Origin of the sequence: Actinomycetospora chlora (genome assembly GCF_039542135.1) — a bacterium.
Taxonomy (GTDB): Bacteria; Actinomycetota; Actinomycetes; order Mycobacteriales; family Pseudonocardiaceae; genus Actinomycetospora; species Actinomycetospora chlora.
The window spans coordinates 1-56,328 of record NZ_BAABHO010000026.1 but is presented as its reverse complement, the minus strand read 5'-3'; the positions used below and the strand labels follow the sequence as shown (position 1 = coordinate 56,328).

Annotated in this window: 55 protein-coding genes, 1 pseudogene and 1 riboswitch (1 of these 57 only partly in view); of the genes and pseudogenes, 37 read left to right on the top strand and 19 right to left on the bottom strand. The window is 76.1% G+C overall.

Annotated elements, in window-relative coordinates; genetic code table 11:
• On the bottom strand, positions 1–859 hold the 5' portion of the coding sequence (locus ABD994_RS17015; RefSeq protein WP_345417281.1) for an acyl-CoA carboxylase subunit beta. The gene continues 785 nt to the left of window position 1, outside the view; 859 of the gene's 1,644 nt are visible here — the first part of the coding sequence; its start codon is at positions 857–859; its stop codon lies beyond the left edge, outside the window.
• Between the two features lie 83 nt (positions 860–942).
• Between ABD994_RS17015 and ABD994_RS17010 the strand changes: the two genes are divergently transcribed.
• Positions 943–1,785 (top strand): biotin--[acetyl-CoA-carboxylase] ligase, encoded by an 843-nt coding sequence (locus ABD994_RS17010; protein WP_345417278.1) that lies wholly within the window; start codon positions 943–945, stop codon positions 1,783–1,785.
• Positions 1,786–1,814: 29 nt separating this feature from the next.
• The gene (locus ABD994_RS17005; protein ID WP_345417275.1) at positions 1,815–2,507 is read left to right on the top strand and encodes a PH domain-containing protein; all 693 of its coding nucleotides are present in this window, start codon (positions 1,815–1,817) and stop codon (positions 2,505–2,507) included.
• Here ABD994_RS17005 and ABD994_RS17000 read toward each other — a convergent pair.
• Entirely contained in the window at positions 2,443–2,928 is a 486-nt protein-coding gene (locus ABD994_RS17000; protein WP_345417272.1) for a MaoC family dehydratase, read from the bottom strand. The genes ABD994_RS17005 and ABD994_RS17000 overlap by 65 nt on opposite strands.
• A gap of 54 nt (positions 2,929–2,982) precedes the next feature.
• Between ABD994_RS17000 and ABD994_RS16995 the strand changes: the two genes are divergently transcribed.
• Positions 2,983–3,249, top strand: coding sequence for a hypothetical protein (locus tag ABD994_RS16995; protein WP_345417269.1), 267 nt, complete (start codon positions 2,983–2,985; stop codon positions 3,247–3,249).
• On the opposite strand, the gene hisN is transcribed toward ABD994_RS16995, so the two are convergent.
• Positions 3,246–4,031: a histidinol-phosphatase gene (gene hisN / locus ABD994_RS16990; protein WP_345417266.1), complete on the bottom strand. Its 786-nt coding sequence runs from the start codon at positions 4,029–4,031 to the stop codon at positions 3,246–3,248. The two genes, ABD994_RS16995 and hisN, sit on opposite strands and share 4 nt — an antisense overlap.
• An 85-nt stretch (positions 4,032–4,116) precedes the next feature.
• On the opposite strand from hisN, the gene ABD994_RS16985 reads away from it, so the two are divergent.
• On the top strand, positions 4,117–4,794 hold the full coding sequence (locus tag ABD994_RS16985; RefSeq protein ID WP_345417263.1) for a response regulator transcription factor: 678 nt from the start codon (positions 4,117–4,119) through the stop codon (positions 4,792–4,794).
• A 9-nt stretch (positions 4,795–4,803) separates the two neighbouring features.
• Positions 4,804–6,084, top strand: coding sequence for an ATP-binding protein (locus ABD994_RS16980; RefSeq protein WP_345417260.1), 1,281 nt, complete (start codon positions 4,804–4,806; stop codon positions 6,082–6,084).
• A gap of 14 nt (positions 6,085–6,098) precedes the next feature.
• Here the strand turns inward: ABD994_RS16980 and ABD994_RS16975 are convergent, their stop codons facing one another.
• The gene (locus ABD994_RS16975) at positions 6,099–6,986 is read right to left on the bottom strand and encodes a LysR family transcriptional regulator (protein WP_345417257.1); all 888 of its coding nucleotides are present in this window, start codon (positions 6,984–6,986) and stop codon (positions 6,099–6,101) included.
• Between the two features lie 60 nt (positions 6,987–7,046).
• Here ABD994_RS16975 and ABD994_RS16970 point away from each other — a divergent pair, with 60 nt between their 5' ends.
• Positions 7,047–7,892, top strand: coding sequence for an SDR family NAD(P)-dependent oxidoreductase (locus tag ABD994_RS16970; RefSeq protein WP_345417254.1), 846 nt, complete (start codon positions 7,047–7,049; stop codon positions 7,890–7,892).
• A gap of 1 nt (position 7,893) precedes the next feature.
• Here the strand turns inward: ABD994_RS16970 and ABD994_RS16965 are convergent, their stop codons facing one another.
• From ABD994_RS16965 to ABD994_RS16955, 3 genes are all read right to left on the bottom strand, one after another.
• Positions 7,894–8,154, bottom strand: coding sequence for a hypothetical protein (locus tag ABD994_RS16965; RefSeq protein WP_345417251.1), 261 nt, complete (start codon positions 8,152–8,154; stop codon positions 7,894–7,896).
• 232 nt (positions 8,155–8,386) lie between these two features.
• Positions 8,387–8,884, bottom strand: coding sequence for a GtrA family protein (locus ABD994_RS16960; protein ID WP_345417248.1), 498 nt, complete (start codon positions 8,882–8,884; stop codon positions 8,387–8,389).
• Positions 8,881–10,389 carry a sigma-70 family RNA polymerase sigma factor gene (locus tag ABD994_RS16955; protein ID WP_345417245.1) on the bottom strand — a complete coding sequence of 503 codons (1,509 nt, stop codon included), beginning with the start codon at positions 10,387–10,389 and terminating at the stop codon, positions 8,881–8,883. The genes ABD994_RS16960 and ABD994_RS16955 overlap by 4 nt, the downstream gene beginning before the upstream one ends.
• Positions 10,390–10,528: 139 nt before the next feature.
• Between ABD994_RS16955 and ABD994_RS16950 the strand changes: the two genes are divergently transcribed.
• From ABD994_RS16950 to purE, 3 genes are read left to right on the top strand one after another with little or no spacing between them, the layout of a single operon-like run.
• Complete coding sequence (locus tag ABD994_RS16950) at positions 10,529–11,485, top strand: GGDEF domain-containing protein (protein WP_345417242.1); 957 nt, start codon at positions 10,529–10,531, stop codon at positions 11,483–11,485.
• Between the two features lie 12 nt (positions 11,486–11,497).
• Positions 11,498–12,697 (top strand): 5-(carboxyamino)imidazole ribonucleotide synthase, encoded by a 1,200-nt coding sequence (locus ABD994_RS16945; protein WP_345417240.1) that lies wholly within the window; start codon positions 11,498–11,500, stop codon positions 12,695–12,697.
• Positions 12,679–13,233, top strand: a complete 555-nt coding sequence (purE, locus tag ABD994_RS16940; RefSeq protein ID WP_345417237.1) for a 5-(carboxyamino)imidazole ribonucleotide mutase — start codon at positions 12,679–12,681, stop codon at positions 13,231–13,233. The genes ABD994_RS16945 and purE overlap by 19 nt, the downstream gene beginning before the upstream one ends.
• Here purE and ABD994_RS16935 read toward each other — a convergent pair.
• On the bottom strand, positions 13,203–13,811 hold the full coding sequence (locus tag ABD994_RS16935) for a TetR/AcrR family transcriptional regulator (RefSeq protein ID WP_345417234.1): 609 nt from the start codon (positions 13,809–13,811) through the stop codon (positions 13,203–13,205). The genes purE and ABD994_RS16935 overlap by 31 nt on opposite strands.
• Before the next feature lie 99 nt (positions 13,812–13,910).
• Between ABD994_RS16935 and ABD994_RS16930 the strand changes: the two genes are divergently transcribed.
• The 3 genes from ABD994_RS16930 to ABD994_RS16920 all read left to right on the top strand — a co-directional run bounded on the left by ABD994_RS16930 (position 13,911) and on the right by ABD994_RS16920 (position 17,145).
• A complete protein-coding gene (locus tag ABD994_RS16930) occupies positions 13,911–15,173 on the top strand; it encodes an FAD-dependent oxidoreductase (RefSeq protein WP_345417231.1) in 1,263 nt (420 codons plus the stop codon).
• A gap of 95 nt (positions 15,174–15,268) precedes the next feature.
• Complete coding sequence (locus ABD994_RS16925; protein WP_345417228.1) at positions 15,269–16,423, top strand: acyl-CoA dehydrogenase; 1,155 nt, start codon at positions 15,269–15,271, stop codon at positions 16,421–16,423.
• 125 nt (positions 16,424–16,548) lie between these two features.
• Positions 16,549–17,145 carry a DUF805 domain-containing protein gene (locus tag ABD994_RS16920; protein WP_345417225.1) on the top strand — a complete coding sequence of 199 codons (597 nt, stop codon included), beginning with the start codon at positions 16,549–16,551 and terminating at the stop codon, positions 17,143–17,145.
• A 63-nt stretch (positions 17,146–17,208) separates the two neighbouring features.
• Here ABD994_RS16920 and ABD994_RS16915 read toward each other — a convergent pair whose 3' ends face one another.
• The 3 genes from ABD994_RS16915 to ABD994_RS16905 are packed head-to-tail and all read right to left on the bottom strand — an operon-like array spanning position 17,209 to position 21,047.
• Positions 17,209–18,375 (bottom strand): GDSL-type esterase/lipase family protein, encoded by a 1,167-nt coding sequence (locus tag ABD994_RS16915; RefSeq protein ID WP_345417223.1) that lies wholly within the window; start codon positions 18,373–18,375, stop codon positions 17,209–17,211.
• Positions 18,372–19,085 (bottom strand): TIGR03089 family protein, encoded by a 714-nt coding sequence (locus tag ABD994_RS16910; protein WP_345417220.1) that lies wholly within the window; start codon positions 19,083–19,085, stop codon positions 18,372–18,374. Before ABD994_RS16910 ends, ABD994_RS16915 begins: the two co-directional genes overlap by 4 nt.
• Before the next feature lie 12 nt (positions 19,086–19,097).
• Positions 19,098–21,047 (bottom strand): LCP family protein, encoded by a 1,950-nt coding sequence (locus ABD994_RS16905; protein ID WP_345417216.1) that lies wholly within the window; start codon positions 21,045–21,047, stop codon positions 19,098–19,100.
• A gap of 367 nt (positions 21,048–21,414) precedes the next feature.
• Between ABD994_RS16905 and rfbD the strand changes: the two genes are divergently transcribed.
• The 4 genes from rfbD to ABD994_RS16885 all read left to right on the top strand — a co-directional run bounded on the left by rfbD (position 21,415) and on the right by ABD994_RS16885 (position 24,576).
• Positions 21,415–22,317, top strand: a complete 903-nt coding sequence (rfbD, locus tag ABD994_RS16900; protein WP_345417354.1) for a dTDP-4-dehydrorhamnose reductase — start codon at positions 21,415–21,417, stop codon at positions 22,315–22,317.
• Between the two features lie 69 nt (positions 22,318–22,386).
• Complete coding sequence (locus tag ABD994_RS16895) at positions 22,387–22,644, top strand: hypothetical protein (protein WP_345417213.1); 258 nt, start codon at positions 22,387–22,389, stop codon at positions 22,642–22,644.
• A 67-nt stretch (positions 22,645–22,711) separates the two neighbouring features.
• Positions 22,712–23,656, top strand: a complete 945-nt coding sequence (locus ABD994_RS16890) for a tetratricopeptide repeat protein (protein WP_345417210.1) — start codon at positions 22,712–22,714, stop codon at positions 23,654–23,656.
• Between the two features lie 17 nt (positions 23,657–23,673).
• Positions 23,674–24,576, top strand: coding sequence for a glycosyltransferase family 2 protein (locus ABD994_RS16885; protein WP_345417207.1), 903 nt, complete (start codon positions 23,674–23,676; stop codon positions 24,574–24,576).
• Here the strand turns inward: ABD994_RS16885 and ABD994_RS16880 are convergent.
• Entirely contained in the window at positions 24,543–25,166 is a 624-nt protein-coding gene (locus ABD994_RS16880) for a TetR/AcrR family transcriptional regulator (protein ID WP_345417203.1), read from the bottom strand. The two genes, ABD994_RS16885 and ABD994_RS16880, sit on opposite strands and share 34 nt — an antisense overlap.
• A 57-nt stretch (positions 25,167–25,223) precedes the next feature.
• Here ABD994_RS16880 and ABD994_RS16875 point away from each other — a divergent pair, with 57 nt between their 5' ends.
• From ABD994_RS16875 to ABD994_RS16865, 3 genes are all read left to right on the top strand, one after another.
• Positions 25,224–26,411, top strand: a complete 1,188-nt coding sequence (locus ABD994_RS16875) for an oxygenase MpaB family protein (protein WP_345417200.1) — start codon at positions 25,224–25,226, stop codon at positions 26,409–26,411.
• Between the two features lie 180 nt (positions 26,412–26,591).
• Positions 26,592–27,350 (top strand): DUF899 family protein, encoded by a 759-nt coding sequence (locus ABD994_RS16870; protein ID WP_345417197.1) that lies wholly within the window; start codon positions 26,592–26,594, stop codon positions 27,348–27,350.
• Positions 27,347–27,820, top strand: coding sequence for a hypothetical protein (locus ABD994_RS16865; RefSeq protein ID WP_345417194.1), 474 nt, complete (start codon positions 27,347–27,349; stop codon positions 27,818–27,820). Before ABD994_RS16870 ends, ABD994_RS16865 begins: the two co-directional genes overlap by 4 nt.
• 7 nt (positions 27,821–27,827) lie before the next feature.
• Here the strand turns inward: ABD994_RS16865 and ABD994_RS16860 are convergent, their stop codons facing one another.
• Entirely contained in the window at positions 27,828–28,286 is a 459-nt protein-coding gene (locus ABD994_RS16860) for a hypothetical protein (RefSeq protein WP_345417191.1), read from the bottom strand.
• A 158-nt stretch (positions 28,287–28,444) separates the two neighbouring features.
• Here ABD994_RS16860 and manB point away from each other — a divergent pair, with 158 nt between their 5' ends.
• The gene (gene manB / locus ABD994_RS16855; protein WP_425550076.1) at positions 28,445–29,539 is read left to right on the top strand and encodes a mannose-1-phosphate guanylyltransferase; all 1,095 of its coding nucleotides are present in this window, start codon (positions 28,445–28,447) and stop codon (positions 29,537–29,539) included.
• 40 nt (positions 29,540–29,579) lie between these two features.
• A complete protein-coding gene (locus ABD994_RS16850) occupies positions 29,580–30,506 on the top strand; it encodes a DNA-3-methyladenine glycosylase family protein (RefSeq protein ID WP_345417351.1) in 927 nt (308 codons plus the stop codon).
• Here ABD994_RS16850 and ABD994_RS16845 read toward each other — a convergent pair.
• Genes ABD994_RS16845 through ABD994_RS16830 form a run of 4 tightly spaced genes read right to left on the bottom strand, consistent with a single transcriptional unit; the run spans position 30,500 to position 34,142 of the window.
• Positions 30,500–31,063, bottom strand: a complete 564-nt coding sequence (locus ABD994_RS16845; protein WP_345417185.1) for an NUDIX hydrolase — start codon at positions 31,061–31,063, stop codon at positions 30,500–30,502. The two genes, ABD994_RS16850 and ABD994_RS16845, sit on opposite strands and share 7 nt — an antisense overlap.
• On the bottom strand, positions 31,063–32,409 hold the full coding sequence (locus tag ABD994_RS16840) for a coenzyme F420-0:L-glutamate ligase (protein ID WP_345417182.1): 1,347 nt from the start codon (positions 32,407–32,409) through the stop codon (positions 31,063–31,065). Before ABD994_RS16840 ends, ABD994_RS16845 begins: the two co-directional genes overlap by 1 nt.
• On the bottom strand, positions 32,402–33,355 hold the full coding sequence (gene cofD, locus ABD994_RS16835; protein WP_345417179.1) for a 2-phospho-L-lactate transferase: 954 nt from the start codon (positions 33,353–33,355) through the stop codon (positions 32,402–32,404). Before cofD ends, ABD994_RS16840 begins: the two co-directional genes overlap by 8 nt.
• 25 nt (positions 33,356–33,380) lie before the next feature.
• Positions 33,381–34,142: a site-2 protease family protein gene (locus ABD994_RS16830; protein ID WP_345417176.1), complete on the bottom strand. Its 762-nt coding sequence runs from the start codon at positions 34,140–34,142 to the stop codon at positions 33,381–33,383.
• A 305-nt stretch (positions 34,143–34,447) separates the two neighbouring features.
• Here ABD994_RS16830 and ABD994_RS16825 point away from each other — a divergent pair, with 305 nt between their 5' ends.
• The 3 genes from ABD994_RS16825 to ABD994_RS16815 all read left to right on the top strand — a co-directional run bounded on the left by ABD994_RS16825 (position 34,448) and on the right by ABD994_RS16815 (position 38,819).
• Positions 34,448–34,717, top strand: a complete 270-nt coding sequence (locus ABD994_RS16825) for a WhiB family transcriptional regulator (protein WP_345417173.1) — start codon at positions 34,448–34,450, stop codon at positions 34,715–34,717.
• A gap of 99 nt (positions 34,718–34,816) precedes the next feature.
• Entirely contained in the window at positions 34,817–38,380 is a 3,564-nt protein-coding gene (locus ABD994_RS16820) for a glycosyltransferase family 2 protein (protein WP_345417170.1), read from the top strand.
• 52 nt (positions 38,381–38,432) lie between these two features.
• Entirely contained in the window at positions 38,433–38,819 is a 387-nt protein-coding gene (locus ABD994_RS16815) for a VOC family protein (RefSeq protein ID WP_345417167.1), read from the top strand.
• A gap of 9 nt (positions 38,820–38,828) precedes the next feature.
• Here the strand turns inward: ABD994_RS16815 and ABD994_RS16810 are convergent, their stop codons facing one another.
• The gene (locus ABD994_RS16810; protein WP_345417348.1) at positions 38,829–39,236 is read right to left on the bottom strand and encodes a metallopeptidase family protein; all 408 of its coding nucleotides are present in this window, start codon (positions 39,234–39,236) and stop codon (positions 38,829–38,831) included.
• A gap of 181 nt (positions 39,237–39,417) precedes the next feature.
• On the opposite strand from ABD994_RS16810, the gene ABD994_RS16805 reads away from it, so the two are divergent.
• The 7 genes from ABD994_RS16805 (at position 39,418) to ABD994_RS16775 (ending at position 46,765) form a co-directional block, all read left to right on the top strand.
• A complete protein-coding gene (locus ABD994_RS16805; protein WP_345417164.1) occupies positions 39,418–39,855 on the top strand; it encodes a DUF3499 domain-containing protein in 438 nt (145 codons plus the stop codon).
• Positions 39,856–39,961: 106 nt separating this feature from the next.
• The gene (locus tag ABD994_RS16800) at positions 39,962–41,407 is read left to right on the top strand and encodes a phosphomannomutase/phosphoglucomutase (RefSeq protein WP_345417162.1); all 1,446 of its coding nucleotides are present in this window, start codon (positions 39,962–39,964) and stop codon (positions 41,405–41,407) included.
• Positions 41,408–41,432: 25 nt separating this feature from the next.
• Positions 41,433–41,651 carry a Trm112 family protein gene (locus tag ABD994_RS16795; RefSeq protein ID WP_345417161.1) on the top strand — a complete coding sequence of 73 codons (219 nt, stop codon included), beginning with the start codon at positions 41,433–41,435 and terminating at the stop codon, positions 41,649–41,651.
• A gap of 5 nt (positions 41,652–41,656) precedes the next feature.
• On the top strand, positions 41,657–42,793 hold the full coding sequence (locus tag ABD994_RS16790) for a phosphoheptose isomerase family protein (RefSeq protein WP_345417158.1): 1,137 nt from the start codon (positions 41,657–41,659) through the stop codon (positions 42,791–42,793).
• Between the two features lie 36 nt (positions 42,794–42,829).
• Positions 42,830–44,044 (top strand): mannose-6-phosphate isomerase, class I, encoded by a 1,215-nt coding sequence (manA, locus tag ABD994_RS16785; RefSeq protein ID WP_345417155.1) that lies wholly within the window; start codon positions 42,830–42,832, stop codon positions 44,042–44,044.
• Positions 44,045–44,103: 59 nt separating this feature from the next.
• Positions 44,104–45,060, top strand: coding sequence for a cation diffusion facilitator family transporter (locus ABD994_RS16780; RefSeq protein WP_345417153.1), 957 nt, complete (start codon positions 44,104–44,106; stop codon positions 45,058–45,060).
• Positions 45,061–45,226: 166 nt separating this feature from the next.
• Positions 45,227–46,765 carry an amino acid permease gene (locus tag ABD994_RS16775; protein WP_345417150.1) on the top strand — a complete coding sequence of 513 codons (1,539 nt, stop codon included), beginning with the start codon at positions 45,227–45,229 and terminating at the stop codon, positions 46,763–46,765.
• Positions 46,766–46,830: 65 nt separating this feature from the next.
• On the opposite strand, the gene ABD994_RS16770 is transcribed toward ABD994_RS16775, so the two are convergent.
• Positions 46,831–48,465 carry a long-chain fatty acid--CoA ligase gene (locus ABD994_RS16770; protein WP_345417148.1) on the bottom strand — a complete coding sequence of 545 codons (1,635 nt, stop codon included), beginning with the start codon at positions 48,463–48,465 and terminating at the stop codon, positions 46,831–46,833.
• A 271-nt stretch (positions 48,466–48,736) separates the two neighbouring features.
• A riboswitch (S-adenosyl-L-homocysteine riboswitch) is annotated at positions 48,737–48,819 on the top strand.
• A 120-nt stretch (positions 48,820–48,939) separates the two neighbouring features.
• Here ABD994_RS16770 and ahcY point away from each other — a divergent pair.
• The 6 genes and pseudogenes from ahcY to ABD994_RS16740 all read left to right on the top strand — a co-directional run.
• Positions 48,940–50,424: an adenosylhomocysteinase gene (gene ahcY, locus ABD994_RS16765; RefSeq protein ID WP_345417145.1), complete on the top strand. Its 1,485-nt coding sequence runs from the start codon at positions 48,940–48,942 to the stop codon at positions 50,422–50,424.
• 430 nt (positions 50,425–50,854) lie between these two features.
• Positions 50,855–51,571: a dTMP kinase gene (locus ABD994_RS16760; protein ID WP_345417141.1), complete on the top strand. Its 717-nt coding sequence runs from the start codon at positions 50,855–50,857 to the stop codon at positions 51,569–51,571.
• Positions 51,568–52,245 carry an MtrAB system response regulator MtrA gene (gene mtrA, locus ABD994_RS16755; RefSeq protein ID WP_345417138.1) on the top strand — a complete coding sequence of 226 codons (678 nt, stop codon included), beginning with the start codon at positions 51,568–51,570 and terminating at the stop codon, positions 52,243–52,245. The genes ABD994_RS16760 and mtrA overlap by 4 nt, the downstream gene beginning before the upstream one ends.
• Before the next feature lie 94 nt (positions 52,246–52,339).
• Entirely contained in the window at positions 52,340–54,112 is a 1,773-nt protein-coding gene (gene mtrB / locus ABD994_RS16750) for an MtrAB system histidine kinase MtrB (RefSeq protein WP_425550075.1), read from the top strand.
• Positions 54,109–55,920, top strand: a complete 1,812-nt coding sequence (locus tag ABD994_RS16745) for an LpqB family beta-propeller domain-containing protein (RefSeq protein WP_345417132.1) — start codon at positions 54,109–54,111, stop codon at positions 55,918–55,920. Before mtrB ends, ABD994_RS16745 begins: the two co-directional genes overlap by 4 nt.
• A gap of 93 nt (positions 55,921–56,013) precedes the next feature.
• A pseudogene (locus ABD994_RS16740) lies at positions 56,014–56,328 on the top strand (ComF family protein); the annotation flags it as partial.

The window sequence follows — 56,328 nt, the reverse complement described above, 5'->3', positions numbered from 1 at the left end:
CCGAGCCGGTCTCCTCCTCGCCCGGGATGCGCGGCGGGTCGGTGAGGTTGTTCGACGGCAGGTAGCCCAGCAGCTCCTGGACGAACGAGATCGCGTCCTCCTCGTCGGAGGCCAGGTAGTGGGCGTTGCCGGAGGTCGCGTTGTGGGTGCGGGCGCCGCCCAGCTCCTCGAACCCGACGTCCTCGCCCGTCACGGTCTTGATCACGTCCGGACCCGTGATGAACATGAACGACGTCTCGTCGACCATCACCGTGAAGTCGGTGAGCGCGGGGGAGTACACCGCGCCGCCGGCCGCGGGGCCCATCACCAGCGAGATCTGCGGGACGACGCCGGAGGCGTGCACGTTGCGCTTGAAGATCTCGCCGTAGAGCCCGAGGGCGACCACGCCCTCCTGGATGCGGGCGCCGCCGCCGTCGTTGATGCCGACGACCGGGCAGCCGATCTTCATGGCCACGTCCATGACCTTGACGATCTTCTCGCCGTAGACCTCGCCCAGCGCCCCGCCGAAGACCGTCGCGTCCTGCGAGAACACGCAGACCGGGCGCCCGTCGACGGTGCCCTGCCCGGTGACGACGCCGTCGCCGTAGGGACGGTTGGCCTCGAGGCCGAAGTTCGTCGACCGGTGGCGCGCCATCGCGTCGAACTCGAGGAAGCTGCCCTCGTCGAGCAGCAGGTCGATCCGCTCGCGGGCCGTCTTGCGGCCCTTCGCGTGCTGGCGCTCGACCGCGCGCTCGCTGCCGGCGTGCACGACGTCGTCCTGGCGGCGGTACCAGTCGGCCAGCTTGCCGGCCGAGGTGTGGACGTCCGGCTCCTCCGAGGCGTCCCCGGGCTCCGGCAACGGCTCCGTCGCGGCGGTCATGGAGGCGCACTGTAGCGACCAGGTCCGAGACCGCCCGGGTTCACGGCGGGGAGGTGATCAGGGGCACTACTACGGTGCGCGGCGTGCCTCCCCCCGATGCCCCCCTGGACGCCGGCGCCCTGCGCCGCACCCTCGGCCCCCCGGCCGGACCGTGGGCGTCGGTGACCGTCGTCGAGCGCACCGGCTCGACCAACGCCGACCTGCTCGCCCGCACCGGGGGCGCCGACCCCGCCCCCGACCGCAGCGTGCTCGTCGCCGAGCACCAGGACGCGGGGCGCGGCCGCCGCGACCGGACGTGGGACGACCGCGCCGGCGAGGGCCTGACGTTCTCGGTGCTGCTGCGCCCCCGCGAGGTGGCCGTCGAGCGCTGGGGGTGGGCGCCGCTGCTGGCCGGGCTCGCGCTGGTCGAGGCGGTCGGGGAGGTCACCGGCCGGTCGGTGCCCGCGGCGCTGAAGTGGCCCAACGACCTGCTGCTCGGCGCCGACCCCGCGGCCAAGGGCGCCGGCGTGCTCGCCGAGGTCGGGGCGGGCCAGGGGCCCGAGCGCGCCCTCGTCGTCGGGATCGGGCTCAACGTCGCGACGCCGGCCGCCGACCTGCCCACCGGGGGGACGTCCCTGGCCGAGCAGGGCGCCGACGTCGGCCGGGAGGCCGTCCTCGTCGCCGTCCTGCGCGCCCTGGCCGACCTCGACGCCCGCTGGCGGGCCGCGTTCGGCGACGTCGTCGCGGCCGGCCTCGTCGACGACTACCGCGCGCACTGCGCGACCCTCGGCCGCGAGGTGCGGGTGCTCCTGCCGGGCGACCGCCTGCTCGAGGGCCGGGCGGTGGACGTCGACCGCGACGGGCGCCTGGCCGTGCGTGCCCCGGACGGGGACACCACCGTCGTGTCGGCCGGCGACGTCGTCCACGTGCGGCCCGCGGCTCGCTAGCCTCGGGGTCGACCCGGGAGGGGGTGGGCGTGGCGTACCCCGACGGCGTGCTGCGTCGTGGCGAGCACGTGCTCGCCCACCGCCGCCCGCACTGGCGCATGCTCGTCGTCCCGGCGCTCGTGCCGCCCGCGGCGGTCTTCGTCGCGGCCCTGCTCGCCGGGCTGGCCGACGCGGTGCCCAGCGCCACCACCCGCACCGCGGTGCGCCTCGCGCTCGTGCTGCTCGCCGTGGTGGCGGTCGTGTGGCTCGCCGTCCTGCCGCTGGTGCGCTGGCGCTTCACCCACCTCGTCGTCACCGACCGGCGGGTGCTGGTGCGCGAGGGCGTCCTGACCCGGGAGAGCGTCGACGTCGCCGGCGCGACCATCACCGGGGTCCGCACGCGCTCGAGCGGGCTCGAGCGCCTGCTCGGCGCGGGCACGCTCGTCGTGGCCACGGCGGGCACCGAGGAGCCGTGGGAGTTCGCCGGCCTCGGCGACGTGGAGGCGCTCGCGTCGCTGGTGGAGGGCGTCGCCGACGAGCGCGGGGGGCTGGACCGGGCGGCGGTGGCACCGGCGGTCGCGGAGGACCCCGACGACCCCGAGGACGCCGAGGAGGACGCCCGGGACGACTGGGGGTCGTGGGACGACGACCCCGACGAGGAGCCCGAGTCGGGGCCCGTCAGGCGGGGTCGCTGGCGGCGACGCCGGGACCGTCGGGCCGGCGCCGCCCGAACATCCCGGTGAAGCGGGCCCGGAACACCGCGGTGTCCTCCCGGGTCAACGTGCCGGTGAGCGTGATGAGCCCGACCTCCGGGCGGCTGCGCGAGGTCCGGGCGGCGACGATCTCCATCGCCGCGTCGAGGCGGTCGCCGGGGTAGACCGGGGCCGGCCAGGCGATCTCGTCGCCGCCCGGTGAGCCCAGCGACGCCGCGCGGGAGAGCACCCCGTCGACGTAGCAGCGCATCCACAGCGACGCGGTGAACCATCCCGACGCGCACAGCCCGCCGAGCATCGAGGCGCGGCCGGCCTCCTCGTCGAGGTGGAACGGCTGCGGGTCGAAGCGGCGGTTGAAGGCGAGCATCTCGTCGCGGTCGACCACCGCCGTGCCGAGCTCGATGGTCCGTCCGGCCGGCAGGTCCTCGAAGTAGATCTCGGGCGCGCTCACGGCCGGATCGTGCCAGCACGGAACCGTCCGCGCCCCGGCTGCGTCGAACCCCGTGTGCGAGCCGAGGAGCTGGGCCGCTGGCTGTCGGCCGCCGGGGTGGTCACGGCGGCGGTCAGCGTGGGCGCGGAGGCCGACCGGGCGTGGTGCGTGCGCGCGACGCCCGGCACGGACGACGGGGCGGACGAGGGGACCTGGGAGGTTTTCTGGTGCGAGGGTGGTGGCCGGTTCGAGTGGACGCGGTTCGACGACGAGTCGGCCGCCTGCTTCTCGCTGTTCGGGCGGCTCGTGTGGGCGCGGCTCGCCGCGTCGGGGGCGTCCTAGCGGCGCACCAGCGCGAGGGCGGCGTCGTGCAGCAGGCCGTTGGTGGTCAGCGAGTCGCCCCCGTCGGGCCGGGTGCCGCCCGCGAGGTCGGTCAGCCGGCCGCCGGCCTCCTCGACGAGGACCTGCGCGGCGGCCAGGTCCCAGGTGTTGGCCTCGGGCTCCACCGCGGCGTCGAGCACGCCCTCGGCGACGAGGCAGTGGTGCCAGAAGTCGCCGAACGCCCGGCTCTCCCAGCACGCGCGGGTGAGCGCGAGCCACTGGTCCTGGCGGCCCAGCGTGCGCCAGTGGTCGAGGTCGGTGGTGGAGACGTAGGCGTCGGCCAGGTCCCCGACGCCCGACACGGCCAGCCGGCCCTCCTCGACGCCGCGGGCGGGGTCGCGGGTGAAGGCGCCCTGCCCGGCGGCCGCCCACCAGCGCCGGCCCAGGGCGGGGGCGCTGACCACGCCCACCGTGGGCCGCCCGCCCTCGACGAGGGCGACGAGGCTCGCCCACACCGGCACGCCGCGGGAGAAGTTCTTGGTGCCGTCGATCGGGTCGATCACCCACACCCGCCCGGCGCCGAGGTCCCCGCCCCGCTCCTCGCCGAGCACGGCGTCGTCGGGGCGCTCGGTGGCGAGCAGCGCGCGCAGCCGGTCCTCGCAGGCGGTGTCGGCGTCGGTGACGGGGGTCCGGTCGGGCTTGCGCTCGACGCGCAGGTCCGCGGCGCGGAAGCGGGGCAGGGTCACCGCGTCGGCGGCGTCGGCCAGGGCGAGGGCGAGCGCGAGGTCACCGGTGGTCGTCACGGCGGGCGATCGTGCCAGGGCCGCGGACCGGGAGGCGCAGCGCAGCGGAGCCCGACCCGTGTCGCCGCAGGTCTACTGTGGCGGTGTGACCATGGTGCTGCTCGTCGAGGACGACGCGGCGATCGCCGGACCGCTCTCGCGCGCACTGCAGCGGGAGGGGTACGAGGTCGACGTCGTCGGCGACGGCCAGGCCGCGCTCCACCAGGCGGGCGTGTCCGGGCCGGACCTCATGGTGCTCGACCTCGGGCTGCCGGGGATGGACGGGCTGGAGGTGTGCCGCCGGGTCCGGGTCGACCAGCCCGACCTGCCGGTGCTGATGCTCACCGCCCGCACGGACGAGGTCGACTTCGTGGTCGGGCTCGACGCCGGCGCGGACGACTACGTGGGCAAACCCTTCCGCCTCGCCGAGCTCCTGGCCCGGGTGCGGGCCCTCCTGCGCCGCCGTGCGCCCGAGGTGCTGGAGGCCGGCGGCGTGCGCCTGGAGCCGTCGGCCCGGCGCGTCACGGTCGACGGCGCCGAGGTCGGGCTGGCCAACAAGGAGTTCGAGCTCCTGCGGGTGCTCATGGCCCACGCCGGGCAGGTGGTCTCCCGCGAGGAGATCCTGCGCGAGGTGTGGAACGACCCGGAGATGAAGACCTCGAAGACGCTCGACATGCACATGTCGTGGTTGCGCCGCAAGCTCGCCGACGACGGTGGCAACGGCGGCAGCGTGGGCCGGCGCATCAGCACGGTGCGCGGGGTCGGGTTCCGCTTCAACACCTAGGCCGAGCCCGTGCGGCGCCGAATCCTCGTCTCCACGCTCATCGTCGTCACGATCACCGTGGCGGTGCTGGGCGGCCCGCTGGCGCTCACGACGTGGCGGCTGGTCGAGGACTTCACGCGCGCGGACATCAACTCCCGGCTGCGCCAGGTGGTCGCGACGCTGGACGACCAGGTGTCGGTCGACCGGCCGGTCGACCTGAGCGCGGTGGGGATCGCGGTGCCGCCCGGCGGCTCGCTGGTGGTGCAGACGCCGCGCGGGGTGAGCACGCTCGGGGTGCCCGCGCCGGGAGGGACGATCAGCGAGACGCTGCCGTTCGGGCTCTCGGGGTCCGCGGTGCTCTCCGAGCCGGTCGCCGAGATGCGGGCGCGGCAGCTGCAGGCCGTGGCGCTGGTGGTCGCGGCGGTGGTGCTGTCGGTCGCGGTGGGCGCGGTGGTGGCGACGCTGACCGCGCGGCGGCTCGCCGACCCGCTCCAGCAGGTCGCCGGCCGCGCCGCCCGTCTGGGCGCGGGCGACTTCCGTCCCGCGCCGCACCGCCACGGCATCCCCGAGCTGGACCGGGTGTCCGACGTCCTCGACTCCTCGGCCACCGCGCTCGCCGAGCTCCTCCAGCGCGAGCGCGACCTCGTGGGCGACGTGTCCCACCAGCTGCGCAGCCGCCTCACCGCGCTGCAGCTGCGCCTCGACGAGCTCTCGTCCCACCCCGACGAGTACGTGGCCGCCGAGGGGGCGGCCGCCCTCGAGCAGGCCGAGCGGCTCAACGAGGTCCTCGACGAGCTGCTCGCCTCGGCCCGCGAGGCCCGGGCCGCCGGCGCCGCGCCCATCGAGGTCGCGGGCGAGCTGGAGGCGGTCGCCGAGGAGTGGCGCGACCCGCTGCGGGCCGAGAACCGCGCGGTCCGGGTGCGGGCGCCCGAGGGGCTCGTCGCCCGCGCGACCTCGGGCCGGTTCCGCGAGGCGCTCGGCGTGCTCGTCGACAACGCGACCCGCCACGGCCGGGGCACGGTCACGCTCACCGCGCGCCTGTCGGACAACGACACGATCGTCGTCGAGGTCGGCGACCACGGCGACGGCGTGCCGCCCGAGCTCGCCCCGCACGTGTTCGACCGCGGGGTGTCCGGCGCGGCGTCCACCGGCGTCGGGCTCGCGCTGGCCCGGGCACTGGTCGAGGCCGACGGCGGGCGCCTTGAGCTGGCCCGCACCCGCCCGGCCACGTTCGCCGTGTTCCTGCCCGTGCCGCGCACCGACCGCACGGTCGCCGCGCCCCGGCCGCTGCCCTCGACCGGGCCCCGCTGAGGTCGCGGCCGCTCTCACGCCCGCGCGCCGACCACCGCCCGGCACGCCTCGACGTAGGCCCGCACCGCGGGCCGGCGGTCGTCGGCCCGCCACGCGAGCACGAGGGCGCACGGTGGCAGGTCGGTCACGGTGGCGACCGTGACGCCGTCCCGGAGCAGGGCGCCGGCGTTCCCCGCGGCCAGCAGCACGACGCCGCGGCCGTCGATCAGCGCCTCGTGGGTCTCCTCCACCGTGCGGACCTCGGCGCCGACGCGGGCCGGGCGACCGTCGCGGTGCTCGTCCGCGAGCCAGCGCGCCCGCAGCGGTCCCGCTCCGGGCGGCAGCGCCAGGAACGCCTCGTCCCGGACGTCGGCGAAGGCGACCGACGCGCGGCCGGCGAGCCGGTGGCCCGGCGGGAGGGCCACCACCACCGGCTCGCGGGCGAGCTCGACCGTCCGCACCCGCCCGGGCACCGGTGCCCAGACGACGGCCACGTCGCTCGTGCCGTCGGCGAGGCCGGCGGTGGGGTCGTCCCACGCGACCGTGCGCACCCGCGGGTCGACGCCGGGCACGGCGGCCGAGGGGTCGGTGAGCCGTGAGCGCACCGCGGGCAGCAGGCCGCGCCCGACGCCGGTGCTGACGCCGACCACGAGGCGCCGGTCCGCGGCCGCGACGTCGCGCGCGGCGCGGTCGCTGCGCTCCAGCACGGCCTGCGCGTGCGGCAGCAGCGCCTCGCCGGCCGGCGTCAGCTCCACCCCGTGCGGCAGGCGCCGCAGCAGGACCGCCCCCACCTGGCGCTCGAGGACGCGCAGCTGCTTGCTCAGCGCGGGCTGGGACACGTGCAGCGCCGCGGCCGCGCGGGTGACGTGGCGCTCCCGCGCGACGGCGACGAAGTAGCGCAGGTCGCGGAGGTGCACGTCCATAGCCGATGGTGATCGCAGCTGGTCTTGGACGTCCAGCCCGCCCCGGCGCAGGGTCGGGGCATGACCTCTTTCCCGTCGCGCGTCTGGCTCGTCACCGGTGCCTCGAGCGGGTTCGGCCGCGCGATCACCGAGGCGGCCGTGGCCGCCGGCGACACGGTCGTCGCCGCGGCCCGGCGCACCGGCGCGCTCGCCGCCCTCGCCGACGCCCGCCCCGGCCGGGTCGAGCCGCTCGCGCTCGACGTCACCGCTCCCGCCGCCGACCTCACCGCCGCCGTCGACGACGTCGTGGCCCGCCACGGACGCCTCGACGTCCTGGCCAACGTGGCCGGACGGACGCAGGTCGGCGCGCTGGAGGAGACCACCGAGGACGAGCTGCGCGCGCTGTTCGACCTGCACGTCACGGGACCCGCGCTGCTCACCCGGGCGGCGCTCCCGCACTTCCGCCGGCAGGGCTCGGGGGCGGTGGTGCAGATGTCGTCGGTCGGCGGCCAGGTGTGCGTGCCCGGCTTCGGCGTCTACTGCGCGACGAAGGCCGCGCTGGAGGCGCTCACCGAGACGGCCGCCCTCGAGTGCCCCCACGTGCGGTTCCTCGTCGTCGAGCCGGGGGCGTTCCGCACCGAGCTGTTCCGTCCGGGCGCGGCCGTGCTCTCGGCCCCGATGCCCGAGTACGAGGCCACCGTCGGCCCGACCCGGGCGTTCGTCACCGGCGGGGACGGCACCCAGCCCGGCGACCCGGACAAGGCGGCGGCCGCGATCCTGCGGGTGCTCGCCGCCGACGACGCGCCGCTGCGGCTGCCGCTGGGCGCCGACGCCGTCACGGGCATCCGTGCGCGGCTGGGGACGATCGCCGCCGACCTCGACCGCTGGGAGGAGGTGTCGACGTCGACGGACCGCGACGAGGGGTGAGCTACCGCGGGCGGTGGTGGCGCACCAGCGCCACGGTGACCTCAGTGAGGTCCTCGGCGTCGAGCTCCTGACGCCGACCGTGGGCCTCGGCCCGCGCGCGGCCGGCCGGATAGGGTCCGTAGGTGTCGGCGGCGCCGGTGACCGGGTCGAGGACCAGCACCATCAGCCCGTCACACTGGTCGAGGTCGTCGGGTTCCAGCAGCGGACCGACGGGGACGCTCCGGCCGGCGGCAGGGCGGCGCGGGCACGGCATCTTGGGCACAGCGATCCTCCTCCGCGTCCTGAGGCCCGACCCCAACCGAACCCCCGGTCGGGCGGTACCGACGGTATCAAGAACCTTGGAACTCCCCGCGCGTTCGGGCGACGACCGGACCGTCACCGGAGACCGACGGTCGTGGCGCGCGCCACCGGGGGGACACGCGTGACGTCCGTCGGGGGAGGGTCGTACCCCCGAACGGCTCCCCAGCGTGGTCGCCGGGTCACGGTCGGGCACCTCAGCGCAGGGGCCCGACCTCGTCCGGGAACACCCACCGGCGGAACGCCCACCACCGGAACACCATCGCCAGCAGCGTGCCGACGACCTGGGCGCTGACGAGATCGGCGACGTGCTCGGTCAGCGTCGACACCTGGGGCGTCGCGAGGTCCAGGACGTAGCGGGAGACGCCGAGGGGAGCGGCGTTGAGGCCGAGCGCGACGCCCGACACGGCGAAGTACAGCAGCGCCTCGTGGGGGCGTCCGCGCCCCCCGCGCAGCCGGAAGGACCACTCCCGGTTGAGGACGTAGCCGACGATCGTCGCGACGAGGACGGCGACGACCTTGGCGGTCACCGGCTTCGGCTCCAGCACCGTCGACTTCGCCGTGACGAACACGGCCGTGTCGACCACGAAGGTGATCGCGCCGACCGTCGCGAACTTGACCAGCTCGCCGTGCCGCTCGGCCAGCCGGGAGACCACGCCCCGCACGCCGGGCGCCGTGGCGCGGTCGTCGGTCACCGCCCGGAGTCTAGGGACGCCTCCCGCGCCGTGGGGTCGGTCGGGCACCCCAGCGCGGCCGGGCCGATCACCGGCAGGCGCGTGGTGACGAAACAGCCGCCGGCCCCGCCGGGCGCCGTCGGGGGTGCTGACGTGCGCGTCACGGTCCGCGGCGAGGGGGCCGGCCGGTGGTGCCGGGCGGGCTCGGTCGCGCGGCTCGTCGTCGGCGCGCGGCTCGCCACCGGCGTGTCGTGCGATCGAGCCGGTGGCCCTATCGGCGTGCTCCCCTCGATCTGACGCTGTGAACGCCAGCCTGGACGCCACGCTGGCCCACCCCGTGCGCCGTCCGGGGGAGCGGGGGCGAGGCCCGGGAGGGCCAGGGCCGCGTCGGGGCCCGGGACGGGGAGCGCCGGGACGGGCACGGGCGGCACGGGCGGCACGAGCGGTGCGACCGGCGCGGCGATCGCCGGCGGGACCACCGCCGGCTCGGTGACGTCGCCGACCACGAACGCCGCGACGCCCACCACGCCGGCCAGGCCCAGGACGCCCGCGGTGCGCCGGTGCACGGCGGCGGCGGGCAGGGCGTCGAGCACCCCGAGCGCGCCGCCCCCGGCCACGGCCAGCTCGGCGGCGCTCGCGTCGAGGGCGAGCGGGCCCGTCGAGCCCCGCGACGCCAGGTAGCCCATGAGGCCCGCGCCGAGCACGATCGGCGCCACGACGGCGCGCAGCATCCCGGAGTTGACGTCGCGCAGCTCGTCGGCCAGGGCGCGGCACTCGGCGCACTCGGCGAGGTGCTCCTCGACGCGGCGGGCCTCGCGCGCCGCGAGCCCGCCGCGCGTGTAGGCGCCGAGCCGCTCGCCGGTCTCGCGGTGCCGGCGGTCCCAGCGCCCGGACGACGACGCGAGGTGCTCCTGCAGGTAGGCCTGGCGCAGGCCCTCCCGCGCGCGGTAGCCCAGCGCCGAGACGGCGTTGGGGGACAGCCCGAACAGGGGCGCGATGTCGGCCGGGGTGTCGCCCTCGACCTCGAGGTGCCAGAGCACGGCCTGCCAGCGCTCGGGGAGGGTCGCGAACGCCCGCGCGGCAAGCGTGCGCTCCAGGCCGGCGAGCGCCGGGTCGGTGAACGGGACGACGGTGCCGTCTGGGTCGACGCCGTGGACGTCGGTGAGGTCGTCGGTGAGGTCGAGACGACGCTCGGCGCGGGTGCGGTCGTAGGCGAGGTGCCGCACCGAGGTGAGCAGGTACGCCCGGAACGCCTCGGTGGGTCCGCGGCCGGCGCGCAGCACCTCGAGCATGCGCGTGAAGGCGCCCGCGACGAGGTCGTCGGCGTCGGCGGGGGAGCGCGCGAGCTGGCGGGCCAGGGCCTTCGCCGAGTGCTCGTGGCGGGCGTAGAGCGTCGCGAACGCGGCGGTCGAGTCCTGGTCCGCGCCCCGGCCGCGCAGCCGGGCGATGAGGTCGGCGTCGCTGCGCGGGTCCTCGCCGGGTCCGTCCGCGGGCTCCCCGGGACGCGCGCCGTCGTCGACCGACACGCCACCACCCCCTCACCCGACCGGCCGAGTGTCGCTGCCCCCGTACGGCCGAAACGGTGACCGTCACCGTCATGGGCGACGTCCCCGCGCGTCTCCGGGGGAGAGTCAGCGAGCCGCGAGCAGGGGAGTGCGCCGGGGGATGGACGTCAGCAGGGACGGGTCGAGCGCCGGACCCGCCGCACCGATCGACGCCGAGCGCGCCGTCCCGCGCGGTGCGACGGCCCGGCCCGCCCGCGCGCAGGCGCTGCGCGAGCGGTGGTTCGCCTGCAGTCGCGCGCTGGGCTGGGCGGCCGCCGCGGAGTGGCCCGACCCGGCGGTGGACGCGGTGTGCGCGGTCGCACCGCCGCGGCACCCCGCGGGGCCGTCGCGGGACCGGGCCGTCGAGGGCGCGCTCGGCCGGTGGGCCGGCGCGCGGGCCGGGGCGGGGGTCGGGCTGGCCGAGACGCTCACCGACCTGGCCGCGCTCAGCACCGCGGTCTCGGGCTCCGGGGGCGCCGACGGCCCGGCCGTCGTCGACTCCCCGCGCGGACCGGCAGCGGCCACCCGGTCCGCCGCCGGCCGGCACCCGCAGGGCCCCGACGGCGTCCGGCTGCTGCGCGCCGTGTCCCTGGCCTGGACCGACGTGGCCTGCGGCGACCTCGCCGAGACGGCCGCGGTCGACCCGCTCTCGGGCCTGGCGAGCGTGCGCTACCTGCGCACCCGCCTCGCCGAGGTCTACCGCGCCGCCCGCGCCCACGGCCGCGCGGTGGGCGACGGCCACGCGCTCGTCGTCCTCGCCCTCGACGTCGCCGACTGGCGCCGCGTGGCCCCGCTGTCCATCGCCGGCGAGGCCGCGGGCGTCGTCTTCGACGCGGGCGAGTCGATCGCGGTCGTCGGGCGCGGGACGGTCGTCGTCCTGGCGCCGCGCGAGGGCCTCGCCGAGCGTGCGGCCGTACTGCGCCGCCTGCTGACCCGCCGGCTGGCCGCCGTCGAGGGCGTGCGGGGGGCGCCGTCGGTGCGGATCGCCCGGCTGCCCGCCACCCACGACGGGGCCTGCGCGCTGCTCGAGCGGCTGCGCGGGGAGGCGCCGTCGGCGGACCCGCCGGACCCCGCGTAACCTGCTCCGACCGTGGACGAGCGCACCGGTCTGCCCGTGGTGACGATGATCGGCGGCGGGCAGCTGGCGCGGATGACCCACCAGGCCGCCGTGGCGCTGGGACAGTCCCTCCGCGTGCTCGCGACGGGCCCCGGCGAGCCGGCCGCGCTGGTCGCCCCGGACGTCGTGCTCGGCGACCACCGCGACCTCGACGCCCTGCGCCGCGCCGCCGCCGGCGCCGAGGCCGTCACGTTCGACCACGAGCACGTGCCCGGCGAGCACCTGCGCGCGCTGGTCGCCGACGGCCACACCGTCCACCCCGGCCCGGACGCCCTGCTCCACGCGCAGGACAAGCTCGTCATGCGCCGCCGGCTCGCCGAGCTCGGCGAGCCGGTGCCCCCGTTCGCGGCGGTGGCGGGCGTCGACGACGTCACGGGGTTCGCCGCCGAGCACGGCTGGCCGGTGGTGCTCAAGGCCGTCCGCGGCGGCTACGACGGCCGCGGGGTCTGGGTGCTCGACGACGCCGGGCAGGCAGCCGCCACCGTCGACGAGCTGCTCGCCGCGGGGACTCCGCTGATGGTCGAGCAGCGGGTGCCGCTGCGCCGAGAGCTCGCGGCCGTGCTGGCCCGCTCGCCGTTCGGGCAGGCGGCGGTGTGGCCGGTGGTCGAGACCGTGCAGGAGCAGGGGATCTGCACCGAGGTCCTCGCCCCCGCCCCGGGCCTGGACCCCGAGCGCGCCGAGGCGGCCGAGGAGCTCGCGCTGCGCATCGCGGACGCGCTCGGCGTGGTCGGGCTGCTGGCGGTGGAGCTCTTCGAGACCGACGGTGTCGACGGGGGCGGGCTGGTGGTCAACGAGCTCGCCATGCGCCCCCACAACTCGGCGCACTGGACGATCGAGGGCTCGACGACCTCGCAGTTCGAGCAGCACCTGCGCGCGGTGCTCGACTACCCCCTCGGCGCCACCGCGACGACCGCCCCGGTGACGGTCATGGCCAACGTCCTCGGCGGCGACCCGGTGCCGTCGATGCGCCTCGACGAGCGCCTGCACCACACCTACGCGCGCTTCCCCGACGCCCGCGTGCACCTCTACGGCAAGGGCGAGCGCCCCGGCCGCAAGATCGGGCACGTCACCGTGCGCGGGGACGACCTCGACGCCGTGCGCACCCGCGCCCGGCTCGCCGCCGACCACCTCTCCACCGGCGTGTGGAGCGACGGATGGGACCCGCACGCATGACGAGTACTGCGCCCCCCGTCGGCATCGTCATGGGCAGCGACTCCGACTGGCCGACGATGCGGGCCGCGGCCGTCGCCCTCGACGAGTTCGGTGTGGCCTGGGAGGCGCGGGTGCTCTCGGCGCACCGCACCCCGCGCGTCATGCTCGACTGGGCCGCCGCGGCGGCCGGGCGCGGGGTGCGGGTGGTGATCGCCGGCGCGGGCGGCGCGGCGCACCTGCCCGGCATGGTCGCGTCGGCCACCGTCCTGCCGGTGATCGGCGTGCCGGTGCCGCTCGCGCACCTCGACGGCATGGACTCGCTGCTCTCGATCGTGCAGATGCCGGCCGGGGTGCCGGTGGCGACGGTGTCGATCGGCGGGGCGCGCAACGCCGGCCTGCTCGCGGTGCGGATCCTCGGCGCGTCCGACCCGGAGCTGGCGCGGGCGATGGAGCGGTTCCAGGCCGGGCTCGCCGAGAGCGTCGCCGCGAAGGACACCGCGCTGGCCGCCCGGGCACGCGAGGAGGCTCAGGAGGGCCCGAGCGGCGCGGTCAGGTAGCGCTGGATCGTCGCGCCGTAGACCCCGATCAGCAGCTCGCGGTCGGCGGCGGCGAGCTCGGGCAGCGCGAGGATCTGGCGCGCCACGAGGATCCCGACGATCTGGGAGGCGCACAGGTCGGCGCGCAGCCGCGGGCGGTCGGCCTCGATGGCCGCGGCGACGCGGTCGAGGATCGCCTCGCCGAGGAACTCGCGCATCATCCGGGCCGCGTCGGGATGGCTCACGGCCGAGCGCACCAGCCCGAGCATCGGGTTGGCCTCGCCCAGCTCGTCGATGACACCGATCAGGAAGCGGACCAGCCGCTCGCCCAGCCCGTCGATCCCCGGCCCGACGAGGTGGGGGACGACCTGCGCGGGGTCGAGGGGGAACTCCATCGCCGCCACGAACAGCGCCTGCTTCGTGCCGAAGTAGTGCATGACCAGCGCGGGGTCGACGCCCGCGTCGCCGGCGATGGCGCGCACCGTCGCCCCCCGGAAACCCTCGCCGGCGAAGCGCGCCCGCGCGGCGTCGAGGATCGCGGCCCGCGTCCCGGAGTCACCGGGGCGCCGCCCGCGACGTCCCGCTCCCGTCGGCTCCACGGCGGCGATCCTACCCACTTCTCAACACTCGTTGATTTCTGGCGCCGACGGGTCCACACTCGTTTTCAACAGACGTTGAGATCAGTGGAGGTGGGGACGATGGAGCGCACGACCTGCTGTGTGGTCGGGGGCGGCCCGGCCGGGATGGTGCTGGGGCTGCTGCTCGCGCGGGCCGGGGTCGAGGTGACGGTGCTCGAGAAGCACGCGGACTTCCTGCGCGACTTCCGCGGCGACACGGTGCACCCCACGACGCAGGACCTGCTCGCCGAGCTGGGCCTGGGCGAGCGGTTCGCCGCGCTGCCGCAGAGTCGGCTCGACCGCGTCGGCTTCCCGGTGGACGACTCGGGGGAGCTGCTCGTCGTCGGCGACCTGCGCCGGCTCGCGGGGCGCACCGAGCACCCCTGGATCGCGATGGTCCCGCAGTGGGACCTGCTCGACCTGCTCGCCGACGCCGCCGCGCAGGAGCCGACGTTCACGCTGCGGATGAGCACCGAGGTCACGGCGCTGTGCCGCGACCCCGACGGCACCGTCACCGGCGTCGAGTACCGCACCGCCGACGGCGCCACGGGCACGCTGGCCGCCGACCTCACGGTCGCGTGCGACGGGCGCGGGTCGACCGCCCGCGCCGATGCCGGGCTCGAGGTCATCGACTTCCCCGTCCCGATGGACACCTGGTGGTTCCGGCTGCCGCGCCGCGCGGACGAGGAGATGGCGGCGCTCACCCCGCGGATGGGTCCCGGGCGCTTCGCCGTGGTGATCCCGCGCGAGGGGTACCTGCAGATCGCCTACATGATCCCGAAGGGGCAGGACGCCGCGCTGCGGGCGCGGGGCATCGACGCGTTCCGGGCCGAGATCGCGCAGGTCGCGCCGGACCTCGCCGACCGCGTCGACGCGCTGGAGAGCATGGACGACGTCCAGCACCTCGACGTGCGGCTCGACCGGCTGCGCCGCTGGCACGTCGACGGCCTGCTCTGCCTCGGCGACGCCGCGCACGCGATGTCGCCGATCGGCGGCGTCGGGATCAACCTGGCCGTGCAGGACGCCGTCGCCGCGGCGACGCTGCTGGCGGAGCCGCTGCGGGACGGGCACGTGACGGGGGACGACCTCGACCGCGTCCGGCGCCGCCGGCTGCTGCCCACCGTCGCCGTGCAGACGCTCCAGCGGCTCATGCACCGGGGGATCATGGAGCCGGTGATGGCGGGCCGGGCGGGCGGTCCGCCGCGGCTCATCCGCCGCCTGGCCGCCCGGTTCCCCGTGGTGACGACCGTCCCGGCCTACCTCATCGGCATCGGGCTCCGCCCGGAGCACGCCCCGTCCTTCGCCCGGCGGGCGCCGGCGCCCACTCCCGCGCACCAGGGGTAGCCGGAACCACACCGGTCGGGTGGTCGCGGACCCCCACAACGGTAGGACGTCCGAGTATCCTCGCCACGGAACGCCGCCGTGAGTGGAGGAACGCCGTGGACCCGGACTTCGACCTGTACAGCCTCGGCGAGGAGCGCGACGCGCTGCGCGAGTCGGTCCGTGCGCTCGCCGAGAAGGAGATCGCGCCGCACGCCGCCGAGGTCGACCAGCAGGCGCGCTTCCCGGAGGAGGCGCGCACGGCCCTCACCCAGGCCGGCTTCCACGCGATCCACATCCCCGAGGAGTACGGCGGCGAGGGCGCGGACTCCGTGGTGGCCTGCATGGTCATCGAGGAGGTCGCCCGGGTCGACGCGTCGGCGTCGCTCATCCCGGCGGTGAACAAGCTCGGGTCGACGCCGATCATCCTGTCGGGCTCCGAGGAGCTGAAGCGGCAGGTCCTGCCGACGATCGCGTCGGGCGAGTCGATGATCAGCTACGCGCTCTCGGAGCGGGAGGCGGGCTCGGACACCGTCTCGATGCGGACCCGCGCGCAGCGCGACGGCGACGACTGGGTGCTCAACGGCACCAAGTGCTGGATCACCAACGGCGGCGTCTCCGACTGGTACACGGTCATGGCGAAGACCGACCCGGACAAGGGCGCCAACGGCATCTCGGCGTTCGTGGTGCACCGCGACGACCCGGGCTTCTCGGTGGGGCCGAAGGAGCACAAGCTCGGCATCAAGGGCTCGCCGACCACCGAGATCTACTTCGAGAACTGCCGCGTCCCCGGCGACCGGATCATCGGCGAGCCCGGCACGGGCCTCAAGACGGCGTTCGCCACGCTCGACCACACCCGTCCCACCATCGGCGCGCAGGCCGTCGGCATCGCCCAGGGCGCGCTCGACGCCGCGGTCGAGTACGCCCGCGACCGCCACCAGTTCGGCCACGCGATCGCCGACTTCCAGGGCCTGCAGTTCATGCTCGCCGACATGGCGATGCACACCGAGGCCGCCCGCCACCTCGTCTACGCGGCCGCCGCCCGCGCCGAGCGCGGGGACAAGATGGGCCTGATCGCCTCGGCGTCCAAGTGCTTCGCCTCCGACACCGCGATGTCGGTGACCACCGACGCCGTCCAGGTCTTCGGCGGGGCCGGCTACACCGTCGACTTCCCGGTCGAGCGGATGATGCGCGACGCCAAGATCACGCAGATCTACGAGGGCACCAACCAGATCCAGCGCATGGTCATGGCGCGGGCGCTCCTCAAGAAGTAACGACTCCGACAAGAAGTAACCCGTTCGGAGTACTGCTCACGGAGCGTGCGCAGCGCTAGCCTTCTCGGGCGAAACAGTCCGCGGGCGAGCGCGGTCTGCCATGACGTTGCGTGAGAGGTCTCCCCATGCAGTGGTACCTGAAGGTGCTCAAGCAGTACGCCGACTTCAGCGGGCGTGCGCGGCGCACCGAGTTCTGGATGTTCGTGCTGTTCAACGTCCTGATCTCGATCGTCCTGGCGCTGATCGACAGCCTCCTCGGGTTCGGGAGCTTCTCCGGCAGCGGCAGCAGCGTCGCGTTCAGCAGCGGCCCGCTCGGCGCGATCTACTCCCTCGCGGTGCTCGTCCCGTCCCTGGCCGTCGGTGCCCGGCGGCTGCACGACATCGACCGCACCGGCTGGTGGCAGCTCATCGCGCTGATCCCGCTGATCGGGGCGATCGTCCTCATCGTCTTCTGGGCGAGCGAGGGCAACCGCGGCCCGAACCAGTACGGCATGGACCCGAAGCAGGACGCGGCCGGCGGCTACCCGCAGGGCGGCTACCCGCAGGGCGGTGAGCCGCAGCAGGGCTACCCGCAGCAGGGTGGCTACCAGCAGGGTGGCTACCAGCAGGGTGGCTACCCGCAGCAGGGTGGCTACCCGCAGCAGGGCGGTTACCAGCAGGGCGGCTACCCCCAGCAGGGCGGCTACCAGCAGCAGCAGTACCCGCAGCAGCCGCAGGCCTGACGCTCCACGACACGAACGGCGCCCTCGCTGCTACGGAAGCAGCGAGGGCGCCGTTCGTTCGTCTCAGGGCGCGGTGAAGGGGCCGTCGGCGGCGAAGGCATACTCGGCGAACCGTTCGCCCACCAGGCGGTGGGTGGCCGCGTCGGGGTGCAGGCGGTCGGGCAGCGGGAGCGTCGCCGCGTCGGCCTCGCCGTAGAGCTCCCGGCCGTCGAGGTGGTGGAGGTTCGGGTCGCCGGGCGCGCGCTGGGCGACGACGCGGGCGAGCTCCTCGCGCACCACCCGCAGCGTCAGCCGGCCCGCGGGCACGTCGGCGGGGTCCCCGGTGGCGCGGAAGACCATCGTGCCGTCCTCGGTGAGGTCGACGGCGCCGGGTCCCGGGGTGTCCTCGTGGATCGGGCAGAGGATCGGGGAGACGAGCACCAGCGGCGTCGTGGGACGTGCCTCCCGGATCGTGTCGAGGAAGCCGTGCACCGCGGGCCCCAGCGCGCGCCGGCGCATGAGGTCGGCGTTCACGAGGTTGATGCCCATCTTGATGCTGATGACGTCGGCCGGGGCGTCGCGGATCGCGCGGGCCGTGAACGGGTCGAGCAGCGCGCTGCCCCCGAACCCGAGGTTCACGAGGTCGACGCCGCCGGCCGCCGCGGCCAGCGCGGGCCACGTCGTCGACGGGCTCGCGGCGTTCGACCCGTGGCTGATCGAGCTGCCGTGGTGCACCCACACCCGGCGATCGGCGGGCGCGGCCGCCACCGGCACGTCGGTGCGCAGCGCGACGAGCTCGGTGACCTCGGTGTGCGGCAGCCACACCTCGACGCGCTCGCCCGCGGGGACGTCGTCGAAGCGCACCGTGCCGACCGGGCCCGGCTCGGTCTCGGTCTCCCCGGTGGTGGGGTCGAGGCGCAGCACCTTGCCGCCCGTGGTCCCGGCCTGAGCGACCAGCCGGCCGTCGACGCGCAGGTCGTAGACGCCGTCGGGGCGCAGCGGCAGGCCGCGGTAGCCGACGCGGGTGCGCACGGTGTCCAGCTCCAGCGCGCGGACCGGGCCGCGCAGCACCAGCCGCACCCCGGACGGCTGGGCCTCGGCCATCGCGATCTGCCCCCTATCGGCGTGCTGCATCGAATTCACCTGCGCGCGGGCCCGCGCGGGCAGGCGGTGGGGGAGCAGGCCGTCCGGGGTGCGCTCCAGCTCCAACGCGCCGCGCAGGAGCTCCGGGGTGATCTCGGTGGTGATCACAGCTCTCGCGTGACCTTCTCCGTGCCGGCGCGGCGCGCCTGGTCGCCGGCGGGGTGGCGCACCTGCACCAGGGAGGCGCCCGCCGCCAGCACCGCGAGGAAGCCGTCGACGAGGCCGCCGGCGGTCGCGACGGGCCACTCGGCGGTCGAGAGCACGCGGTCGTCCGGGCCGAGGCCCAGCTCGGCCGCGCGGGACCGGGCGGTGGCGACGACGGTCGCGACGTCCGCGCCCGCGAGCGCCGGGCCGTCGTCGGGCACGGGCGCCAGCGGGTCGAAGTGGTCGCCGTGCACGCGCACCTCGGTCGCGTAGTCGACGGCGCCCGCGGGCAGGCGCTCGCCCAGCCCCTGGCCGAAAGCGTCGAGCGAGAAGCCGACGACGACACCGGCGCCAGCCGCGGCGTCGAGGTGCTCGGCGTCGGCCAGCGCCACCTCCGCGCCGGCGGCGTCGGCGACGACCTCGGCCCCGCACGCCCAGACCGCGCAGAGCGCCGCCGCGGTCTGCCAGTGCGCCGGCAGCAGCACGGCCACCGGGGCGCCGGGCTCGACGTCGCACTCGTCGCGCAGGAGGTTGGCGGTCTTAGCGACCCAGTTGCCGAACGTGGCGCCGGAGAGCTCGATGCGCTCGCCGGTCGCGTCGTCGTAGAAGGTGATCAGCGGCCGGGCCGGGTCGCCGGCCAGGAGCGGGGAGAGCAGCGCGTCGGTGACGGTCATCGCCCGGTCACGCTAGTCGACGCAGGGGACGCCCTCGGCGGTGATCGCGGGCGGGGGCGGCGGCACCGGCGAGCTCGTGCCGTCGGTGCCCTCGGCGCCGTCGGTGCTGTTCGCGGCCAGCGGCGAGGGCGTCGGTGCCGCACCCGGGCCGCGGTAGTCGGCGGCGAGCACGACGCGCACGCTGTTCGGCGCCACCGACGGGTCGAAGCGGGTCGGCAGGTCGCCCAGGCTGTGCGCGACCCGCGCGCCCGCGGCGTCGCCCGCCGGGCCGAAGAGCACCTCCGAGCGCGCGGCCGGGGTCAGGGCGTTGTCGGCGGTGGTGCGGGCGTAGCCCTGGGCCGAGAGCACCGCGACGACGCGGGCCGCGGCGCCCCCGGTGCCCGAGGCGTTGAGCACATCGACCGGGATCGTGGCGGGCGCCGGGCCGTCGTCGCGCGCCTGCTCCTCCTCCGGGCCGATGGCGTCGCTGACGAAGCGCTGCACGGCCCGCGGGTCGACGTCGAGCACCTCGCCGCGGCCGTCGACGTTGCGGGTGCCGTTGGTGGGGATCGTCAGGAACGCGACCGCGCCCGCGCTGACGTCCTGCATCTGCTGGCCGAAGCGCAGCAGGTCCCAGTTGCCGTCGAGCACCACGGACTGGCGCACGGCGTCGAGCAGGCGGGTCAGCGTCAGCGGGTCGGCGAGCGTCCCCGACGAGAGCACCTTGTGCGACATCGACGCGAGGAACGCCTGCTGGCGGCGGATGCGGTCGAGATCGCCGTTGGGGAGGCCGTGGCGCTGGCGGACGAACGCGAGCGCGTCGTGACCGGCGACCGTGCGGGGCCCGGCGGGGAAGTGGGCGCCGGAGAGGTCGTCGTCCACCGGGTTCTTCAGGCACACGTCGACGCCGCCGATGGCGTTGGTGAGCGTGTAGAAGCCCATGAGGTTGACCTCGGCGTAGTGGTCGACGGTCAGCCCGGTGAGCTCGGCGACGGCGCGCACGAGCTCCTGGCGCCCGGCCTCGGAGGAGCGGACGTCGACGTCGCGCGGGTCGGTGTCGCCGGCCTGGACCAGGCGGTTGGCCTCGTCGGCCTTCGCGCCCGGGTACGCCGAGTTGATCTTGTCGCGGCGGAAGGCGCCGGGGATCGAGACGTAGCTGTCGCGGGGGATCGAGAACGCCACCGCGCGGCTGCCGTCGTTGGGCACCCGGACGAGGATCATCGTGTCGGTGTTGACGACGCCGTCGGCGGCGCCGGCGCCGATCGCGGCCAGCGCGTCGGGCGGCAGGGGGCGGCCCTGCGCGTCGGTGCGGCTGTCGACGCCGACGAGCAGGATGTCGGTGGCGCCGTCGGCGGCGTCGCCGACCGCGGAGTCGCCCAGCGCGCTCGAGGTCGTGCCGAGGGTGCCCGACAGCGCTGCCCACGCGGTGCCCGAGAGCGCGAAGACGAGCACCGACGCCACCACGAGGGCCGTGCGCAGCGTCCGGCGGCCCGTACGGCGCCCGCCGGGCTCGTCGGGCACCTCCCGCACCGGGCGCGGGCGGCCGGGCGGCCGCGGCGGCGGGGGGCCCGGACGGCCCCGGTCACGGTCCCGGTCGCGCTGGGGCCGGCGCTCGGGCCGGGGCTCGCGCACGGTCCGGTCGTCGCGGCGGTCCCGGGGGTCGCGCTCCCGGGGATCCCGGGGCTCGCGGGGCGGTGGCCGGCGGAGGCGGCCGGGCCGGTCGGTGCGTTCGGTCCGCTCGTCGCCCCGGGCGCCGGCGGACACGGTCGACACCTCGGCGAGGTCGCGGCGGCGCAGCCGCGTCGCGCCCTCCGCCGGACGGCGCGGGCGGCGGTCGGGCTCGGTGACGTGGTCGTCGGGCAGGGGCGCCCCGGCGTCGTCCACCGGTGGGCCGCCCGCGCGCCCGGGGCTGCGCCGCGCGGCGGACGGGCCGTACCGCCGGGCGGGGTCACGGCCGGGTCGACCGGGGTCGTCACGGTCCACGGCCCCGCCTCCCTCCGCCGCTCGGGCCCGTCCGGGCACTGCTCGGTGTTGCAGTGTCCCGCGGCCCGGTGTCCGCCGGGGCGTGCACCGTCGACTCCGACCCCGAGGGGCGCCGGCTGGTGCCGCCGGACCGTGGTTGATCGCAGGTTAGACGCCCCCGGGGCGCCGGGGGGCTTCTCACCCGTCCGACGGCCCGTCGGCGCGTCGCGGCCACTCGCGGTGATCGGCTCCCCTCCCGAGCAGGGCATCTCCTCCCGCCGGGGACCGCGGCCGGTGACCGGACGCGTCCGGTGCGGTGCGTGCCGGCCCGGTCGCGGTGCGAGACTGCGCCGGCGTCGTCGACGGGGGGAGGGGTCCGGTGCGGTGGATGGTGACCGGCGCGGGGGGCGCGCTCGGCTCGGACCTGGTCGCCCTGCTCACCGCCCCCGGGGCTCCGCCGACCGACTCCGTGGTCGCCCTGGCCCGCGCCGACCTCGACGTCACCGACGACGGGGCGGTGCGCGGTGCGGTGCGTGCGTGGGCCGGAGCGGGCGAGGGCCCGGCCGTCCTGGTCAACGCCGCGGCGTACACGGCGGTCGACCGCGCCGAGACCGACCCCGACGCCGCCGCGGCGGCGTGGGCCGCCAACGCGGACGCCCCCGGGCTGCTGGCGCGGGCCTGCGCGGAGGTCGGCGCGGCGATGGTGCACGTCTCCACCGACTACGTGCTGGGCCCGCTGCCCGACGGGGTGCGTCGCCCGCTCGAGCCGGGCGACCCGCTCGGGCCGCAGGGCGTGTACGCCCGCAGCAAGCTCGCCGGGGAGGAGCGCGTCCGGGCGGCGCTGCCCGACGCCCACCACGTCGTGCGCACCGCCTGGGTCTACGGCGCGACGGGCGCCAACTTCGTGCGCACCATGGCCCGCCTCGCCCGCGAGCGCGACACCCTCGACGTCGTCGACGACCAGCACGGGTCCCCGACGTGGTCGGCCGACCTGGCGGCGGGCCTCGTCGCGCTGGCCCGCTCGCCGGCCCCGGCCGGGACGCGCCACGCCGCCGGGGGCGGGGCGACGACGTGGTGCGGGCTCGCGCGCGCGGTGTTCGCCGAGCTCGGTGCCGACCCGGAGCGGGTGCGTCCCTGCGACACCGCGGCCTTCCCCCGCCCGGCGCCGCGGCCGGCGTGGTCGGTGCTCGGCGACGCGTCCTGGCGGGCCGCCGGGCTCGCCCCGCTACCACCGTGGCGGGACGCGCTGCACGCGGCCGTCACCCGCCATCCGGACTTGCTGCTGGGCTGAACGGCCCAACCGAGAATCTCATCCGTGTGATTCCCGTGTCCTAGGGACACCCTCGTGCGTTGAGCGGTCATGGCTGTGGAGACGGTGCTCCTCGCGCTGCTCGGGCTGGTCGCCGTGTGGTTGCTGATCGACGCCGGGCGGGAACGCCACCGGCTGCGCGCCCGGGTGGCCCGTGACGAGCGGTTCCAGCTCGAGCACTGCCGCGCCGCGCGGCGCGAGGCCCGGGTGGCCCGGACGGTGTCCCCGGCGGCCTCGCCGGACGCGTGGCGCTACTGGCCGCTGACCCTGCCGTCGGTCGACGACGGGTCCAGCGGACCCCGCCTCTAGCCGTTCCGCGCCCCCCGGCGTCCGCGCGGCGGTGTCCCGCGGTGGCCGGGCGGCGCACACTGCCCCGATGACGGAGCAGGCCGCGGCCGGGCCGACCGAGGCGACCGAGGCGACCGGGTCCTCCGCCGGGACCCACGCCGAGCGGGGCACCGAGCCGGACGTCGGCACGCCGGTCCCGGAGCCGCTCTGCGACCAGGCCCGCGCGCTGCCCGCCGAGCGCGTCGACGAGCGCGTCGACCTGCTGCGCCGCGCCCTGGCCAGCCGCGAGCCCTCGGCGCCGGGCCTGCTCGCGCACGCCCACCTCGACCGCGGTGAGCGGTTCGAGGCGATCGACGTCCTGACCCCGCCGGTCATGACCCGGCGCGAGAGCGCCCTGGCCGGGCTGCTGGGCGAGACGCTCGCCGCGATCGGCGACCACGACAGCGCCGAGGCCGCGTTCCTCGTCGGCCTCGACGGCGGCGACGCGGCCGCGACCAACGACTACGGCGTCTTCCTGCGCGGGCGCGGCCGCACCCAGGAGGCGCAGTACGTGCTCGACCGCGCGGTGCGCCTCGGCGACGACCTCGCCCCCCTCAACCTCGTCGCGCTGCACCTCGAGGAGCTCGACGACCCGCTCACGGCCACCGACCTCGCGGAGGGGTTCCTCGACGAGGGCCGTCCCGCGACGCTGCTCGCGCTCGCCGACTGCCGCCTCGCGGCCGGGCGCGTCGACGAGGCCGCCGACCTCTACCGCCGCGCGGCCGAGGCGGGCGCACCGTGCGCCCACATCTACTACGGCTGGTTCCTGCGCGACCGCCGCGAGGACGTCGCCGGCGCCGAGGAGCAGCTGCGCCGCGCCCACGAGGTCGGCGAGCCCGGCGCGCCGTTCCACCTCGGGCGGTTCCTGTTCGACGCGGGCCGCCACGACGAGGCGCAGCCGTTCCTCGAGGACGCCGCCTGGCGCGGCGACCCCGACGCCGCGGCCCTGCTCGAGGCGGAGTACCGCGGCCTGGTCGACGAGTGGGACGACTGAACGGTCACAATGCCGGTGTGCCCGACCTGCCCGAGCTGGCCGTCGTCTGCGTGACCTACTCCCCGGGGGAGGAGCTCGCCGAGTTCCTCTCCTCGCTGGACAAGGCGACCGCCCGCCCGTACCGCGTCGTGCTGGCCGACAACGGCTCCACCGACGGCGCCCCGGAGGCCGCCGCGGCCGCCGACGACCGCGTCGAGCTGCTCCGCATCGGGGAGAACGTCGGCTACGGGGCCGCCGCCAACCGGGCGGTCGCGGGACTGCCCGCCGGGATCGGGTGGGTGCTCGTCGCCAACCCCGACATCGTCTTCGGGCCGGGCTCGCTCGACGCGCTGGTCGACGCGGGCGCCCGCTGGCCGCGGGCGGGCGGGCTCGGGCCGCTGATCCGCACCGGCGGGGAGGTCTACCCGTCGGCGCGGTTGCAGCCGTCGCTGGGTCGCGGGGTCGGGCACGCGCTGTTCGCCGCGGTGTGGCCGGAGAACCCGTGGACCCGCTCCTACCGCCAGGAGGGCGCGGTCACCGAGCGGACGGCCGGGTGGCTGTCCGGCTCGTGCCTGCTGCTGCGGCGCGAGGCCTGGGAGTCGGTGGACGGGTTCGACCCGCGCTACTTCATGTACTTCGAGGACGTCGACCTCGGCGACCGACTCGGCCGCGCCGGGTGGCTCAACGTGTACGTCCCGGACGCGGAGGTCGTGCACACCGGCGGGCACGCCACCGACCGCGACGCCCCCACCTCGGCCCGCATGCTCGCCGAGCACCACCGCAGCGCCTACCGCTTCCTGGCCGACCGCTACCGCGGCGCGCGCTGGGCCCCGCTGCGCCTGGCCCTGCGGGCCGGGCTCGGCCTGCGCGCCCGCACGGGGGTGCGCGCGGCGCCCGGCTCGGAGCCCTACGGCGGCGGCGCGACCGCCCGCCCGAGGTAGCCGAGGACGAGCGCGGTCACCTCGTCGGCGAAGGTGTCGCGGTCGAGCGGCGGCCCCTCGAGGACGTAGCCGACGGCGAGGCTCTCGACGGTGCGCACCAGCAGCCACGCGACCGTCGCCGGCGGGTGCGGCAGCTCGCGGCCGTAGCGGGCGACGAGCGTGCTGGTCAGCAGCGCGTCCACGCGGCGGGCGAAGGCGGCGCGGCGGTCGTCGCCCGCGCGGGGCAGGCGCTGCGCCACCGCCCGCAACAGCGCCGGGTGCTCGCCGAGCGCGTCGACCAGGGCGAGCACCACGCGCCGCACGGCCCGCGCCGGGTCCCTCTCGCCCACGGTCTCCACGAAGCTGCGGGTGACCCGCTCCTCGAGGTCGTCGGCGTAGCGGGTCACCACCTCGTCGAGCACGGCCTCCTTGTCCGGGAAGTACTGGTACAGCGAGCCGGGGCTGATGCCCGCCGCGGCCGCGACGTGGTTGGTGGTCAGGCCCTCGACGCCGCGCTCGAGGAGCACCGCGCGCCCCGCCACGACGATCCGCTCGACCGTGTCGCGCGAGCGCTCCTGCTGCGGGCGCCGCCGGCGGCGCGGGGCCGTCAAGCGCCCGGCAGGAACGCGAGTTGAAAGCGAGCAGGAACTCGTCTCAGCATGGTCCGCATGGTGGCACGCGAGCAGCTGGAGCCCTACCCGCGCCGGTTCCGCGCCGCACCCGAGCGCAACCGCCGGATCGCCCGCCCGCTGGGCCTCGCCGGCCGCGTGCGGACGGTCGACGAGGACCTGCTCGACGCCATCGGGCGGCGGATGTCCGCCCGCGATGAGGTGGGCGCCGACCTCGCCGCGGCCATGAGCCGGCCGCGCACCGACCCGGACCGCGTGACGATGGCGGCGTTCCACCGGGCGCTCGCCTCGCCGGGTGCGCCGACCGGGAACAGCGCCCTGGACCGGTTCCTCGCCGCGGTCGAGGCCACCCCGGGCTGGGTCGACCCGGCGCTGGTCGAGCGGGGCGGGCGGGCGCTGCGGCGCATGGGCCGCACGCTCGACGACGTCCTGCTCACGCTCTCGCTCATCGGCGGCTACCGCTTCGGTGGGCCGGCCGACCTCCTCGTCGCCACCGGCGGGCTCACCGGCTCCACGGCGATGCGCCGTCTCGGCGAGACCGAGGAGTGGGCCCGCGCGCTCATCGCCCCCGGCGGGCTGCGCCGCGACGGCGAGGGCTGGCGCCTCACGGTGCACGTGCGCGCGATGCACGCCCTGGTCAACCGCCGATTCGAGACCAACGGCCGGTGGGACGTCGGGCACTGGGGCCTGCCGGTCAACCAGGCCGACCAGGCGGCGACGCTCGGGCTGTTCAACAGCACCGGCCTGCTCGGCGTGCGCGCGCTCGGCTGGGTGGTGACCCCGGCCGAGTCCCGCGCGGTGATGCACCTGTGGCGCTACGTCGGCTGGCTCATGGGCGTGGACGACGACTTCCTGTTCGACACCGAGCGCGCCCAGAACCACTTCCTCTACCACGTGCTGCTGGCGCAGGACGACGTCACGCCGGCCGGCCCGGCGCTGGCCCGGGCACTCGTCGACGGGCAGCACACCGCGTGGCGGCGCCGTCGGCTGCTCGGGCTCCTGCGCTGGTTCCTCGGCCGCGAGGGCCTGCGCGACCTCGGCCTGCCGACGGCGCTGCCCTGGCCGGTGCCCGGCATCGTCCTGGGCAACCTCGTGCGCTCGGTCCTCGTCGCCCGCGTCCCCGCCGGCCGCCGGTGGCTCGAGCGGGCCGGCGACGCCTGGACCCGCGGCGAGATCGCCCGCCGCTTCGCCGGCGCCCGCCCCGGGGTGGCGCCGCTCCCGGACTGACCGGCCGGAGCTGGTCTCGCGCTCTCCGAGCGAGGGGCACCGTCGCTCGGGTAGACGGGCGAGGGGCGCCCCTCGCCGGAACCGCAGGTCGCGCCTCCTCGCATGTGCAACTCACCAGTTGCGTCGAGCCGCGCCGACGTGCAACTCTAGAGTTGCACCGACGACGACCCGGAGGCCACCGTGACCGCTCCACCGCTGACCGACCGCGCCACCTACGAGGCCGCCGTGGCGGACCTCCGCGTCCGGGAGAAGGCCCACACCCACGAGGGCGACGCGATCGCCGCGGCACGGCGGCGCCTGCCCGCGGTGGAGGTCGACCCGGCGACGCCGCTGGTCGGGGCGCAGGGGCCGACGACGCTGCTCGACGCGTTCGAGGGCCGCCGGCAGCTGATCGCCTACTACTTCATGTGGTACCCGGGCGCCGCCGCGGCCGACCAGTGCGAGGGCTGCACCTGGATCACCAGCCACACCGGGGAGCTCTCCTACCTGCACTCGCGCGGCATCACCTACGCCACGTTCTGCCAGGGCCCCTACGCCGAGAGCGCCCGCTACCGCGACTTCATGGGCTGGGACGTGCCCTGGTACTCCGCCGACGGCTCCCTCGACGCCCTGCTGCCCCCGCCCAAGCAGCCCGGTCTCATGCACCTCGTCTGCTACCTGCGCGAGGGCGACCGCGTGCTCGAGACGTGGTGGACCACCCGCCGCGGCGTCGAGGCCGTCGACCAGAGCTACCGCCTCATGGACCTGACGGTCTTCGGCCGCCAGGAGCCGTGGGAGGACGGCCCACCCGGCCGGCCCGCCGCCTGCACCCACCAGCGCACCGACGCCGGTGCGCCCGACTGGCCGCCGGTCGCGTCGTGGCCCGGCGGGCGCCCGATCCCGCAGTGGCCCCGGCTCGACGCCGGGCACGACGACGACCTCACCGGGGCGCGGTCGTGAGCGACGACCTCCGGGCGGCCCACGGCGCCCTGCTCGCCGCCGCGGAGACGGTCGCCGGCGGCCCGACCGTCGCGCCGCCCCCCGGCGAGTGGGACGCCGAACGGGTCCTCGCCCACGTCGCCCTGGTCACCGGCGCCACGCTCGCGACCGTCGCCGCCGTCGCGGCCGGGGCGCACGCCACCTACGACAACCGGATCGCCCACGACCCCTGGACGCTCGACCGCGTCGCCGGGCTCGCGGGCGGCCCGGCCGGGCTGCGGGAACGTGTGCGCCGGCACGGCGAGGCGCTCGAGCTCGCCGTCCGCCCCCTGGGCGCCGCCGAGCTCGCCACGCCCGTGCCGACGCGGCTGCTCTCGCACGGGCAGGTGCTGGTGGACCAGGCGCTGCCGCTGGGGGACATCGTCACCGGGCTCGCCGACGTCGAGCTGCCCGGCCACACGCAGCAGCTGCTGGCGCTGCGGGCGGCCTGAGCGCGGCTCAGCGGCCGAACAGCCGGCGCCACCACGGGCGCCGCGGCTCCGCGGCCGGGGTCTCGTCCGGCTCGGCGGCGCCACCGCGGGCGGGCCCCGGGCCGCCCGGGAACGGGTTGGCCGGGAACGGCGAGGTGCCGGGGTGCGCCCGCTCGCGCGCGTCGAGGCGCACGGTGCGCGCGTCGTCGGGGTCGTCCGGGCCGGGGCGCGGGCGGCCGTTCCCGTTGCGGGTGGCCCCGTCGTCGGCGCGGTGGCGCGGGTGGCCGTTGCGCTGGGGGATCCGCTGCGTCAGGTCCGGGTCCGCGCCGCTGCGGGCGGCCAGGCCGTGGGGGAGCACCGTGGTGCTCGAGGCGTCGAAGGGGGAGACCGCGGTGTCGGGCGTGATGACGTCCTCGTCACGCTCCGTGGCCCGCTGGTGGGCGTGCGCGATGGCCTCCTGCGCACGATCCCACGCATTCGAGCCCACAGCGCCCTCCTGCTCCATCCCCCGACGGGCGGGCCTTGCCGGGGTCGGGCCGCCGGACCGCCCCGGGAGGGTCCACACTATCGCCCTCGGTCACGATTCGTCATCGACGTGGGGGGTCACGCATGGTGCAGACAGGGGACGGTGGAGCCGTGCCGGCGGTGATCGACCCGTCGCGCACGGCCGCGGTGGTGCTCGTCGGCGGCCAGGGCAGCCGGCTGCGCCCGCTCACCCTCACCACCCCGAAGCCCATGCTGCCGACGGCCGGGGTGCCGTTCCTGGCGCACCTGCTCTCGCGGATCGCCGCGGCCGGCATCCGGAAGGTCGTGCTCGGCACCGCGTACCGGGCCGAGGTGTTCGAGGGCTTCCTCGGCGCCGGCTCGTCCCCGGCCCTGGCGAGCCTCGACCTCGCGTGCTGCCCCGAGCCCGAGCCGATGGGCACCGGTGGAGGCATCCGCTTCGCGGCGAGCGCGCTCGGGCCGGAGTACGACGAGGTCGTCGTGTTCAACGGCGACATCCTCTCCGGCGTCGACGTCCGCGCGGTGGTCGCCGAGCACCGCGCCGCGGCGGCCGACGCGACGCTGCACCTCGTCCGCGTGCCCGACCCGACCGCGTTCGGGTGCGTCCCCACCGACGCCGACGGCCGGGTGACCGCCTTCCTCGAGAAGACGCTCGCGCCGCCGACCGACCAGGTCAACGCCGGCTGCTACGTGTTCCGCCGCGAGGTGCTCGACGCGATCCCGGCCGGCCGCCCGGTCTCGGTGGAGCGCGAGACCTTCCCCGGCCTGCTCGAGCGCGGCGCGCGGCTGCAGGGCCACGTCGAGTCGTCGTACTGGCTCGACCTCGGCACGCCCGCGTCGTTCGTGCGCGGCAGCGCCGACCTCGTCCAGGGCGCCGCGCCCACCGCGGCCCTGCCCGGGCCGGTCGGGACCGCGCTGCTGCTGCCCGGGGCGAAGGTGGCGACGTCGGCGTCGCTCACCGACGGCACGACGGTGGGCGCCGACGTGCAGATCGGCGAGGGCAGCCGGGTGTCCGGCTCGGTGCTCATGGACGGCGCGCGGATCGGCGACGGGGCGCTCGTCGAGCGCTCGGTGATCGGGCCGGCGGCGACGATCGGCGACGAGACGGTGGTGCGCGACGCCGTGGTCGGCGACGGCGCCTCGATCGGCGCGTCGTGCGAGCTGCTGGCCGGCGTGCGGATCTGGCCCGGTCTCGTCGTCCCGGACGGCGGTCTGCGATTCTCGGGTGGTGCCTGAGGTCGCGGACGCGGAGCGCAGCGGAGCCGGACCCTCGAGGCTGACCGTCGCGGCCCCGGCCGCCGAGCGGACCTGGCGGCCCGACTTCGTCCTCGACGTCCGGGCGCTGCTCGCGCCGCTGCGTCGCGGGCGTGGTGATCCGACGTTCCACACGGAGGTGGACGGGGACGGCGAGCTCTGGCGGGCGACGCCCACCCCGGAGGGTCCGGCGACGCTCGCGCTGTCCCGCCGCGACGGGGTCGTGCGGGCGCGGGCGTGGGGGCCGGGCGCGGCGTGGGTCGTCGACGGCGTCCCCGCGCTGCTCGGGGCCGAGGACGACGACGCGGGCTTCGTGGGGCACCACCCCCTGGTCGCCGAGACCCGCCGCCGCATGCCGGGCCTGCGCCTCGGCGCGACGCGCACGGTGTGGGACCAGCTGATGCCCGCGATCCTCGAGCAGAAGGTCACCGGCACCGAGGCGCGCCGCTCGTGGCGCGAGCTGTGCTGGCGCTTCGGCGAGGACGCGCCCGGCCCGACGCCGCGGCCGATGAAGCTCCCACCGACCCCGCGGCGCATCCGCGAGGTGCCGGACTGGGAGTGGCACAAGGCCGGCGTCGACCAGAGCCGCCGCCGCGCCATCCTCGCCTGCGCCACCGTCGCGCACCGTCTGGAGAAGGCCGCCGAGCTGCGCGGCGAGGCCGGGCGCGCGCTGCTGATGAAGGTGCCCGGCGTCGGGGTGTGGACCGCGGCCGAGGTCGCCCAGCGCTCGTGGGGCGACCCGGACGCCGTCAGCGTCGGCGACTTCCACATCCCCTCGACCGTCGGCTGGGCGCTGGTGGGCCGCAAGCTCGACGACGACGGCATGCTCGAGGTGCTCGCCTGCTACGCGCCGCAGCGCCAGCGGGCCGTGCGCTACATCGAGGCGTCGGGCTTCCGCCGGCCCCGGTTCGGGCCGCGGTTCTCGCCGAAGGACTACCGCAGCTACTGAGCCAGCGCCCGCCCGAACGCGACGGACTCCGGCAGGTCGGCCAGCGGCCACCAGGCCAGGTCCAGGGACTCGTCGCTGATCTCCTCGACCGCCCCGGCGGGGGCGTGGGCCAGGAAGCGCACGTCGAGGTGGCGGGTGGGGACGCCGAGCGAGCAGGTCAGGGCGTGGACCTCGACGTGCACGGGCTCGGGGTCGACGGTCAGGCCCGGGATGCCGGACTCCTCGGTCGCCTCGCGCAGCGCGGCCCCGGCGAGGGTCGTGTCGCCGGGCTCGATGTGCCCGCCGAGCTGCACCCACGTGCCGATCCGCGGGTGCAGGGTCAGCAGGGCGTGCCCGCCCGCGGCGTCGAGCACCAGCGCGGACGCCGTGAGGTGGCCCGGCGCGCAGGCCCGCGCGCAGGCGTCCGGACGGGCGGCCAGGTACGACAGCAGGGCCTGCCGCACCGAGTCGAGCTCCCGCGACGCCGGGCGCCAGCGGTCGAGGACGGCGGACGCGTCGGCGTGCACGGCCGCCGTGGACACCGCGGCGCGGGTGGTCGAGGCGAGCGTCTCGTCCATCAGATCTCCACCCAGCGCTCGTCGACCGCGAGCTCACCGCGCCGTGGCGGCGCCGCGGCCGGGTGCCCGACGGCGACGGCGCCCAGCGGCTCCCAGTCCGCCGGCAGCGCGAGCACGTCGCGGACGACGTCGGCGGCGAAGATCGTCGAGGAGATCCAGCACGACCCGAGGCCCTCGGCGGCGAGGGCGACGAGCAGGCCCTGCACCGCGGCGCCGCCGGCGACGGTGAACATCGTGTGCTCGGCGGCGGCGCGCCGCTCGTCGGGGTAGGGGTGGGCGCCGTCGGGCACGAGGAACGGCAGCACGACCTCGGGGGCGGTGCGCAGGATGTCGCCGCGGGCCACGCGCCGGGCCACGGAGTCCTCGCCGAACCCGTCGCCGCGCAGGTCGGCGCGCCAGGCGTCGGCCATGGCGTCGAGCAGCCGCGTGCGCACCTCCGGCGAGGTCAGGTGCACGAGGCGCACCGGCCGGGTGTGGTGCGGGGCGGGCGCGGTGAGGGCGGCCGCCCCGGCGCGGCGCAGCGCGCCCGGGTCGACGGGGTCGGGGGAGAACGCGCGCACCGACCGCCGGGCCGGCACGGCCTCGCGGCGACCGCGGGCGACGGCCTCCTCGGTCCCCAGCCAGAAGAGGTCCTCCTCGACGGGGCGCACCAGGTCGGCGCCGCGCGCGGTCTCGGAGCGCAGGGCCGCGGGCAGGCCGCGCACCACGGCCACCGGCACCCCGCCGAGCTTGCCCTTGACGAGGTCGGCGGCCGCGGCGACCTCGTCGGCGACGGCGACCTCGGTGACCACCAGCTCGTTGCCCTGCGCGTCGACCGCACCGCCGTAGGCGTGCACGACCTCGAGCCCCGCGGCCCCGATCGCCGCGTCGGTCTGCCCCGTGCGCCAGGTGCGGCCCATGGTGTCGGTGACGACGACGGCGACGTCCACGCCGAGCCGCTCCCGCAGCGCCGCGCGCAGGGCGACCGCCGAGCCGTCCGGGTCCTCGGGCAGCAGGGCCACCTCGTCGCCGGCGACGTTCGAGGCGTCGATCCCCGCCGCGGCCTGCACGATGCCCAGCCGGTTGGCGACGATCTTCGTGCGGCCCTTGGTGGCCAGCAGCCGCACGGTTTCGCGGTCGATGAGCGCGCGACGGGCGGTGTCGCGGGCCTCCGGGTCGGACGGGACGGTGACCAGGCGTCCCTCGACCTTCGACAGCACCTTCGACGTCACCACCAGCACGTCCCCGTCGGCGAGCGCGCCGTCGAGGGCCGTCGCCAGCGCCGCGGCGAGGTCGTCGCCGGGCCGGAACTCGGGCAGGCCGGTGACGCCCCACAGCGTCAGCCCTGAGGAAGCATGATCAAACACCTGCGACCTCGTAGGCCGCGCGGACCATCGCCGCCGTGGTCTCCGAGTCGGTCATCATCAGCGGCACCTCGCGGACCTCCACGCCCGGGACCTCGGCGCCGTCGCCCGGGGCGACCAGCCAGCCGTCGAGCAGCCCGCCGGTGGAGCGCGCGCCGTGGAAGCGCCCGACACCCTCGGCGCTGACCGGGACGTCGACCGCGGCGAGGCAGGCCTCGGCCATGCCGCGCACCGCGTGGCCGTCGACGATCGGCGACACGCCGACGATCTTTCCCGGCGCGGCCGACAGCGCGGGCCGCATGCCCGGCACGTCGACGATCGTGTGGACGCTGACCACCGGGTTCGAGGGCGCCACGAGCACGACGTCGGCGTCGGCGACCGCGGCGAGCGCGTCCGGGCACGCCGTGGCCTGGTCGCGCCCGATCGAGACGAAGGAGTACGCGCGCGGCACCGCGCGGTGGCGCACCCACCACTCCTGGAAGTGGATCGCGCGGCGCGCACCGTCCGTGGGGTCGTCGACGACGACGTGGGTCTCGATGCGGTCGTCGCTGGCCGGGACCAGGTCGACGCCCGGCTGCCAGCGGGCGCACAGCGCCGCCGTGACCTGCGAGAGCGGGTAGCCCGCGCGGAGCATCCGGGTGCGCACGAGGTGGGTGGCCACGTCGCGGTCGCCGAGCCCGAACCACGTCGGGTCGGCCCCGTAGGCCTCGAGCTCCTCGCGCACCGACCACGTCTCCTTGGCGCGGCCCCAGCCCCGCTCGGGGTCGATGCCCTCGCCGAGCGTGTACATGCACGTGTCGAGGTCGGGACACACGCGCAGCCCGTGCATCCAGATGTCGTCGCCGACGTTCACCACCGCGCGGATCTCGTCGCCGGGACCCGCGGCGGCCTTGACGCCCTGCAGGAAGCGGGCGCCCCCGACGCCGCCGACCAGAACGGTGACCTTCATGCCTCCATCGTCCTCCCGTGCGGGCTCACCGCAGCAGGGCGGTGAACTGGGCACTGCCGAGCGCGGCGGCCGTGCCGTCGCCGCCCACGAGCCCGAACACGGCCTGGGCGAGCGCGAACAGCAGCGAGGACGCGCCGGGCAGCAGGAAGAGCAGCAGGATGACGGCGAAGGGCGCGTAGGGCGCGATCCGCGCGGCGCCCACCCGCGTGCGGTACGGCAGGTAGGGGTCGATGACGCCCCACCCGTCGAGCCCGGGGATCGGCAGCAGGTTCAGCACGAACGTCAGCACCTGGATCAGGCCCAGGAACGACAGCGCGGCGGCCAGCGGCAGCGGCGGCGCGGTGAGCGCGACGCCCACCCCGATGACGGCGGCGAGCACCAGGTTCGCGACCGGCCCGGCCAGCGACACGGCGCTGACCGCCGGGCGCGAGCGCAGCGCCGCCCGCTGGATCCACACGGCCCCGCCCGGCAGCGGGATGCCGCCGATGAGCAGGAACAGCAGCGGCAGCACGAGGGTGAGCCCGATGTTGGCGTAGCGGCGGATGTCGAGGGTCAGGTACCCCAGGGCGCGCACCGAGTGGTCGCCGCAGCGGTCGGCGGTCAGCGCGTGGGAGAACTCGTGCAGGCACAGCGACACCGCCCATCCCGCGAGGACGACCAGCACCGTGCCGCCGATGACGGCGCCCCGGGACGGGACCACGGTCAGGGCGCACCCGGCGACGGTCAGGGCGACCAGGACCAGGAAGATGGGGCTGACCGGGGAGCGCAGGCGCGAGCGGGGGGCCACGCTCACCAGTGTGGCCCAGCGGCCGGCGGGCGCTCCGTGGCGCCGTTGCTACGGATAGCGCATGACGCTCACCGCACGTGACGACCGGTCGTCGCGACATGCGGCCACACGGGGCCCCGAGCTTGACCCGGATGGAATCCCACCGGTGTAATTCCTACGCGATGACACGTCGGTGCGGGGCCGACGCCTCGTCCACAGCAGTGGGGGCCGGGGGGTGTCGAGGCGAGGGAGGCGTCGTGAACGGTGCGGAGAGCGGGTCGGTGGTGCTGGGTAGCGGAGTGAACGGACCTGGATCCCAGGTCGGTATGAGGGACGTCCTGTCCGAGCTGGCCATGGTCACCGAGGACGAGCAGGAGTGGCAGGAGCGCGCCCTGTGCGCGCAGACCGACCCCGAGGCGTTCTTCCCCGAGAAGGGCGGGAGCACCCGCGAGGCCAAGCAGATCTGCAACAGCTGCGAGGTCCGCACGGAGTGCCTCGAGTACGCGCTCGGCCACGACGAGCGGTTCGGGATCTGGGGTGGCCTCTCGGAGCGGGAGCGCCGCCGCCTCAAGCGCCGGGCCGTCGACGCGGTCTGACACCCCGCGGGTCGTCGGCCCCGCCGGGGTCCCTACCCTCGGGCCGACGGCAGCGTGGGCGCCCCTCGGGTGGTGGCCCGGGGGGAAGGGACGGCGCGCGTGGCTCGACCCCCGGCGGTGGCGCCGGTCCTCGCCGTCCTCGTCTGCCACGACGGTGAGCCCTGGCTCCCGGAGACGCTCGGGGCGCTCGGACGCCTGACCCGCCGCCCGCGGTGGGTGATCGCGGTCGACACCGGGTCGACCGACGGCACCGCGGCTCTCCTCGCGGCGAGCAACCAGGTCGACGTCGTCCTGCGCATGCCCCGCGACACCGGCTTCGCCGAGGCCGTCCACACCGCGGTCGACGACGCGGACCGCCGCTGGGGACGTCACGCCGACCGGGGGTCCGGCGACTGGCTCTGGGTCCTCCACGACGACGCCGCCCCGGCCCCCGACTGCCTCGGGGTCCTGCTCTCGGTCGCCGACGCCTCCCCGTCGGCGGCGATCCTCGGCCCGCTGTGCCTCGACTGGGACGACCCGCGGCTCGTCGTCGAGGCCGGCGTCTCCATCGACGCGTCGGGCACCCGGCAGACCGGTATCGGCGCCGACGAGCTCGACCTCGGCCAGTTCGCCACCAACTCCGAGGTCCTCGCCGTCGGCTCGGCCGGCTCCCTCGTGCGCCGCCGCGAGTGGGACTCCCTCGGCGGGTACGACACGGCGCTGGGGCTGCTGCGCGAGGACGTCGACCTCGGCTGGCGGGTCAACCGCGCCGGCGGCCTCGTGCTCTGCGCCCCGTCGGCCCGCCTGCGGCACGCCCGCGCGCTCGCCACCCGGACCCGCACCCTCGACACCGCGGGCGTCGATCCGCGCTACCGGGCCACCGACCGCGCCCACGGCGTGCGGACGTTCCTGGCCAACTGCTCCAGCCCCGCCTTCGTGCTGGGCCTGCTGCGGCTGCCCGTGCTGGCGGTGCTCCGCGCGCTGGGCCTGCTGCTCGTGCGCCGCACCCGCGCCGCGGGCGCCGAGCTCGCGGGCCTGGGACGGGTGCTGGGCTCCGGGCCGGGCATCGCCGACCTCGCCGACGCCCGGCGGCGGCGCAGCACCGGGGCGACGGCCCTGCCCCGCGAGCTGCGGGGCCTGCTGACCAGCCGCACCACCCGCCTGCGCAACGCCGTCCGCGGCGGCCTGACGTCGGTGGTGCGCGGGCGGTTGCGCGAGGAGCTCGACCTCGGCCGGCTGCCGGACTGGGCCGAGCGGGAGTCGCGTGACCAGGGTCTCGAGGGCGGAGGCGAGCGCCGGGCGGTCGTCGGCCCGGACGCGCTGCCCGTGGGCGCCGCGGCCGGTGTGCGCCGGACCCGCCGCACCGCTGGCCTGCGCCGGCCCGGGGAGTCGCTGGCCGTGGCCCTGCCGGGTCCGCGGACGGCCGCCGACGACACCGCGGGCGCCCCCACCGCCGGCCCCGCGGCCGGCCCTGCCGCCCCGTCACCGGCGCCCGCCGGCGTCCGCGTGGAGCCGGAGACCGCGCCGGGCGAGCGGGTGGTCGTCGTCCCCATCACCGCGGGCCGCGTCGCGCGCGAGCTGCTGCTGGCGCCGCCGCTGCTGCTGGTGGTCGGGCTGACGCTGATCTCGCTCGCCACCCAGCGCGCCCGCCTCGGCCTCGGCCTGGCCGGCGGGCGGATCGCCGAGGTCCCGGGGCTGCGCGAGCTGTGGTCGTCGTACCTGGCGTCGTGGCACCCGGTCGCGGGCGGCACCGGGGCACCCGCGGCCGCGGCGCTGGCCGTCGTCGGTGTCCTCGGCGGGCCCGTGGCCCCGCTGGGCGGGCCGCCCGCGGCGGTGTCGCTGCTGCTCGTCGCGGCGCTGCCGCTGGCCGGGCTCTCGGCCTACCTCGCGACGCGCGAGCTGCGGGTCGGGCGCGTCCTGCGCGCGCTCGCCGCCGCCGTCTACGCGCTGCTGGGGATCACCGCCGGCGCCGTCGCGCAGGGCCGCCTCGACGGCGTGGTCGCGGCGGTACTGCTGCCCCTGGTGCTCGCCGGCGTCGTCGCCGTGCTGCGCGGGGTGCGCGTGGCCGGGCGCCGCGGCTCGTGGTGGAGCACCGCGGCCGGCACGGCCCTCGCGCTGGGCGTCGTCGGCGCCTTCGCCCCGCTCGTCTACGCGCTCGTGCTGGTGGTGGTGGTGATCGGGTTCGTCGGCGTCGCCGCACCCCCGCGCGCCGCCGGGCGACGGGCGATGGCGCTGGCGGTCATCGTGGTGCTGCCGGTGCTGCTGCTCCTGCCGTGGCCGGCGGCGCTGCTGTCCGGCCCCGAGATCCTGCTGCACGGCACGGGCGCGCCGGTCGCCGAGCGCTTCGCCTCGCCGCTGGGCATCCTGTCGCTCGACCCGGGCGGGCCGGGCACGCTCCCGTGGGCCGGCCTGCTGCTCGTGGTCCTCGCGGTCGGCGGCGCGCTGGTCGCCCCGCGGCGGGCCGCCGTGCCGGGACTGGCGCTGCTGCTGCTCGGCGTCGTGACGGCGGGCGTGGTCGGGTCGTTCGCGCTGGCCCCGCTCTCCGGTGGCGACCCGCGGCCGGGCTGGACGGGCCCGGCGCTCGCCGTCGCGACCTGCGGGGCGCTGTGGAGCCTGCTGGCGCAGGTCGCGGCCGCCCGCACCGAGCCGCTCGGCCGCCTCATCGGGCGCCGCGACCCCGTCGAGCGGGCCCCCGCCCGCCGCGGCGAGTCCGAGCTGGACCTCGGCGGCGCCGGTCTCGGCGGGCGCCTCGCCGGCGCGGCCGAGCAGGCCGGAGCCGGGATGTCGGGGCTGGCGGGACGGTTGCGTCCGCGCTCCCGCACCGGGGACGACCGCACCCGCGCGCGCGGCGTCGCCGTGCCGGAGGTCGCGACGGCGGTGGCCGTGCTCGCCGTGGTCACCGTGCTGGGCGGCGGCGGGGGACCGCTGGCCGACCGGCCTGCGCCGGCCCTGGCCGCCCCGCTGGCCGCTGACCTGACCCGCGCCGACGCGGGCGTCGTGGTCGTCACCCGCGACGCGGACACCACCCGCCGCGCCGGGCCGACCCTGCCCCGCTACGGCGACGACGACCTCGCCCCGGTCGGGGCGGCGCCCGCCCGCCTGCAGCGCGACGTGCGCGCGCTGCTCTCCGGCGACCCCGCCACCGTGCAGGCCGGCGTGGCCGAGCTGGCCACGGCGGGCACCGGCGCGGTCGTGCTGCCCGACGAGCCGACCGCCCGGATCGTGCGCACCGCGGCGGGCCCGCTGCTCGCCGACGCGCCCCCGACCTCCGACGGCCGCCCCGTGGCCCGGGTCGCGCTGCCGGTCGCGGGCGCGGTGCTGCTCGAGCCGCCGGTCTCCGACGACGCCACCGAGTCCCGCGCGGCCCCGCGCCGCCCGGCGGGCCTCACCGCGGTGCCGTCGGACCTGCCGACCGTGGCCGTGCGCGTGTCCCCGGGCGCCGACCGCCGCCTGCTCGTGCTCGCCGCCGAACAGGAGTCCGGCTGGCGCGCGACCGTCGGCGGGCAGCCGGTCAGCCCGGTCCCGGCCTGGGGCCACCTCGTCGGCGTGCCGGTGCCGCCCGGCGGCGGGGCGGTCGTCGTCGACCGCGACGAGACCGTCCGCCTCCTGCTCCTGCTCCTGCAGCTCGCGCTGGTGCTGTTCACGGCCCTCTCGGCCCTGCCGAGCCGGACCCGGCTGGACTAGCCCCGGCCGGACGGTTCCGGCGCTGTCGGGGGTCGGCCCTAGGGTCGGCGGCGTGTTCGACCACGTCGGTTTCCCCTGCAGCGACGTCGAGACCTCCGTCGCCTTCTACACCGCGGTGTTCGCGCCGCTGGGTGCGTCCGTGAGCATGCGCATCCCCACCGGCCCGCCCGGCGCGCCCGAGGTCGTCGGGCTCTCCACGGGCGGGCCGCACGCCGACTTCTGGCTCGCGCCGGGCGGCGCGGTCACCCAAGAGCTCCACATCGCCTTCGCGGCGCCCGACCGGGCGGCGGTCGACGCCGTGCACGAGGCGGCGCAGGCCTACGGGGCGGAGGTGCTGCACGCCCCGCGGATCTTCCCGGAGTACCACCCGGGCTACTACGGGGTCTTCCTGCGCGACCCCGACGGCCACAACGTCGAGGCCGTCCACCACACGTTCTGAGGCGGGCGCCTATTCCTCGCCGGCGATCGTGTCCGGCTCGACGCCGAGGTAGCCCGCCACCTGCTCGACGAGCACGTCGTGCAGCAGGTCGGCCAGGTCCTCGCCGTCGAGCGCGCGGGCCTCGAGCGGGCGGCGGTAGAGCACGATGCGCGCGCGGGTCACCGAGCCCCGCCGGTCCATGCCCGCGGGCACGAGCCGGGCCAGGGGTACCTCGCCGTCGCCGAGCACGGCGTCGTCCTCCACCGGCGAGCGCTCGCTGCCGGCGGGCACCTCGGGCACGTCGTCGACCGCCACGTCGAGGTCGGCCAGCTCCGCGCTCCAGCGCTCCTCGATCGGCTCGAGCGCCTCGAGCACGAGGGCGTCGAAGCGCTCGGCCCGCGTGCGGGCGGCCGGCGAGCCCGAGGGGTACAGGGGCATCCGCAGGCCGCGTCCGCGCCGGTCACGGCGGCGCCGTCGCGACCCGGAGGTCGGGCGGCTCGCGCTCCTCGTCACGGCCCGGAGCCTACGCGTGGGGGAACGGGATACGTCCGGGTAGGCGTGCCGACGCGCCCCGCGCGCCTGCCGGGCGGCCGCGTCCACCGGGGCTATCGTGCGTCGCGTGCGAGGAGTGCGGAAGTGCTCACGGACCGGGTGTGGTCACGCGGCCGTGGCCACCCTGACCTATGTCTACTCGGACTCGACCGCCGTGGTCGGTCCGCTGGCGACGAGCGCCGAGCCGCACTCCTACGACCTCTGCGAGCGCCACGCCGTCCGCCTCACCGCGCCGCGCGGCTGGGAGGTCGTGCGCTACGAGGGCGACTTCCCGTCCGAGCCGTCGGCCGACGACCTCACCGCCCTCGCCGAGGCCGTCCGCGAGGCGGGCCGGGCCGACCGCCCGCTGTCGGACCGGCCCGGCGACGGCCGCGCGCGCATCACCGCCGGGCAGGGCCTCGGGGGCGCGCTGCCGCCGCCCCCGGTGTCGCCGGCCGGGATGCCCAGCGCGCCGACGGGCCGGCGGGGTCACCTGCGGGTGCTGCCGGACCCCGCGTCCTCCTGAGCTGCCGGGAGGCCCCCGAAACCTGCGCGGCGGCAGCGTCACCGTTCGGCGGACAGGGCCGCCCGGCGGGCGCGGGCCCTCGGCTGGGGCCGATAGGCTCCCCGGCGTGGCTCAGGACACGGCGCCCGACCGCGCCCAGGTGATCGGCCAGGTCGTCAAGGCCTACGACATCCGCGGCCTGGTGGGCTCCCAGCTCGACGCGACGTTCGTGCGCGACGTGGGTGCGGCGTACGCGCGGCTGCTGCTCGACGAGGAGGCCCACGGCACCGGCAGCGGGCTGGGCGGGGGCAAGGCGGTCGTCGTCGCGCACGACATGCGCGAGTCGTCGCCGGAGCTCGCCGAGGCGTTCGCGGACGGGGTCACCGGGCTCGGGGTCGACGTCGTGCACATCGGCCTGGCCAGCACGGACATGATGTACTACGCCTCCGGGGCGCTGGAGATGCCCGGCGCGATGTTCACCGCGAGCCACAACCCCGCGACCTACAACGGCATCAAGCTCTGCCGGGCCGGGGCGTCGCCGGTGGGCCAGGACTCCGGGCTCGACGAGATCGCGGCGCTGCTCGACCGCGGGCCCGGCGAGGTCCTGCCCGACGAGCCGACCGAGCGCGGCTCGGTCACCCACCGCGACCTGCGCGACGACTACGCGGCGTTCCTGCGCTCGCTGGTCGACCTGTCGGGCATCCGGAACCTCTCGGTCGTCGTCGACGCGGGCAACGGCATGGCGGGCTACACCGTGCCCGCGGTGCTCGACCCGCTCCCGATCGAGGTCTACCCCCTCTACTTCGAGCTCGACGGCTCGTTCCCCAACCACGAGGCCAACCCGCTCGACCCGGACAACCTGCGCGACCTCCAGCGCGAGGTCATGACGCTCGGCCGGGTGGACGCCGGGCTGGCCTTCGACGGTGACGCCGACCGGGTGTTCCTCGTCGACGAGCAGGGCGACGCGGTCAGCCCGAGCGCCATCACCGCGCTCGTGGCGACGCGCGAGCTGGCCAAGCACCCCGGCTCGACGGTGATCCACAACCTCATCACCTCGCGCGCGGTGCCCGAGATCATCGACGAGAACGGCGGCACCGCCGTGCGGTCGCGGGTCGGGCACTCGTTCATCAAGGCCACGATGGCCGAGACCGGCGCCGTCTTCGGCGGGGAGCACTCGGCGCACTACTACTTCCGCGACTTCTGGCGCGCGGACTCCGGGATGCTGGCCGCGCTGCACGTCCTGGCCGCGCTGGGGGAGCAGGACCGCCCGCTCTCGGAGCTGATGGCGCAGTACTCCCGCTACGCGGCCTCCGGCGAGGTCAACTCCACGGTGGACGACCCGCGGGCGGTGATGGCGCGGGTCGAGCAGACGTTCGGCGAGCGCGACGGCGTCACCACCGACGACCTCGACGGCCTCACGGTGTCCCTACCCGCCACAGGAGATCAGGCTGGTTCCTGGTTCAACCTGCGCCCGTCGAACACCGAGCCGCTGCTGCGCCTCAACGTCGAGGCCGCCGACGACGAGGCCGTGGCCGCGCTGCGCGACGAGGTGCTCGCGCTCGTGCGCGGCTGACCCGACCGAGAGGAGACTGGTCACCATGCCGCTCGGTCTGGACCCCGACCTGCTCGACATCCTGGCGTGCCCCGCGCCCGACCACGGGGAGCTGCGGCCCGGCACGCCCGACGACCCCGACGCCGCGGCGCTGACGTGCACCGCGTGCGACCGCCGCTACCCGGTCACCGACGGGATCCCGGTGCTGTTGCTGTCGGAGGCGAGCGGGGGGCCGGCGGCGGAGCCGAACGACCAGAGGGGCTGAGGCGCGTGCTCGACGACGCCCTGCTCTCGGACGAGACGCGGCTGCTCGCCGCCGACCGCGACGGCGTGCTGCGCGCGGTCGCGACCGCCGGCGCCCAGGTGCGGGCCACCGCGCAGGCGGCGGCCGACGTCGGCCTGGAGCGCGAGCTGGCCGGGCTGCGCCCGCGCGCGCTCGTGCTGCTCACGCGGCCGGGCACCACGGAGTCGGCGTGCCGCCTGCTCGCCGCGCTACTCACCCCGACCGCCCCGCTCCCGGTGATCGTCACCGGCGTGGCGCCGCCGTGGCTCGGACCGCTCGACGTCGTCGTCGGCACCCACCGGGGCCGCGAGGGCGACCCGGTGGAGGCCGACGTCGCGGAGTCGGTGCACCGCGCCGTGCGCCGCGGCGCCCACGTGGTGCTCGGCGGCCCCGGGGAGGGCCCGGCCGCGGCGGCCGGGGCCGGCCGGGTGCTGGCCGTGACACCGCGGCTCGTGCTGGGCGTGCCCGGCGAGGACCTCGACGGCCTCGACACCGCCACCGTGCTGGCCACGGGGCTGGCGGTCGCGAAGGCGCTGGACCTGCTCGACCTCGACCTCGGGTCGCTCGCCGACCGGCTGGACGCCGAGGCCGAGCGCGACGGGCCGCGCGGGGAGGCGTTCGTCAACCCGGCGAAGAGCCTGGCGCTGCGGCTCGCGGAGCGCACGCCGCTGCTGTGGGGGGCCGACCCGGTCGCGGGCCTGCTCGCCGGCTACGGGGCGACGGTGCTGGCCACGCACGCCGGCGTGGTCGCCCAGGCCACGTCGGTGGCCGCGGCGAGCGCGCAGCCCGCGCTGCGGGCGCGCCTGCAGGAGGGCTCCGGGGAGGCGTCGATCTTCGCCGACCCCTTCGACGACCCGGCCCCGGCGGCACCGCCGCCGCGGCTGGTGCTGCTGGCCGTCCGCGAGGACCTCGCGGTGCGGCGGCTGGTGTCCGACGTCGGTGCCCGCCACCCGGGCGCGGACGTCCTGGAGATCGACGACGTCGACCTGGCCGGGGAGGGGGCGGTCCCGGACGCGCTGCGCGCGGCCGTGCTGGCCACCCGGCTGGACTTCACGGCGGTCTACCTCGGGCTCGCGCTGGGGGCGCGGGTCCCGGGTCCGGACGTCTGGACCAGCACGACCTAGGCACCCGCACCACCACACGACACGGAGGGGACTCGCGTGGAGGTCCTCAGGGGCAGCGTGCGCACGTACGCGTGGGGCTCCCGGACGCATCTGGCCGAGCTGCTCGGCGAGGAGGTCCCGTCGCCGCACCCGCAGGCCGAGCTCTGGCTCGGCGCCCACCGCGACGAGCCGTCGCGGCTGAACGGGACGGACGCCGGCGACCGCACGCTCGCCGACGTGCTGGCCGCCGACCCGACGGGCTCGCTCGGCCCGGCGCGCCGGCAGCGGTGGTCCGACCGGCTGCCCTACCTGCTCAAGGTGCTCGCGGCCGACGAGCCCCTCAGCCTGCAGGCGCACCCGTCGGCCGAGCAGGCCGCGGCGGGCTACGCCCGCGAGGAGGCGGCGGGGGTGCCCCGTACGGCGGCCGAGCGCAACTACCCCGACCCGCTGCCCAAGCCCGAGCTGCTGTGCGCGCTCACCGAGTTCCACGCGCTGGCCGGGTTCCGCGACGCCGCGCAGACGGTGCGGCTGCTGCGGGCCCTCGACGTCCGGGCCCTGGACCACCACACCGAGCTGCTCGCCGCGCAGCCGGACGCCGACGGCCTGCGCGCGCTGTTCACCACCTGGATCACGCTGCCCCAGCGCGCGGTCGACGAGCTGGTGCCCGCGCTGCTCGACGGCTGCGTCGCGCTGGTGCGCGCCCACGGGGAGTTCACCACCGAGGCCCGCACGCTGCTCGACCTCGGCGAGCGCTACCCCGGCGACGCCGGCGTCCTCGCCGCCCTGCTGCTCAACCGCGTCGTGCTCGCGCCGGGTCAGTGCCTCTACCAGCCCGCGGGCTCGCCGCACGCCTACCTGGCCGGTGCCGGCGTCGAGCTCATGGCGAACTCCGACAACGTCCTGCGCTGCGGGCTGACGCCCAAGCACGTCGACGTGCCCGAGCTGCTGCGCGTGCTCGACTTCGCGCCCGGCACCCCCACGCTCCTCCCGGGGGAGGGCCACGGCCCGGTGCGGCGGTACACGCCGTCGGAGTACTTCAGCCTCGCCCGCGCCGCGTTCTCCGGCGGTGGCGAGGGCGAGGCCGAGCTGGGGCTCGAGGGCCCGCGCATCGTCGTCACCGTCGAGGGCACCGTGCGGCTGCGCTCGCGGCGCGGCCAGACCCACGACGTGCCACGCGGGTCGGCCGCGTGGCTGCCGGCGTGCGACGGCCCGGTCACCGTCGCGCCGGTGGACGGGCCGGCCCTCGCGTTCGCCGCCGCCGACGGGCTGTAGGGGCGACGCGCGCTACCGTCACCCGCACCACCCGCCCGGTCCATCCCTGGAGGAGCCCCGTGTCCGCATCCGGAGGCGGCAAGGCGATCATCGCCGCGCTGGCGGCGAACGCCGGCATCGCCGTGGCCAAGTTCATCGGCTTCGCGATCACGGGTTCGTCGTCGATGCTCGCCGAGGGCGTGCACTCGGTGGCCGACACCAGCAACCAGGGCCTGCTGCTGCTCGGGCGCCGCACGGCCAGCCGCAAGGCCACCTCGGAGCACCCGTTCGGCTACGGGCGCGACCGCTTCTTCTACGCGTTCGTCGTGGCCCTGCTCATCTTCACGCTGGGCTCGGTGTTCGCCCTCTACGAGGGCATCCACAAGCTCACCGGCGAGTCCGAGGACCTCACGAGCCCGGTCGTGGCCGTCGTGATCCTCGTGGTCGCCATCGGCCTCGAGGGCTTCAGCTTCCGCACCGCGGTCAAGGAGTCGCGCGAGCTCAAGGGCGACCAGACGTGGTGGGGGTTCATCCGCACCGCCACCAACCCCGAGCTGCCCGTCGTGCTGCTCGAGGACTTCGGGGCGCTCATCGGGCTGGTGCTGGCCCTGCTCGGCGTCGGTCTGTCGGTGCTGACCGGCAACGTCGTCTTCGACGCCATCGGCACGATCTGCATCGGCGTGCTGCTCGGCGCGATCGCGATCGTCCTCATCGTGGAGACGAAGAGCCTGCTCATCGGCGAGGGCGTCAGCAACCGCACGGCCAACACCATCACCGGCGCGCTCGTCGGCGGTCCCGTCGAGCGGGTCATCCACCTGCGCACGCAGTACCTCGGCCCCGAGGAGCTGCTGGTCGCGGCCAAGATCGCGGTGTCGGCCTCGCTGCCGACCGAGACCGTCGCCGAGGCCATCGACCACGCCGAGGCCCGGCTGCGGGAGGCCGTGCCGGAGGCCCGGATCGTCTACCTCGAGCCGGACCTCGACCGCACCGGCTCCGACGCCGGGATCGACGAGTCGCTCGACCCCACACCCGGCTGAGCGGCGCAGCTCGTACCCCTCAACAGGTCACCCCAGGTGAACGCGCGGTCACCGATCCTGTCGTGTCCGTGCTCTCCGGACCTCACACGGGCGTAAGGTGCCGCCCGCACACGGGGGTCGTCCGCGATGTCCCCGGGCTCCGGCACACCGCGAGTGGGAGGGCTCCATGACGTCGACGGAACCACGGTCCGCCTTGTTCCGGACCAAGTCGGTCGAACAGTCCATCGCGGACACCGACGAGCCGGAGCACCGGCTCCGGCGGGATCTCAGCTGGATCGACCTGACGATCTTCGGCGTCTCCGTCCTGGTCGGCGCCGGCATCTTCACGATCACCGCCCGCGTGGCCGGCGACGTCTCCGGACCGGCGGTGTCGATCGCCTTCGTCATCGCCGCGATCGCCTGCGGGTTCGCGGGCCTGTGCTACGCCGAGTTCGCCTCGACGGTGCCGGTGGCGGGCAGCGCCTACACGTTCTCCTACGCCACGTTCGGCGAGTTCATCGCCTGGATCATCGGCTGGGACCTCATCCTCGAGTACGCGCTCGGCGCGGCGACGGTGGCCAAGAGCTGGTCGAAGTACCTCGGCCAGGTCTTCGAGGCGGTCGGGCTGCCGGGCTCGGCCAAGGTGGACATCGGGATCACGACGTTCGACTGGGGCGCGGTGCTCGTCATCGCGGTGCTCACCGTCGTCCTGGTGCTCGGCATCAAGCTCTCCAGCCGTGTCAGCGCGATCCTCACGATCACCAAGGTGCTCGTGGTGCTGTTCGTCATCGTCGTGGGCGCCACGTTCATCCGCTGGGCCAACTACTCGCCGTTCATCCCGCCGGCGGAGGCGCCCCAGGAGGGCGGCTCCGGCCTGGACTCCTCGCTGCTCTCGCTGATCTTCGGTAGCGACGGCAGCACCTACGGCGCCTTCGGGCTGCTCGCCGGCGCGTCGCTCGTGTTCTTCGCCTTCATCGGCTTCGACGCGGTGTCCACCACCGCGGAGGAGACCAAGAACCCGCAGAAGGACCTCCCGCGCGGCATCCTGGGCTCGCTGGGCGTGGTCACCGTGCTCTACGTGCTGACCGCGCTCGTGCTGACCGGCATGGTCAGCTACACCCAGCTCAAGACCCCGCCGGGCACCGACGACACGGCCACGCTGGCCACCGCCTTCCAGATCGTCGGCGCCGGCTGGGCCTCGACGATCATCTCGGTCGGCGCCCTGGCCGGCCTGACGACCGTGGTCCTCGTGCTGATGCTCGGCCAGAGCCGGGTGTTCTTCGCGATGAGCCGCGACGGCCTGCTCCCGCGCGGCCTCGCGCGCACCGGCCGCTTCGACACCCCGTCGACGATCACGGTCATCATCGGCGTGCTGTGCGCGATCCTGGCCGGCTTCTTCGACGCCACGGTGATCGAGGAGATGGTCAACATCGGCACGCTGTTCGCGTTCGTGCTGGTGGCGATCGGCACCTGGGTGCTGCGGGTGAAGCAACCGGACCTGCCCCGCACCTTCGTGGTCCGGGGCCTGCCGATCGTGGCGATCCTCGCCGTGGTCTCGTGTCTCTGGCTGATGATCAACCTGACGGCGGAGACCTGGATCCGGTTCATCGTCTGGATGCTCATCGGCGCGGTCATCTACTTCACCTACGGCAAGAGCCACTCCGTGGTCGGCCGCCGGGAGCGTGGCCTCGAGAAGCCGGCCGCACGCCCGACCCAACCGATGTAGCGCGTCCACGGGAACACGACGAAGGGCCCCGTCCGGTCGCCGGACGGGGCCCTTCGTCATGCGGGTCAGGCCTTGGCGGGCGCCTGGTGGCCGGCGAACTTCTCGCGCAGCGTCTTCTTCGAGAACTTGCCCGTCGAGGTCTTGGGAACCTCGTCGATGAAGACGACGTCGTCGGGCACCTGCCACTTGGCCACGCGCGACGCGATGTGCTCCAGCACGGCCTCGCGGGTGAGCTCCACCCCCTGCTTGGGCACGACGCAGGCCAGCGGGCGCTCGGACCACTTCTCGTCGGGGATGGCGATGACGGCCGCCTCGGCCACGCCCTCCATCGACATGATCTCGTTCTCGAGGTCCACCGAGGAGATCCACTCGCCGCCGGACTTGACCAGGTCCTTGGTGCGGTCGACGAGCTTGACGTAGCCGTAGCGGTCGATCACCGCGACGTCCCCGGTCTTGAGCCAGCCGTCCTCGGTGAACTGCTTGCCGCCGTCCTCGTTGCGGTAGTACGACGCCGCGATCCACGGGCCGGCGGCCTGCAGCTCGCCGGAGGTCTCGCCGTCCCAGGGCAGCACCTCGCCCGTGTCCGGGTCGCAGATGCGCAGGTCCACCAGCGGCGAGGGTGTGCCGGCCGTCGCGCGGACGTCGGCGAGCTCGTCGTCGGACAGCCCGTCGTGGACGCTCTTGAGGACGCCCGTGGTGGCGATGGGGCTGGTCTCGGTCATGCCCCAGGCCTGGGTGATCGGCAGGCCGATCTTCTGGCGCCACGCCTCGGACAGCGACTTGGGCACCGCCGAGCCGCCGCAGAGCAGCAGGCGCAGGTCGGGCAGGTCGCCCTCGGAGAGCTCGGGCAGCACGCCCATCCAGATGGTCGGGACGCCCGCGGTCACGGTGATCCGGTGGTCGCGCAGGATGCCGGCGATGGCCTTCGGCGTCATGTTCGGCCCCGGCATGACGAGCGAGGACCCGGCGAACACCGCCGCGTACGGCGTGCCCCAGGCATTGGCGTGGAACATCGGCACGATCGGCAGCAGGACGTCGCGCTCGACCAGGCCGGCGACGTCGGCCATCAGCACGGCGATGGAGTGCAGCACCGTCGAGCGGTGGGAGTAGACGACGCCCTTGGGGTTGCCGGTGGTGCCCGAGGTGTAGCACATGGCCGCGGCCTGGTTCTCGTCCGCGATCTCGAAGCGGCCCTCGTACGGCTCCACCGAGGAGAGCAGCTCCTCGTAGTGCACGATGCGCTCGTCGTCGGGGATCTCGGTCTCCGCGCCGTCCTCGATGACGATCACCTTGCGGACCGTCGTCATCTCGTCGACGTGCGGCCAGAACTGGCCGAACAGCGACCGGTCGACGAAGACGACCTCGTCCTCGGCGTGGTTCGCGATGTAGATCAGCTGCTCGGTGAAGAGCCGGATGTTCAGCGTGTGGAGCACCCGCCCGCTGCACGGCACCGCGAAGTACAGCTCGAGGTGCGCCGGGCTGTTCCAGCAGAACGTGCCCACGCGGCCCTCGGCCGAGACGCCGAGGGTGTCCAGCGCCGCCGCGGCGCGCCGCACCCGCTCGGCCCAGGTGGCGTAGTCGCTGCGGTGCACCGTGCCGCCCGCGCCCACGCCGACGATGGGCTTGTGGGCGAAGAGCTGCTCGGCGCGGTGGAACACGTGGGGCAGGGCGAGTGGGTAGTCCTGCATCTGTCCGAGCACGTCCGTGGCCTCCTGAGCTCTCGTGTGGTTCCGATCACGCATATTACGGACCGAACGCCCGATCTCACCCTCTCGCCGCGGTCGGCGCCCGCTCCGTCACCCCGCGTGGTCGAGCGGTGTGACCCGGGAGACGCCCCGTGCCGGACCCGGGCGACGACCTGCGCAGACGCCGCCCCACGCGCCCGCGCGGGGGCGCGTCGCGGTTGACCGGGTATGGGCCCTGTGTTTGCCTTGGTGCACGGCATCGATCGCACACCTCGTGCGAACGGAAGCTGTCGAGTGGCGCTGCAACGGACCCCGCGGGTCCGCCACGCTCGGCAGTGGTCCGCACCATCGCAAGGGCGCCTGCAGATGGTGGTGAACCGTGCTCGGCAGTCCGTGACCTCCCGGTGTGTCCCGTCCACCGGTCGAGACACACCCCGTCACGGCCCGCGCCGCGGTCCGCCACCGAGACACCCGAGAAGACGAGGAGTCATGACGAACGCAGTGGGCACCGTCACCGAGAAGTACGCCGAGAAGAACGGCATCGACTTCGCCGTCGCCGACCTCGCGGAGGCCGACTTCGGGCGCCGCGAGATCCGGCTGGCCGAGCACGAGATGCCCGGCCTGATGGCCCTGCGCCGCGAGTACGCCGAGGCCAAGCCGCTGCACGGCGCGCGGATCTCCGGCTCGCTGCACATGACGGTGCAGACCGCCGTGCTCATCGAGACGCTGGTGGAGCTCGGCGCCGAGGTGCGCTGGGCCTCCTGCAACATCTTCTCCACGCAGGACCACGCGGCCGCCGCGGTCGTCGTCGGCCCCCACGGCACCCCCGAGGAGCCCAAGGGCATCTCCTGCTTCGCCTGGAAGGGCGAGACGCTGGAGGAGTACTGGTGGTGCGCCGAGCAGATGCTCGCGTGGAAGGATGCGGACACCCGCGGCCCGAACATGATCCTCGACGACGGCGGCGACGCCACGATGCTCGTCCACAAGGGCGTCGAGTTCGAGAAGGCCGGCGTCGTCCCCAGCGTCACCGCCGAGGACCCGGCCGAGTACCAGGTCGTGCTCGCCACGCTGCGCCGCTCGCTCGAGGAGGACCCGCAGCACTGGACGAAGGTCGCGTCCGGCATCAAGGGCGTCACCGAGGAGACCACGACGGGCGTCCACCGCCTGTACGAGTTCTTCAACGACGACAAGCTGCTGTTCCCGGCGATCAACGTCAACGACTCGGTCACCAAGTCGAAGTTCGACAACAAGTACGGCTGCCGCCACTCGCTGGTCGACGGCATCAACCGCGCCGTCGACGTGCTGATCTCCGGCAAGAAGGCCGTCATCTGCGGCTTCGGTGACGTCGGCAAGGGCTCGGCCGAGTCGCTGCGCGGCCAGGGCGCCCGCGTCACGGTCACCGAGTCGGACCCGATCTGCGCGCTCCAGGCGCTCATGGAGGGCTACGACGTCAACGTCCTCGAGAACGTCATCGAGGAGGCCGACATCGTCATCACGACGACCGGCAACAAGGACATCGTCACCCTCGACCACATGAAGCGGATGAAGCACCAGGCGATCCTGGGCAACATCGGCCACTTCGACAACGAGATCCAGGTCGAGAAGCTGGAGAAGTCCGGCGCGACGAAGATCAACATCAAGCCGCAGGTCGACGAGTGGCGCTTCGAGGACGGCCACTCGATCATCCTGCTCTCCGAGGGCCGGCTGCTGAACCTCGGCAACGCCACCGGGCACCCGAGCTTCGTCATGTCGAACTCGTTCTCGAACCAGACGATCGCCCAGATCGAGCTGTTCACGAAGAACGACGAGTACCCGCTCGGCGTCTACCGCCTGCCCAAGCACCTCGACGAGAAGGTCGCGAAGGTCCACGTCGAGGCGCTCGGCGCGGAGCTGACCAAGCTCACCAAGGAGCAGGCCGAGTACATCGGCGTCGACGTCGAGGGCCCGTACAAGCCGGATCACTACCGCTACTGAGCTGCGCGCCAAGCAGATGCGGCAGCTGGTGCTCCTCCGTCGCACCACCTACCGACCTGCGGCGCCACTGGCGTCACCGGCTGTGGTGATCGCGTTCTGACCGAAGGGCCCCCTCGCTCGATCCGTTCGAGCGAGGGGGCCCTTCGCGCGTTCCCGACACCCCGCGCGGAGATCACCAGGTCGAAAGGCACTTCCGGGCACCCCTGGGGCGTGCTTTTCGCCCTGGTGATCTCGTCGTCGGGGTGGTCCGCGAGAGATCACGGGCACCGGGTGCACCGGTCGGTGCGCGGCGAGGTGGCTGAGGTGCCCGTGATCTCCGGCGACGGGCGCGCGACGGTCGCCCGCGTTCCGTCGAGGGGCGCCCCTCGCCCGTCTACCCGAGCGAGGGGGCCCCTCGCTCGTTTCACGGGGCCCTGTCTAGGTTTCCCGCGTGGGCGCGATGGTGGCCGTCGAGGGGCTCGACGGCGCGGGCAAGGCGACGCTCGTCGCGGCGCTCGCGGACGCGGCCCGGGCGCGCGGGGCCACGGTGCGCACGCTCGCGTTCCCCCGCTACGACGCCGACGTCCACGCCGGGCTCGCGGGGGAGGCCCTGCACGGGGAGCACGGCGACCTGCGGGGTTCGGTTCACGCCATGGCCGTGCTCTTCGCCCTCGACCGCGCCGGCGCGGCGGACGAACTGCGGGCCGCCCGCGACGCCGCCGACCTCGTGCTCGTCGACCGCTACGTCGCCTCCAACGCCGCGTACGGCGCCGCCCGCCGCGGCGAGGACGCCGACGGGGCGTTCGTCGCGTGGGTGCGCGCGCTCGAGGTCGGGCGCCTCGGGGTGCCGGCGCCCGACGCGCAGGTGCTCGTCCGCGTGCCCGGTGAGCTCGCCGCGCAGCGGGTCCGCCACCGCGCGGCGGCCGACCCGTCGCGCACCCCCGACGGCTACGAGTCCGACGCCGCGCTGCAGGCGCGCTGCGCCGCCGTGTACGACCAGCTGGTCGACCGGGCCTGGCTCGCCCCGTGGACCGTCGTCGGGGCGGACGAAGGGCGGGCAGCGCTCACCCGAACGGCGGAGTCCTGGGTCGCCGAACGCCTGTCAAGTGGTTCGTCCGGCGATATCGCCCCCGGATCGTCGGTGAGAAGTGACACCATTGAGACATGAGCTCTCGGATCCTCGTGGTGGACGACGACGCCTCGCTGGCGGAGATGCTGACGATCGTCCTCGAGGGCGAGGGCTTCGAGACGACGGTGGTGGGCGACGGGACGTCGGCCCTGCCGGCCCTGCGCGAGAGCGCGCCCGACCTGGTGCTGCTCGACCTCATGCTCCCGGGCATGAACGGCATCGACGTCTGCCGGGCGATCCGGGCGGAGTCGGGGGTGCCGGTGGTCATGCTGACGGCGAAGACCGACACGGTCGACGTCGTCCTCGGGCTGGAGTCCGGCGCGGACGACTACGTGCTCAAGCCGTTCAAGCCCAAGGAGCTGGTGGCGCGCATCCGGGCGCGGCTGCGCCAGTTCCCGGCCGAGCCGGCCGAGCAGATGCAGATCGGCGACGTGACGATCGACGTGCCGGCCCACCAGGTGCGCCGCGACGGGCGCACGATCCCGCTGACGCCCCTGGAGTTCGACCTGCTGGTGGCGCTCGCGCGCAAGCCGCGGCAGGTGTTCACGCGCGAGGTGCTGCTCGAGCAGGTGTGGGGCTACCGCCACGCGGCGGACACCCGGCTGGTCAACGTGCACGTGCAGCGGTTGCGCTCGAAGGTCGAGGTCGACCCGGAGCACCCCGAGGTCGTGCTGACGGTCCGCGGCGTGGGGTACAAGGCCGGACCGCCCTGATCGGGGTGCCCCCGTGCTGACGGGCCTGCGCCGCCGCCTCGACCGGTTCACCGCCGAGCGGGTCGGCCAGGTCCGCGTGCTGTGGCGGCGCTCGATGCAGCTGCGCGTCGTGCTCTCCACGCTGGCGATGTCCGTCGTGGTCGTCGCCGTGCTCGGCCTCGTGCTGCAGACCCAGATCGCCGACCGGCTGGTGCAGGGCAAGGAGCAGGCCGCCCTCATCCAGGCCGACATCTCCCGCCAGGCCCTCGAGCGCGACCTCGCCCGCATCGACCCGGACCGCGACGGCGCCCAGGCCGTCCTCGACGACGTGCTCGACCGGCTCTCGACCCACGGTCAGGACTCCGGGTCCGACGGGCTGGCCCGCGGCTCCGACCCCACGAGCGACGCCGGCGCGTTCGACGCCGTGCTCATCGCGGGATCGGACACGGTCGGCGCGGTCCCCGGCGCGCTGCCCACCGTGCCCGGGGGCGCGAACGTCGAGGTCAGCGCCGGTCCGGCCGAGGTCATCCCGCCCCAGCTGCGCGCGCCGGTGCTGCAGGGCTTCCTGGCCACCAAGTACCTCACCGTCGCCTCGCGGGGCCAGGCCGCGCCGGTGCCGACGCTCGTGGTCGGCCAGCCGGTGCGCACCGCCGGGCGGAACCTGCAGCTCTACCTGCTGTTCCCGCTCTCGGCCGAGCAGCGCACGCTGGCCCTCGTCCAGAGCACGCTCGCGCTCGCCGCCGGCGTCCTGCTGGTGCTCCTGGCCGGCATCTCGTCGGTGGTGACGCGGCAGGTCGTGCGCCCGGTCCGCCAGGCCGCCGACGTCGCCGAACGGTTCGCCGACGGGCACCTCGACGAGCGGATGCCGGTGCACGGCGACGACGAGGTCGCGCGGCTGGCCGAGTCGTACAACGAGATGGCCGCGAGCATCCAGTCGCAGATCCGCCAGCTCGAGGAGTTCGGGGCGCTGCAGCGCCGCTTCACCTCCGACGTCAGCCACGAGCTGCGCACGCCGCTGACGACGGTCCGGATGGCCGCCGAGGTGCTGCACGCCCAGGTCGACCCGGACGACCGCACCGGGGCCCGCGCGGCCCAGCTGCTGGTCGACGAGCTGGACCGCTTCGAGGGCCTGCTCGGCGACCTCCTGGAGATCAGCCGCCTGGACGCGGGGATGGCCGAGCTGGGCCTCGAGCTGGTCGACGTCGGCGCCGTCGTGCGCCGCGCGGCCGAGACCGTGCGCCACCTCGTCGACGAGACCGGCACGCCGCTGCTGCTGGACCTCGTCGATCAGGGGGTCGATCAGGGGGGCGAGCCCGGCGAGCCGGTCCTCGCCGAGGTCGACCCGCGCCGCGTCGAGCGCATCCTGCGCAACCTGCTGGCCAACGCCATCGACCACGGCGAGGGCCGGCCCATCGAGGTGCGCCTCGCGGCCGACGACGGCGCGCTGGCCGTCGTGGTGCGCGACCACGGCATCGGCCTGCGGCCCGGCGAGGCCGGGCTCGTGTTCAACCGGTTCTGGCGCGCCGACCCCTCCCGCCAGCGCCGCAGCGGCGGCACCGGCCTCGGGCTCGCGATCAGCCTCGAGGACGCCCGCCTGCACGGCGGCTGGCTACAGGCGTGGGGCGAGGTCGACCGCGGCGCGGTGTTCCGGCTGACGCTGCCGCTGCGCCACGGCGAGCGCCTGCGCACCAGCCCGCTGCCGTTGCTGCCGGTGGCCGCCGCGCCGGCCGCCGCCGAGCCCGGCATCCACGACGCGGCGCCCACCACCGGCACGGCGCTGCCCCCGCCCGACGACGACGGCGACGGGGGCGAGGCCCACGACGCGGACGCCGCCCTCCCGGAGCCCGCCCCGCCCGCCGACCCGGGCTCCTCGTCGGTGGTCCGGTGAGCCGCACCCGGACCGCGCTGCCGCTGGTGCTGCTCGTGCTGGCGGTGCTCACCGGGGCCTGCGCGACCGTCCCCGGCTCGTCCGACGTCACCGTGCTGCGTCGCGTCGGCGACGCCGCGGAGCCCACCGCGCCGCCCGGCCCGGCCCGCGACGCGGGCCCGCTGGAGACGGTGCGCGGCTGGGTGCTCGCGTCGGGCGCGACCGCGGAGCGCCACCAGGCCGCCCGGGCGTTCCTCACCCCGCAGGCCGCCGGGACCTGGGACGACGGCGCGGCGCCGGTCGTCGTCAACGACCAGGTCGACACGGTCTTCGGTGACGCCCCGACGCCCGCGGGTCAGGCCTCCGTCCGGATCCGGGCCACGGCGCTCGGCGTGCTCACCCCGGAGGGCGTGTTCGTCGCCGGCGTGCGGCCCGTCGAGGTGGAGGTCGGCCTCACCGAGCAGAACGGTGGGTGGCGGATCAGCTCGCTGCCCACCGGCACCATCGTGCGGCGCTCCGACCTGCGGGCGAGCACCCGGCCGGTGCGCACGTGGTTCCTCGACACCCAGCGCGCCGGGCCGGTCTCCGACCCCCGCTACCTCGCGACCAGCCCGTCGCGCTCGGTCCCGACGCGCACGATGCAGTACCTGCTGTCGGGGCCGTCGGAGGCGCTGGCCGGCGCCGCGGTCAGCGCCCTGCCGGCGGGGACGACCCTGGCCTCGGACGTCGCGCTGACCCCGGAGGGCACGGCCGTCGTCGACCTGTCCCGCACCGGCCCCCTCGACGACGTCCGCCGCCGGGAGATCGCCCAGCAGGTGGCGTTCACGCTGGCCGGCATCGGCGTGGAGCGGGTGCGCCTGCTCGTCGACGGGCAGCCGTTGCTGCCCGCGACCCCGGAGATCGGTGTCGGTGACGTGCTCGCCGGGCTGCCCCCCGAGATCGCCCGGCGGCCCGACCTGCCCGTCGACCCGGTCGGCGGCGGGTCGGGGGCGGCGGACCTGCCGGTGCTGGTGGCCGACGGGGGCCGGCTGCGCCTGCTGTCCGGCGAGCCCGCGGGCGGCCCGGCGGGGCGCGGCACGTACCGGGCGGTGTCGGCGTCGTCGAGCGGGGCCGGCGACGTCGCCGTGGTGGCCGAGGACGGCCCGGGCGCCGCCCGCGCGCGCCTGCTCACCGGACCCGGCGGCGCCGAACTGACCCCCAGCGGGATCGAGGGCCGGTCGTTGGCCCGGCCGTCGTGGACCCCGGACGGGACCGAGGTGTGGTCGGTGGTCGACAGCACCACGGTGGTGCGCGCCGCACGGGACCGGCCCGGCGGGTCGGTGCGCCCGCTGCCGGTCGACGCCTCCGGGCTCGCCGCGGCGGGGGTGCTCGCCCCGCCCGGGGCGCCGGGGACCCTGGCGGCGCTGCGCGTGTCGCCCGACGGCTCGCGGCTCGCGGTCGTCGCGTCCGGGCGGGTGTTCGTGGCCGCGATCGCCCGCGACGGGGCCGGCGGCGCCCGGCTCGGCTCGGTCACCCCGCTGCGCCCGGAGTCGCTGGACCAGGTCCTCGACGTCGGCTGGACGCGCACCGACCAGCTCGTCGCCGTCGGCAACCGCGCCGACCGCCCCGCCACGCTGGTCTCGGTGGACGGGCTGGACCTCGAGCCGCTGCCCACCACGAACCTGACACCGCCGGTCACGGCCGTGGCCGCGAGCCCCGCGCGTCCGATCGTCGTCGCCGACCAGGGCGGGACGTGGACCCTGCCGCTGGGCGGCAGCGCGTCGAGCGGGGACGTCTGGCAGGCGGTGCCGGGCTTCGCCGCGGGGACGGTGCCGGCCTACCCGGGCTGAGCAGGGCCGGCGGCCGTCCCCATCGCCCGGATGCGTCCCCGGGCCCGGCGGCGGTGCTCGCCCCGCGGGTCCGCGCGGCGTCACGCTGCCGGGGTGGACCCCTCGCCCCTCGGTGCCGGCCTGCTCGCCCTCGCCGACCTCCTGCTCCCCGCCCCCTGCCCGGGGTGCGGCGAGCCCGGTGAGCGCTGGTGCGCGGCGTGCCGGGAGCGGTGGCGGCACCCGGCGCTGCTCGACGTGCCCGGGCTGCCCCCGGTCCTCGCGCTGGCGCCCTACCGGGGCAGCGCGCGCGAGGTCCTGCTGGCCTACAAGGAGCGCGGGCGCTGCGAGGTCGCCCGCCCGCGCGCGGCCCTGGTCGCCTGGGCGCTCCGCGCCGGCGCGGTGCCGCCGGCGGCGATCGTGCCCGCGCCC

What these genes read in the sequence shown, in the direction of transcription:
- ABD994_RS16975 (WP_345417257.1), bottom strand. Translation starts at nt 6,986, where the DNA reads ATGGACGTGCACCTCCGCGACCTGCGCTACTTCGTCGCCGTCGCGCGG.
- ahcY (WP_345417145.1), top strand. Translation starts at nt 48,940, where the DNA reads ATGACGAACGCAGTGGGCACCGTCACCGAGAAGTACGCCGAGAAGAAC.
- ABD994_RS16970 (WP_345417254.1), top strand. Translation starts at nt 7,047, where the DNA reads ATGACCTCTTTCCCGTCGCGCGTCTGGCTCGTCACCGGTGCCTCGAGC.
- rfbD (WP_345417354.1), top strand. Translation starts at nt 21,415, where the DNA reads ATGGTGACCGGCGCGGGGGGCGCGCTCGGCTCGGACCTGGTCGCCCTG.
- mtrB (WP_425550075.1), top strand. Translation starts at nt 52,340, where the DNA reads ATGCAGCTGCGCGTCGTGCTCTCCACGCTGGCGATGTCCGTCGTGGTC.
- ABD994_RS16910 (WP_345417220.1), bottom strand. Translation starts at nt 19,085, where the DNA reads ATGACCGTCACCGACGCGCTGCTCTCCCCGCTCCTGGCCGGCGACCCG.
- mtrA (WP_345417138.1), top strand. Translation starts at nt 51,568, where the DNA reads ATGAGCTCTCGGATCCTCGTGGTGGACGACGACGCCTCGCTGGCGGAG.
- cofD (WP_345417179.1), bottom strand. Translation starts at nt 33,355, where the DNA reads ATGAAGGTCACCGTTCTGGTCGGCGGCGTCGGGGGCGCCCGCTTCCTG.
- ABD994_RS16795 (WP_345417161.1), top strand. Translation starts at nt 41,433, where the DNA reads ATGCCGCTCGGTCTGGACCCCGACCTGCTCGACATCCTGGCGTGCCCC.
- ABD994_RS16895 (WP_345417213.1), top strand. Translation starts at nt 22,387, where the DNA reads ATGGCTGTGGAGACGGTGCTCCTCGCGCTGCTCGGGCTGGTCGCCGTG.
- ABD994_RS16875 (WP_345417200.1), top strand. Translation starts at nt 25,224, where the DNA reads ATGGTGGCACGCGAGCAGCTGGAGCCCTACCCGCGCCGGTTCCGCGCC.
- purE (WP_345417237.1), top strand. Translation starts at nt 12,679, where the DNA reads ATGGGACCCGCACGCATGACGAGTACTGCGCCCCCCGTCGGCATCGTC.
- ABD994_RS16845 (WP_345417185.1), bottom strand. Translation starts at nt 31,063, where the DNA reads ATGGACGAGACGCTCGCCTCGACCACCCGCGCCGCGGTGTCCACGGCG.
- ABD994_RS16825 (WP_345417173.1), top strand. Translation starts at nt 34,448, where the DNA reads ATGAGGGACGTCCTGTCCGAGCTGGCCATGGTCACCGAGGACGAGCAG.
- ABD994_RS16930 (WP_345417231.1), top strand. Translation starts at nt 13,911, where the DNA reads ATGGAGCGCACGACCTGCTGTGTGGTCGGGGGCGGCCCGGCCGGGATG.
- ABD994_RS16775 (WP_345417150.1), top strand. Translation starts at nt 45,227, where the DNA reads ATGACGTCGACGGAACCACGGTCCGCCTTGTTCCGGACCAAGTCGGTC.
- ABD994_RS16890 (WP_345417210.1), top strand. Translation starts at nt 22,712, where the DNA reads ATGACGGAGCAGGCCGCGGCCGGGCCGACCGAGGCGACCGAGGCGACC.
- ABD994_RS16810 (WP_345417348.1), bottom strand. Translation starts at nt 39,236, where the DNA reads ATGCCCCTGTACCCCTCGGGCTCGCCGGCCGCCCGCACGCGGGCCGAG.
- ABD994_RS16920 (WP_345417225.1), top strand. Translation starts at nt 16,549, where the DNA reads ATGCAGTGGTACCTGAAGGTGCTCAAGCAGTACGCCGACTTCAGCGGG.
- ABD994_RS16950 (WP_345417242.1), top strand. Translation starts at nt 10,529, where the DNA reads ATGGACGTCAGCAGGGACGGGTCGAGCGCCGGACCCGCCGCACCGATC.